44 protein-coding genes (2 of these 44 only partly in view) are annotated in these 57,671 nt (G+C 67.8%); 18 read left to right on the plus strand and 26 right to left on the minus strand.

Going from position 1 to position 57,671, the window contains the following annotated elements; translation table 11 throughout:
- Together LZ686_RS14070 and LZ686_RS14075 are read left to right on the plus strand one after the other, a co-directional pair.
- Window positions 1–91 carry the end of an acetamidase/formamidase family protein gene (locus tag LZ686_RS14070; protein ID WP_349548197.1) on the plus strand. The gene continues 869 nt to the left of window position 1, outside the view, so the window shows 91 of its 960 coding nt (coding positions 870–960); its start codon lies beyond the left edge, outside the window; the stop codon is at window positions 89–91.
- The gene (locus LZ686_RS14075) at window positions 88–654 is read left to right on the plus strand and encodes a pyridoxamine 5'-phosphate oxidase family protein (RefSeq protein ID WP_349548198.1); all 567 of its coding nucleotides are present in this window, start codon (window positions 88–90) and stop codon (window positions 652–654) included. The genes LZ686_RS14070 and LZ686_RS14075 overlap by 4 nt, the downstream gene beginning before the upstream one ends.
- On the opposite strand, the gene LZ686_RS14080 is transcribed toward LZ686_RS14075, so the two are convergent.
- The 12 genes from LZ686_RS14080 to LZ686_RS14135 form a co-directional block, all read right to left on the minus strand.
- Complete coding sequence (locus LZ686_RS14080; RefSeq protein WP_349548199.1) at window positions 651–2,453, minus strand: ABC transporter ATP-binding protein; 1,803 nt, start codon at window positions 2,451–2,453, stop codon at window positions 651–653. The two genes, LZ686_RS14075 and LZ686_RS14080, sit on opposite strands and share 4 nt — an antisense overlap.
- A 1-nt stretch (window position 2,454) precedes the next feature.
- Complete coding sequence (locus LZ686_RS14085; protein ID WP_349548200.1) at window positions 2,455–4,236, minus strand: gamma-glutamyltransferase family protein; 1,782 nt, start codon at window positions 4,234–4,236, stop codon at window positions 2,455–2,457.
- 17 nt (window positions 4,237–4,253) lie between these two features.
- Entirely contained in the window at window positions 4,254–5,114 is an 861-nt protein-coding gene (locus LZ686_RS14090; RefSeq protein WP_045999734.1) for an ABC transporter permease, read from the minus strand.
- Window positions 5,111–6,058 carry an ABC transporter permease gene (locus LZ686_RS14095; protein ID WP_045999735.1) on the minus strand — a complete coding sequence of 316 codons (948 nt, stop codon included), beginning with the start codon at window positions 6,056–6,058 and terminating at the stop codon, window positions 5,111–5,113. Before LZ686_RS14095 ends, LZ686_RS14090 begins: the two co-directional genes overlap by 4 nt.
- Before the next feature lie 54 nt (window positions 6,059–6,112).
- A complete protein-coding gene (locus LZ686_RS14100) occupies window positions 6,113–7,621 on the minus strand; it encodes an ABC transporter substrate-binding protein (RefSeq protein ID WP_349548201.1) in 1,509 nt (502 codons plus the stop codon).
- Between the two features lie 22 nt (window positions 7,622–7,643).
- Window positions 7,644–8,396: a FadR/GntR family transcriptional regulator gene (locus LZ686_RS14105; protein ID WP_349548202.1), complete on the minus strand. Its 753-nt coding sequence runs from the start codon at window positions 8,394–8,396 to the stop codon at window positions 7,644–7,646.
- A 1,008-nt stretch (window positions 8,397–9,404) separates the two neighbouring features.
- The gene (locus LZ686_RS14110; RefSeq protein WP_139598084.1) at window positions 9,405–10,049 is read right to left on the minus strand and encodes an NrsF family protein; all 645 of its coding nucleotides are present in this window, start codon (window positions 10,047–10,049) and stop codon (window positions 9,405–9,407) included.
- Entirely contained in the window at window positions 10,046–10,591 is a 546-nt protein-coding gene (locus tag LZ686_RS14115) for a sigma-70 family RNA polymerase sigma factor (RefSeq protein ID WP_045999738.1), read from the minus strand. The genes LZ686_RS14110 and LZ686_RS14115 overlap by 4 nt, the downstream gene beginning before the upstream one ends.
- Window positions 10,592–10,668: 77 nt before the next feature.
- Complete coding sequence (locus LZ686_RS14120; RefSeq protein WP_282028766.1) at window positions 10,669–11,073, minus strand: DoxX family protein; 405 nt, start codon at window positions 11,071–11,073, stop codon at window positions 10,669–10,671.
- A complete protein-coding gene (locus LZ686_RS14125) occupies window positions 11,070–11,816 on the minus strand; it encodes an HvfC/BufC N-terminal domain-containing protein (protein WP_349548203.1) in 747 nt (248 codons plus the stop codon). The genes LZ686_RS14120 and LZ686_RS14125 overlap by 4 nt, the downstream gene beginning before the upstream one ends.
- Window positions 11,806–12,651, minus strand: coding sequence for an MNIO family bufferin maturase (bufB, locus tag LZ686_RS14130; protein WP_349548204.1), 846 nt, complete (start codon window positions 12,649–12,651; stop codon window positions 11,806–11,808). The genes LZ686_RS14125 and bufB overlap by 11 nt, the downstream gene beginning before the upstream one ends.
- A gap of 56 nt (window positions 12,652–12,707) precedes the next feature.
- Entirely contained in the window at window positions 12,708–13,013 is a 306-nt protein-coding gene (locus tag LZ686_RS14135; RefSeq protein ID WP_045983248.1) for a BufA1 family periplasmic bufferin-type metallophore, read from the minus strand.
- Window positions 13,014–13,272: 259 nt separating this feature from the next.
- Here LZ686_RS14135 and LZ686_RS14140 point away from each other — a divergent pair, with 259 nt between their 5' ends.
- The 4 genes from LZ686_RS14140 to LZ686_RS14155 are packed head-to-tail and all read left to right on the plus strand — an operon-like array spanning window position 13,273 to window position 18,572.
- A complete protein-coding gene (locus LZ686_RS14140) occupies window positions 13,273–15,291 on the plus strand; it encodes an HAD-IIB family hydrolase (RefSeq protein ID WP_349548205.1) in 2,019 nt (672 codons plus the stop codon).
- Window positions 15,284–16,444, plus strand: a complete 1,161-nt coding sequence (locus LZ686_RS14145) for a glycosyltransferase (RefSeq protein WP_349548206.1) — start codon at window positions 15,284–15,286, stop codon at window positions 16,442–16,444. Before LZ686_RS14140 ends, LZ686_RS14145 begins: the two co-directional genes overlap by 8 nt.
- Complete coding sequence (locus LZ686_RS14150) at window positions 16,441–17,409, plus strand: glycosyltransferase family 2 protein (protein ID WP_349548207.1); 969 nt, start codon at window positions 16,441–16,443, stop codon at window positions 17,407–17,409. The genes LZ686_RS14145 and LZ686_RS14150 overlap by 4 nt, the downstream gene beginning before the upstream one ends.
- A gap of 26 nt (window positions 17,410–17,435) precedes the next feature.
- Window positions 17,436–18,572: a glycosyltransferase gene (locus LZ686_RS14155; RefSeq protein WP_349548208.1), complete on the plus strand. Its 1,137-nt coding sequence runs from the start codon at window positions 17,436–17,438 to the stop codon at window positions 18,570–18,572.
- On the opposite strand, the gene LZ686_RS14160 is transcribed toward LZ686_RS14155, so the two are convergent.
- On the minus strand, window positions 18,554–20,962 hold the full coding sequence (locus tag LZ686_RS14160; RefSeq protein ID WP_349548209.1) for an AI-2E family transporter: 2,409 nt from the start codon (window positions 20,960–20,962) through the stop codon (window positions 18,554–18,556). The genes LZ686_RS14155 and LZ686_RS14160 overlap by 19 nt on opposite strands.
- A gap of 207 nt (window positions 20,963–21,169) precedes the next feature.
- Here LZ686_RS14160 and LZ686_RS14165 point away from each other — a divergent pair, with 207 nt between their 5' ends.
- The gene (locus LZ686_RS14165; protein ID WP_349548210.1) at window positions 21,170–21,760 is read left to right on the plus strand and encodes a phosphatase PAP2 family protein; all 591 of its coding nucleotides are present in this window, start codon (window positions 21,170–21,172) and stop codon (window positions 21,758–21,760) included.
- Between the two features lie 88 nt (window positions 21,761–21,848).
- Complete coding sequence (locus tag LZ686_RS14170) at window positions 21,849–22,514, plus strand: YciE/YciF ferroxidase family protein (RefSeq protein WP_127899518.1); 666 nt, start codon at window positions 21,849–21,851, stop codon at window positions 22,512–22,514.
- Window positions 22,515–22,554: 40 nt separating this feature from the next.
- Here the strand turns inward: LZ686_RS14170 and LZ686_RS14175 are convergent, their stop codons facing one another.
- The 5 genes from LZ686_RS14175 to LZ686_RS14195 form a co-directional block, all read right to left on the minus strand.
- Window positions 22,555–23,598 carry an extracellular catalytic domain type 1 short-chain-length polyhydroxyalkanoate depolymerase gene (locus tag LZ686_RS14175; RefSeq protein ID WP_349548211.1) on the minus strand — a complete coding sequence of 348 codons (1,044 nt, stop codon included), beginning with the start codon at window positions 23,596–23,598 and terminating at the stop codon, window positions 22,555–22,557.
- Entirely contained in the window at window positions 23,598–24,023 is a 426-nt protein-coding gene (locus tag LZ686_RS14180) for a ribbon-helix-helix domain-containing protein (RefSeq protein WP_045983221.1), read from the minus strand. Before LZ686_RS14180 ends, LZ686_RS14175 begins: the two co-directional genes overlap by 1 nt.
- A gap of 76 nt (window positions 24,024–24,099) precedes the next feature.
- Window positions 24,100–25,686 carry an FAD-NAD(P)-binding protein gene (locus LZ686_RS14185; RefSeq protein WP_349548212.1) on the minus strand — a complete coding sequence of 529 codons (1,587 nt, stop codon included), beginning with the start codon at window positions 25,684–25,686 and terminating at the stop codon, window positions 24,100–24,102.
- A gap of 49 nt (window positions 25,687–25,735) precedes the next feature.
- Window positions 25,736–26,809, minus strand: coding sequence for a sensor histidine kinase (locus tag LZ686_RS14190; protein ID WP_349548213.1), 1,074 nt, complete (start codon window positions 26,807–26,809; stop codon window positions 25,736–25,738).
- Between the two features lie 757 nt (window positions 26,810–27,566).
- Window positions 27,567–28,250: a 4'-phosphopantetheinyl transferase family protein gene (locus LZ686_RS14195; RefSeq protein ID WP_349548214.1), complete on the minus strand. Its 684-nt coding sequence runs from the start codon at window positions 28,248–28,250 to the stop codon at window positions 27,567–27,569.
- 122 nt (window positions 28,251–28,372) lie between these two features.
- Between LZ686_RS14195 and LZ686_RS14200 the strand changes: the two genes are divergently transcribed.
- Window positions 28,373–29,212, plus strand: a complete 840-nt coding sequence (locus LZ686_RS14200; RefSeq protein WP_349548215.1) for a glycosyltransferase family 2 protein — start codon at window positions 28,373–28,375, stop codon at window positions 29,210–29,212.
- Window positions 29,213–29,621: 409 nt separating this feature from the next.
- Window positions 29,622–30,302, plus strand: coding sequence for a sugar transferase (locus tag LZ686_RS14205; RefSeq protein WP_349548216.1), 681 nt, complete (start codon window positions 29,622–29,624; stop codon window positions 30,300–30,302).
- Window positions 30,303–30,359: 57 nt separating this feature from the next.
- Here the strand turns inward: LZ686_RS14205 and LZ686_RS14210 are convergent, their stop codons facing one another.
- On the minus strand, window positions 30,360–31,628 hold the full coding sequence (locus tag LZ686_RS14210) for a glycosyltransferase family 4 protein (RefSeq protein ID WP_349548217.1): 1,269 nt from the start codon (window positions 31,626–31,628) through the stop codon (window positions 30,360–30,362).
- A gap of 177 nt (window positions 31,629–31,805) precedes the next feature.
- Between LZ686_RS14210 and epsE the strand changes: the two genes are divergently transcribed.
- A complete protein-coding gene (gene epsE, locus LZ686_RS14215) occupies window positions 31,806–32,984 on the plus strand; it encodes an exopolysaccharide biosynthesis GT4 family glycosyltransferase EpsE (RefSeq protein WP_349548218.1) in 1,179 nt (392 codons plus the stop codon).
- 313 nt (window positions 32,985–33,297) lie between these two features.
- Window positions 33,298–34,386: a calcium-binding protein gene (locus LZ686_RS14220; protein ID WP_304613446.1), complete on the plus strand. Its 1,089-nt coding sequence runs from the start codon at window positions 33,298–33,300 to the stop codon at window positions 34,384–34,386.
- Between the two features lie 56 nt (window positions 34,387–34,442).
- Here the strand turns inward: LZ686_RS14220 and LZ686_RS14225 are convergent, their stop codons facing one another.
- Window positions 34,443–35,882 (minus strand): GumC domain-containing protein, encoded by a 1,440-nt coding sequence (locus LZ686_RS14225; RefSeq protein WP_347919333.1) that lies wholly within the window; start codon window positions 35,880–35,882, stop codon window positions 34,443–34,445.
- Window positions 35,883–36,566, minus strand: coding sequence for a P-loop NTPase family protein (locus LZ686_RS14230; RefSeq protein WP_349548219.1), 684 nt, complete (start codon window positions 36,564–36,566; stop codon window positions 35,883–35,885).
- A 58-nt stretch (window positions 36,567–36,624) separates the two neighbouring features.
- Between LZ686_RS14230 and LZ686_RS14235 the strand changes: the two genes are divergently transcribed.
- A complete protein-coding gene (locus LZ686_RS14235) occupies window positions 36,625–37,620 on the plus strand; it encodes a glycosyltransferase family 2 protein (RefSeq protein WP_349548220.1) in 996 nt (331 codons plus the stop codon).
- Between the two features lie 35 nt (window positions 37,621–37,655).
- Here LZ686_RS14235 and LZ686_RS14240 read toward each other — a convergent pair whose 3' ends face one another.
- Genes LZ686_RS14240 through LZ686_RS14250 form a run of 3 tightly spaced genes read right to left on the minus strand, consistent with a single transcriptional unit; the run spans window position 37,656 to window position 49,545 of the window.
- Complete coding sequence (locus tag LZ686_RS14240; protein WP_349548221.1) at window positions 37,656–42,248, minus strand: MupA/Atu3671 family FMN-dependent luciferase-like monooxygenase; 4,593 nt, start codon at window positions 42,246–42,248, stop codon at window positions 37,656–37,658.
- Entirely contained in the window at window positions 42,245–43,222 is a 978-nt protein-coding gene (locus LZ686_RS14245; RefSeq protein WP_349548222.1) for a glycosyltransferase family 2 protein, read from the minus strand. The genes LZ686_RS14240 and LZ686_RS14245 overlap by 4 nt, the downstream gene beginning before the upstream one ends.
- Window positions 43,219–49,545, minus strand: a complete 6,327-nt coding sequence (locus LZ686_RS14250; protein WP_349548223.1) for a type I polyketide synthase — start codon at window positions 49,543–49,545, stop codon at window positions 43,219–43,221. Before LZ686_RS14250 ends, LZ686_RS14245 begins: the two co-directional genes overlap by 4 nt.
- A gap of 182 nt (window positions 49,546–49,727) precedes the next feature.
- On the opposite strand from LZ686_RS14250, the gene LZ686_RS14255 reads away from it, so the two are divergent.
- From LZ686_RS14255 to LZ686_RS14275, 5 genes are all read left to right on the plus strand, one after another.
- Window positions 49,728–51,125 carry a hypothetical protein gene (locus tag LZ686_RS14255; RefSeq protein WP_045982068.1) on the plus strand — a complete coding sequence of 466 codons (1,398 nt, stop codon included), beginning with the start codon at window positions 49,728–49,730 and terminating at the stop codon, window positions 51,123–51,125.
- 106 nt (window positions 51,126–51,231) lie between these two features.
- The gene (locus LZ686_RS14260) at window positions 51,232–52,809 is read left to right on the plus strand and encodes a GMC oxidoreductase (RefSeq protein ID WP_349548224.1); all 1,578 of its coding nucleotides are present in this window, start codon (window positions 51,232–51,234) and stop codon (window positions 52,807–52,809) included.
- A complete protein-coding gene (locus LZ686_RS14265; protein ID WP_349548225.1) occupies window positions 52,806–53,546 on the plus strand; it encodes an SDR family NAD(P)-dependent oxidoreductase in 741 nt (246 codons plus the stop codon). The genes LZ686_RS14260 and LZ686_RS14265 overlap by 4 nt, the downstream gene beginning before the upstream one ends.
- Window positions 53,543–54,451, plus strand: a complete 909-nt coding sequence (locus LZ686_RS14270; RefSeq protein WP_349548226.1) for a hypothetical protein — start codon at window positions 53,543–53,545, stop codon at window positions 54,449–54,451. The genes LZ686_RS14265 and LZ686_RS14270 overlap by 4 nt, the downstream gene beginning before the upstream one ends.
- Before the next feature lie 5 nt (window positions 54,452–54,456).
- Window positions 54,457–55,782, plus strand: coding sequence for an oligosaccharide flippase family protein (locus LZ686_RS14275; protein WP_349548227.1), 1,326 nt, complete (start codon window positions 54,457–54,459; stop codon window positions 55,780–55,782).
- Here the strand turns inward: LZ686_RS14275 and LZ686_RS14280 are convergent.
- Together LZ686_RS14280 and LZ686_RS14285 are read right to left on the minus strand one after the other, a co-directional pair.
- Window positions 55,779–56,942, minus strand: a complete 1,164-nt coding sequence (locus tag LZ686_RS14280) for a glycosyltransferase (RefSeq protein WP_349548228.1) — start codon at window positions 56,940–56,942, stop codon at window positions 55,779–55,781. The two genes, LZ686_RS14275 and LZ686_RS14280, sit on opposite strands and share 4 nt — an antisense overlap.
- Window positions 56,939–57,671, minus strand: partial view of a WecB/TagA/CpsF family glycosyltransferase gene (locus LZ686_RS14285; protein ID WP_349548229.1) — the 3' portion only. 29 nt of this gene lie beyond the right edge of the window; 733 of the gene's 762 nt are visible here — the last part of the coding sequence; its start codon lies off the right edge, out of view; the stop codon is at window positions 56,939–56,941. Before LZ686_RS14285 ends, LZ686_RS14280 begins: the two co-directional genes overlap by 4 nt.

The following is a 57,671-nucleotide window of genomic DNA, read 5'->3' on the forward strand; positions in this document are numbered from 1 at the left end:
GTCCACCTGCGGCGATCTGCGGATCTCGGAGATCGTCGACATGCCGAACTGGGTCGTGTCGTTCTATTTCCCGCGCTCGGTCTTCGAATGAGCGATCCGCATCCCTGGGCCGTGGGGCTGGACAGCCTGCACGACCAGGTCTGGCTGCGATTGCAACGCGGCGTGGCCGACCGCCATGCGCCCGCCCGCCACCCGGTGCTGGCCACCGTCACGCCGGGCGGCATGCCGCAGGCGCGCACGGTCGTGCTGCGCGGGGCCGACCCCGACGAAGCCGTGCTGGAGGTTCACACCGACCTTCTGTCCGCGAAGGTGGGCGATCTGCGCGTCAACCCGATGGCGGCACTGCATGTCTGGGACGCTGGCACGCATCTGCAGACGCGGATCGAAGCCCGGGCCATGATCCTGACGGGCGCGGCGGTCGCGCAGGACTGGGCGCGCGTGCCCGACCCGTCGCGACAGAGCTATGGCTCTCAGCCGCCGCCCGGCACGCCCATCGATGATGCGCTGGCCTATGCGAAACGCCCGGACGCCGCCTGCTTCGCGGTGCTGCGCCTGACGGTGATGGCCATCGACGCGGTGCATCTGGGCCCGCAGCACCGCCGCGCGCGATACACGCGCGAGACGGGCTGGCGCGGACAGTGGCTGGCGCCCTAGACCATCACGAAATGGCGATCCGCCACCTGACGCCAGTCGCGCTTGGGCGGTTCGAACCCCATCGGGCGGACGGGGCTTTTCAGCTCATCGACCTGCATGGCGCGGCGCAGGCCCCGGCGCGCGGGGTCCGGGACCGGCACGGCCGCGATCAGCTTCTTCGTGTAGGGATGCTGCGGGTCGGCAAAGATCGCCTCGCGCGGACCGATCTCGACGATCTCGCCCAGATACATCACCGCGACGCGGTGGCTGACGCGTTCGACCACCGCCATGTCGTGGCTGATGAACAGATAGGCGATGCTCAGACGCTCCTGCAGGTCCATCAGCAGGTTGCAGACCTGCGCCTTGATCGACACGTCCAGCGCGGACACGCTTTCATCGGCCACGATCACCTTGGGGTTCAGGCCCAGCACGCGCGCGATCGCCACGCGCTGACGCTGCCCGCCGCTGAATTCATGCGGATAGCGGTCAAGCATGGACCCGTCCAGGCCGACCTGGGCCAGCAGTTCGGCGGCGCGGTCGCGCGCCTCGGCCCGGCCGGCCAGCTTGTGCGCCAGGATCGGTTCGGCCACGGTCTGGCCCACCGTCATGCGCGGGTTCAGGCTGGAGAACGGATCCTGAAAGATCATCTGCCCCGACCGACGCATCCGGCGCAGATCGGCCGGGCCGGCCTTCAGCACATCGAACCCGTCCAGCGTCACCTGACCCGATTCCGGCTGGACCAGCCGCAGGATCGACCGCCCCGTCGTCGATTTCCCACAGCCGGATTCGCCCACCAGCGACAGCGTCTCTCCCTGCCACAGATCAAAGCTCAGATTTTCGACCGCGTGGACCTTGCCCGTCGGGCGGCCCAGAAGGTCCGACCCCGCGGCAAAGCGCGTCACCAGGTTCCTGACCGCCAGGACCGGGGTCGCGCTGCGGTCCACGGTGTCGACCACCGCGGGCTGGGCCGCGATCGCGCCGCTGGCCATGTCGACCTTGGGAAAGCGCAGCGGCCAGGGCTGGCCCGCCATCTGCCCAAGCCGCGGCACCGCGGCCAGCAGCGCGCGGGTATAGGGGTGGCCCGCATCCTGGAACAGGCCCGCGGTGGTGCCGGTCTCGACGTGATCGCCGCGGAACATGACCACGGTGCGGTCGGCGATCTCGGCGACCACGCCCATGTCATGGGTGATGAACAGGACGGCCATGCCCTGCTCCTCCTGGATCTCCTTGATCAGGTCCAGGATCTGGCCCTGGATGGTCACGTCCAGCGCCGTCGTCGGCTCATCGGCGATCAGCAGGCGCGGGCGCGCGGCCAGGGCCATCGCGATCATCACCCGCTGGCGCATGCCGCCGGAAAACTGGTGCGGATAGTCCCTGATGCGCGCCGCCGCATTGGGGATGCGCACGCGGTCCATCAGGCGCAGCACCTCGGCCCCGACCTGGTCGCGGGGCACCTGGCCATGGCGGATCAGCAATTCCGCGATCTGGTCGCCCACCGGAAAGACCGGGTTCAGCGAGGACATCGGTTCCTGAAAGATCATCGCGATGTCGTTGCCGCGAACCCGGCGCATCTCCTGTTCAGAGAGGCGCGTCAGGTCGCGCCCGCCCAGCAGGACCTGTCCGGTGACGCGCGCGCGCTTGTCCAGCAGGCCCATGATCGCCAGCGACGTGACGCTTTTGCCCGATCCGCTTTCGCCGACAATGGCCACGGTCTCTCCGGGTGCCACGTCGAAGCTGATGTTGCGCACGACCTCCTTCATCCCGTCGTCGGTGGGGAAGGAGACCGACAGGCCGCGCAGGCTGAGGATGGGATCCGTCATCCTACCGCCCCGCCGCATAGGCCTGCATCAGCCGCGGCGTCGCGGCCGCGCGCAAAAGGCCCTGCGCATCGCGGCTGGCCGCGGTCAGGCGGCCGATGTCCCAGGGGCCGGTGACGGTCACGTCATGGCCGCGACGGCGCAGCTCGTCGATGGTGGCCTGGCCCACGCGATCCTCGATCAGCATGCCGCCCGGTGCCGCGGTGCGCGGGTGGAACGAGGCCGGGAAATGCGTCGAATGGAACAGCGGCGCGTCGATGGCCGCCTGCAGGTTCGGCTCGAAATGAACATGGCGCAGGAAGAAGACCAGCTGCCACTGGTCCTGCTGATCGCCGCCGGGCGTGCCGAAGGACAGATGCGGCACCCCGTCGCGCAGCGCCAGCGAGGGCGTCAGCGTGGTGCGCGGCCGCCGTCCCGGTTCCAGCGACGTGGGCAGGCCCGGCTGCAGCCAGAACATCTGCGCGCGGCTGTTCAGGCAGAAGCCCAGCTCCGGGATGATTGGCGACGATTGCAGCCAGCCGCCCGAGGGCGTGGTGGACACCATGTTCCCCCACCGGTCGATCACGTCGATATGCACGGTATCGCCGCGCTTTTCCGACAGATGCGCCATGGTCGGCTCATAGACCGCGCCCTTGCCCAGGCCGTCCAGCAGCGACAGGGTGCGGGCGCGCTGATCCTCGAACCCCGGCACGGTGCCGGGGCGCAGGTCCAGCGACGCGGTGTCCCCGATCAGCGCGCGGCGGTCTGCTGCATAGGCGTCCGACAGCAGCGCCTCCATCGGCACGTCGTGCATCAGGGGGTCGCCGTAATAGACCTCGCGGTCGGCATAGGAGAGCTTCATCGTCTCGATGACGGTATGGACGAAATCGGGACCGTTCGGGTCCATCGCGGCGATGTCGATGCCCTCCAGGATCTTCAGCCCCTGCAGCAGCACCGGCCCCTGGCCCCAGGGTCCGGTCTTGGCGATGGACCAGCCGTGATAGTCGGCCCAGGTCGGCTCCTCGGTCGTGGCGGCATAGCCGGCCATGTCGTCGGCGCTGAGGACGCCGCGATGTTTCGCGCCGCTGCCGTCCATCACCTCGGTCGTGCGGCAGAAGCGGTCGATCGCCTCGGCCACGAAGCCGCGATAGAAGGCGTCGCGGGCGGCCTGCACCCCCGCCTCGCGCGTGGGCGCGCCCTCGGAGGCTTCGACGATGCGGCTGTAGGTGTCCGCCAGCACCTCGTTCCTGAACAGCGCGCCCGCCTGCGGGGCCTGCCCGCCGGGCAGCCAGGTCGCGTGCGATGTGGGCCATTCGGCGGCGAAGAAATCGGCCAGGCCGGCGATGCTGTCCGCCACGCGGGGCAGCATCGGATGGCCGTGGCGGGCATAGTGGATGGCGGGGGCCAAAACCTCGGCCACGCTCATCGTGCCGTGGTCCTGCAGCATCAGCATCCAGCCGTCGAAGGCGCCGGGGATGACGGTGGCCAGCAGACCGTTGCCGGGGATCAGGTCGATCCCCTCGGCGCGGTAATGCTCGATGGTGGCACCGGCCGGGGCGGGGCCCTGGGCGCAGATCACCTGGGTCTTTCCGGTCTTGGCCGAATGGATGATCGCGGGCAGATCACCCGCCGGGCCGTTCAGATGCGGCTCGACGATCTGGAGGACAAAGCCCGTCGCGACGGCGGCGTCGAACGCATTGCCGCCCTTTTCCAGGATCGCCATGCCCACGGCGGTCGCGATCCAATGGGTCGAGGTGACGACGCCGAACGTGCCGGTGATCTCGGGGCGGGTGGTGAATTGGGTCATGACGACTCCTTGCAATGTCAGTGTTCGCGCGGGTCCAGCGCATCGCGCAGCCCGTCGCCGATCAGGTTGAAGCCGATCACGACCAGAAAGATCGCGGCCCCCGGCCACCAGGCCATCCAGGGCGCCTGCGTCAGGAAGTTCTTGGCCACGTTCAGCATCGACCCCCAGCTTGGCGCGGGGGCCTGCTGGCCCAGGCCCAGGAAGGACAGCGACGCCTCGGCGATGATGGCGGTGGCGATGGTTAGCGTGGCCTGCACGATGATCGGCGGCACAATGTTCGGCAGGATGTAGCGGCCCATGATCGCCATGTGACCCAGGCCGATGGCGCGGGCGCCCTCGACGTAATCCTCGGTCTTGACGGACATGACCTGGGCGCGGGTCAGGCGGATGAAAATCGGCATGGCCGACAGGCCGATGGCGATCATCGCGTTGGTCAGGCTTGGCCCCAAAAATGCGGCCAGGGCGATCGCCATGATCAGGAAGGGCATCGCCAACAGCGCATCGGTGAAGCGAGAGATGATCGTGTCGGTCCAGCCGCCGAAATAGCCCGCGATCAGCCCGATGGGCACGCCGGTGACGACGGCGATCGCCACAGAGATCACCCCCGCCATCAGCGACGCCTGCGCGCCCCAGATCATCCGGGACAGGATGTCGCGGCCGATCTCGTCCGAGCCCAGCCAGTATTCGGCCGAGGGCGGCAGCCGGATCGCAGTCCAGCTGGTGGCCAGCGGGTCGGCGATGGGCAGGATCGGCGCGGCCAAGGCCAGAAGGACGAAGAAGGCCACGATGATGCCGCCGACCAGGGCCGCGCGGTTGCGCCGGAACTTGCGCCAGAATCGGCTTTTGGCGCGGGGGGCGGGCATGTCGATGGCGGTCATAGGGCGGCCCTCATCCGGGGGTTCAGCATCACGGACAGCACGTCCGCGACCAGGTTCATCAGCAGGAAACCGACGGCGGTGCACAGCACGACCCCCTGCACCACGGCATAGTCGCGGTTGAACACCGCATCGACGATCAACTTGCCGAAACCCGGAATGGTGAAGATCTGTTCGGTCAGCACCGCGCCCGCCAGCAATTCGCCGAACAGCAGCGCGGTCAGCGTGATGACCGGCAAAAGCGCGTTCCTGAAGCTGTGCTTCAGCACCACCTGGCGACCGGTCAGGCCCTTGGCCCGCGCCGTGCGGATATAGTCCGCCGACAGCACGCCCAGCATGGATGACCGGGTGTGGCGCATCAGCGTCGCGGCCAGCCCCGTACCCAGCACGAAGGCCGGCATGATCATCGTCTGCAGCGAGCGGACCGGATCGACGAAGATCGATTCATATCCCGATGCCGGCAGCCAGCCCAGGTTCACCGACACCAGCAGGATCAGCATGATCCCCAGCCAGAAGTTCGGGATGGACAGACCCGACAACGCCACGAAATTGGCCAGCCAGTCGGTCACGCTGCCCTTGCGCACCGCCGCGATGATGCCTGCGGGAATGCCGATCAGCATCGCGAAGATCATCGACATTACCGCCAGTTGGATGGTCACGGGCAGCTTCTGCACGATCAGCTGCGACACGGGTTCCCCGGTCCGCAGCGAGGTGCCCAGATCGCCCGTCACCACGCCCCCCAGCCAGCGCAGGTACTGGACCGGCACGGGGTCGTCCAGGTGCAGCTGTTCGCGGATGCGGGCCAGGGTCTCGGGGTCGCGCTCCTCTCCGGCCATGGCCAGGACGGGATCGCCGGGCAGCAGCATCTGCAGCCCGAAGACCAGCATCGACACGATCAGCAGCGTCGGCAGGGCGACCATCAGCCGCTTGGCGATATAGATCAGCATGGGGGTCCTTTCACCATTGGTGCGGGGGCGCGGCTGGCGCGCCCCCGGTCATGGTCACTCGGCCAGGGTGACGTCCTGCAGGCGGATCATCCCGTCGGGCAGCGCCTTGAAGCCTTGGACCTTGTCGTCCAGCGCAAAGATGTAGGTCTGGTGGCCCAGATAGATCACCGGCAGGTCCTGGTTCAGGATCACGCCGGCCTCGTCGTACAGCGCCTTGCGGGCGGCGGGGTCGGTGACGGCGCGCGCCTCGTTCAACAGGCGGTCGACCTCGGGGTTGCAGTATTTCGGGTCGTTGATCCCGCCCTCGCAGGTGACGAACTGGTGCAGGTTGCCGTCCGGGTCGGGACGCCCCGACCAGTCCGACCGCGACAGCTGGAAGTTGCCCGCCGTCTGCTCCGACAGAAGCGTCGCGAATTCGGTCGCGCGCAGGGTGACGTCAAAGCCCGCCTCGGCCACCATCGCCTGGACGACCTGCATCATCTGGGTGACGACGGGGTTGTTGGCATGCTGGATCTCGACCGCGACGCGCTCCTGTCCGGCCTCGGCCAGCAGGGCCTTGGCGGCCTCGACGTCGCGGGCGGGGACGGGCAGATCCTGGTTGTACCATTGCGAGGTCGGCGGGAAGGGCTGGTTGCCCGCGCGCGCCGTGCCGTCGAACACGACCTGGTTCAGCGCCTCGCGGTCGATGGCCAGCGAGAAGGCCTGGCGGACGCGCGCGTCCTCTCCCATCGGGGTCAGGGCGCGGTCGCCGTTGCCGATGTTGGCATAGATCGCCATGTAGCCCAGGCCCACGACCTCCTGCAGGCTCAGCCCGTCGGTCTGGTTGACGGTGCCCACGTCTGTGGCGGCGATCCGTTCGACCATGTCCAGCTCTCCAGACTGCAGGTTGGCCAGGCGCACGGTGGTGTCTGGAATCGGGCGATAGGTCACGCGTTCGATCTTGATGCGGTCCGCGTCATAGTAATCCTCGAACTTCTCCAGCACGATGCGGTCCTGCTGGATGCGTTCGACGAACTTGAAAGGACCCGAACAGACCGGGTTCTGGCCGAAATCGGCGCCTGCCGCCTTGGCCGCGGTCGGAGAGATCATCATTCCCGCCCGGTCCGACAGCTGCGCGATCAGCGACGCGTCCGGCGCGGTCAGCGTGAAGGTCACCTGCAGCGGCCCCGTCGCCTCGACCGAGGCGACCGAAGACAGCTCGGACTTGCGCCGCGATTCCGGCAGGGTCATCGACCGGGTGATGTTGGCCACCACCGCATCGGCATCGAACGCCGTTCCGTCGTGGAACACCACGTCGTCGCGCAGGTTCATCACCAGCTGCAGCCCGTCGTCGGAATAGGTCCAGTCCGTCGCCAGCATCGGGATGATCTGCGCGTCGGCGTCCAGGTCGACCAGCTTGTCGCACAGGCCCGCATAGACGATGCGGCCCACGAAGGTGCGCGACTGGTCGGGGTCCAGGATGTCCGCGTCGTCGCCCAGGCCGATGCGCATCTCCTGTGCAGCGGCGGGCAGGGCGGTCAGCAGCGCGGCAAGCGCGGTGGCGGTCAGCAGATGGCGGGTCATGGGATGTCCTTCCTGATGGGGGTCAAGCATGGGCCGGTTGGTCCGGCCTTCCGGTATCGGTTGCGGGCAGGTCGGCCGATCCAAGGCGGATCAGCTTTTCCTGAAGCATCAGCAGATGCAGACGCATCTGTTCGGCGGCCGCCTGCGGGTCGCGGGCGGCGATGGCGTCGACGATGGCGCGGTGCTGGGCCACGGGCAGCGCGTGACCGGCCAGGCCACCCCGCGCGCGTTCTCGCACCGCCTGCCAGGCGGGGTCCTGGCGGATGCGGTTGACCACGTCGAACAGCGACAGGAACAGCGCGTTGCCGGCGGCCTCGGCGATCTGGCGGTGCAGGGTGCCGTCCCACAGCTCTCCCTCGTCGGCGTCGACGCATTGCGCGATGCGGTCCGACAATTCGTGCATGCGGGCGATCTGGACCGGCTTGGCGCGCAGCGCGGCAAGGGCCGCCAGTTGCGGCTCCAGGCGCAGGCGCACCTCCATGATCTCGAAGAAATCGGTTGCGGGGGCGGCGCTGTCGATCTGACCACCGACGAAGGTTCCGGCGCCCTGGCGGCGGGTGATGCGGCCCTCGGCCTCCAGCACCTCCAGCGCGCGGCGGATCGCGCGGCGGCCGATGCCCATCTGCTCGGACAGCTGCCGTTCGGTCGGCAGGCGGGTGCCGTTCGGATGACCCGGATCGTCCACCCAAGCGCGCAGCTGTTCCAGCGCATAGGCAGAGGTCATGTTTCCCTGACCCTTGGCAGGGCCGTCATCGGCAAAGGGAAGATCAGGCATGTCCATGAAGCGAACCAATCCGTTATTGGTTCATGCTGTCACAAATCTGCAGTCACGCAAGCGCGATAACGCGTGATAGACTGTGATTCAGCGGCTGCAAAGCGGATACCTGTCCCCGCGCCTTTGTTCGGTGGGTCAGAAATGCGAACCATTACAGTGCAATGGTTTGCCCGTGCTCCATCAATGACGTCGACTGCCCGAAGTTTAAGCGTTCGGTTAAAATGCAACCTTATTATGAGGCAAATCCGCCGACCTGCCTGTCTGGAAGGCCTGACGTCCGGGAATCAGGTGCGATGGGCCTCTCCCCACGGATAGGGCGTGGCGTCGTTACGACTTGTCCCCGCGCGGTCACGTTAACCAAGACGTTGACCCTAAATGTTCGGCATGCAGGCTTCCTGTGCTGGATGATCTCCCACGGCCGCGCGGATGAATATGCCCTACTGACATCGTCCGACCAACCCTGGCGTCGATCCCCGGCGGCCAAGCGATTAATTTGCGTCAGAGGTCGCGCAGGAGGCGTGCGAAAAGCGCCAGCCTGCCGAGTGACAATCGCAGCGCAATGCGAATTACGGAGGAACGCTGTGTTACGTCATCAGCAGGCCGGGGACGGTGTCTGGCCGCCGCATTCGGTTCGCCAAACGGTTCAAACAGGCATCACGACGGCCCGCGGCGAAGCCGTGCAGTCCACTAGGCAACCATCGGATGTTTGGGTTCACTGATCTCACCCCCTCAAAGACGATGGTCATGAAAAGCCGCGGCGCAACCGTTATTGGCCATTCTGCTGCGGCACTCTCACCTTCGGACTTGCGACCATGAACGCGGCGATTGGTAGGCAACGTCGGCGCGCAGCGTTGGGTGCGAACGGAGATTCCTCAGGGCGCCTACATAGGTTGGTACCACTGTGCCGCTACTTGGTGGCGTGACAGGTGCAGCGGTCAAGGTCCTGCCACAACGAGATTTTCTACGGTTACCCCCGGAACTGTCCCCGGAAATTGTGGATAACCTGGATCACCAGCGCAGCAGCTTGTGACCCGCCACGGCCCCGGCCACGGATGCCAGCACGATCGCCGCGCCGTACCAGAACACATAGAACAGCGGCGAATCCTCGGTGCAGGACAGGGCATAGCCGGTCGCCGCACCGGCGCCTGCCGCAAGTCCGATCAGCGCGCCGGCCAGGACGGGATGCGTGCTGGCGCCGCGACGCATCAGCCGCACGCCTGCAAACAGGGGTGCTGCCGACAGGGCCAGCACCGCGGGCACGCAGGTATCGGCCGAATGGCCCAGCCAGTCATGGGCCAGCCGATCGACGGGCGTCGCGACCAGTGCCCAGACCGCCAGGGCCAGCGCCAAGGCCGCGGGCACCGCCAGGGGCCACAGCCCGATACGCGCGCCGGGCCGTGCCAGCCGCACCGCCATGGGCCAGGCCAGCATCAGCACCATCAGCGGCAGCAGCGGCTTGGCCAGGGTTACCGGCGCGGCCAGCGATGCGGCCAGATCGGGGCGCGGCCCGGACAGCGCCATCTGCAGCGCAAGGCCCAGCAGCGCCGTCCCGGCCATCGTGGCGATCATCCGCGCCGGAGAGAACCGGGTCGAGGGCAGGGGTTCGGCCGCCAGTCGCGCAATCAGCGCCTCGGTCGAGGAGGGTTGTGTCATTCGCGTGTTCCCAGTCCGATGGCGGACAGCTTCTTCATGGCGCGGTGCAGGGCGACCCGGACTGCGCTGTCGGTCATGCCAAGGCGGGCAGCGACGTCGTCGGCACTGTCCCCCTCGATGCCCATGGCGCGGACGATGCCCGCGGACCGCGCGTCGATGCGCGCCAGCAGCACCCCCAGGTCGCGGGCGGCGGTGGGGTCGTCGGTGCGGCTGTCGGCCATGATCTCGGCAAAGTCGTGGATGGGCAGGTGGACGCGGCTGCCCCGCCTGCGGAACGCGTCGATCACCTTGTAGCGGGTGACCGCGTACAGCCAGGGACGCAGAGGTGTGTCCGGCTGCCAGCTGTCGCGTTTCAGGTGGATGGCCAGCAGCACCTCTTGGACGACATCCTCGTGCAGGTCGCGGGGCAGGCTGCGCCCGCGGGCCCGCACCACGGCGCGGATCAGCGGCGTGACCTGGGTCAGGAACCGGGCCATGGCGCGGCTGTCGCCGGCCTGCGCCGCCGCCAGAAGTGCCGCCCATTCGGTGCCATCCTGCTGCATGCCCCGCCTCCGCGCGCCTGTCCTCAGGCTAGCCGCAGGGATGCCCACCCCGCAAGGCACGATGGCGGGAACGGCGATCACGCCGGCACCCGGCGGGTCTGCAGGACGTGGTCCAGCGACCACCGCCCCGGCCCATGCGCGATCAGCGCCAGGAAGGCGGCGGCCCACAGCCCATGCGTCATCCACGCCGAGGGATAGACGAAGATCTGGATCGTCGCCGTCATCGCCAGAAGCGCCAGCGCCGACAGCCGCGTCATCAGCCCCAGGATCAGCAGCACCGGCAGCAGGTGTTCGGCCAGGGTCGCGGCCACCGCTGCCCAGTCCGACGGGATCACGGGCAGGGCGTATTCGTGTTCGAACAGGAACCAGGTGCTGTCCTTGATGGACAGGCCGTCGACCTTGGTGCGGCCCGACTGCCAGAAGACCGCCGCCGGAAACACGCGCAGGGCCAGCCCGGCAAGGTCGGTCAGGATGGGGGTCATGGCACGGTCTCCTGGTCGGTCAGGCTGCCGGACCGCATCAGGTGCAGCAGCAGCGGTTGGGGGTCGTGGTCGGCCTGCACCGCCCGGGCGGCCCGGGCGGCCTGCGTCAGCGTTCCCGCAGGCAGGGCCGCGATCATCGCGGCGTCGGCGGGGCTGATCGCGGTGACCGGAACGCCCCAGGACGGATCGCGCAGGATCAGCGCGATCTGGGGTCCCGCGGGGACAGGGCCGGGGGTGGCGCCGGGCTGGTTCATCGCCCAGACCGCGACGCCCGCATGGTGCAGCGGCAGCACGATGACCGACGGGTGCAGGCCCAGCCTCAGCAAGGCCGGGTCTGCGCGGGTCAGGCGGTCCGGGCGGACCGGGACGGCGTCGGCCGCGTGAAAGGCCAGCCCACGAGCATGTTCGATCCGCGCGACGTCGGCCATCCAGGGCCAGGCGGCCAGCGGCGGGAAATCGGCCAGAAAGGCCGCGAACCCCGCGCCCCATTCGGCCATCGCCGGCGACCGGGGGCGGTCGGTCGCGACGAAGCTTGCGGCCAGCGCGGCGAAATAGTCGGCCCCAACCAGCCGGCGGATGACGGGAAAACGCTGTGCCAGCGCGGCGGACAGGCCTACCGCCACATTGTTGCGATAGACGGCGAAACGGCGCTCGGCCTCGGGGCCGGTCACGCCGGGGGGCAGCGGCCCGCCGCGCAGCGCGACGTCGAAGGCCGTGATGAAACGGGCGTGTTCAGACGGCATGGGCCAGCCCCGCATGCCGCAGGATGGCGTCCGCCCGCGCAGCCTCGGCCGCGAGGATGGGCCAGTCGGGCAGGTCGTTGTCCCATTCGACCAGCGTCGCCAGCGGGCCCTGGCGCGCGATGGCCTCTGCATAAAGCGCCCAGACCGGGTCGGCGACGGCACTGCCGTGATCGTCGATCAGCAGCGGGCCCGAGGGCAGGTCCTCGGTCGCATGGCCGCCCAGGTGGATCTCCTGCACCAGGTCCAGAGGAAAGGCGTCCAGCCATGCCCAGGGATCGCGCCGATGGTTCACCGCCGAGACATAGAGGTTGTTGACGTCCAGCAGCAGCCCGCAGCCGGTGGCCTGGGCGATGGCCTGCAGGAACTGGGTTTCGGGGATCTCGGATTGCTGGAACAGCAGGTAGGTGGCGGGGTTCTCCAGCAGGATGGGACGCGCCAGCGCGGTCTGGACCTGATCGACATGATCGATGATCAGCGCAAGGGTCTGGGGCGTATAGGGCAGGGGCAGCAGGTCGTTCAGGTATTCGGCCCCGTGGCTGGACCATGCCAGGTGTTCGGAAAAGCTGTCCGGCTGATACCGGTCGCACAGCGCGCGCAGCCGCGCCAGGTGATCCCGGTCCAGCCCATGCGGGCTGCCGATCGACAGGCCCACGCCGTGCAGCGACAGCGGGAAATCGGCACGCAGCGCGGTCAGCTGCGCGTGGGGCAGGCCGCCCGCGCCCAGATAATTCTCGGCATGGACCTCGAAGAAGCCGACGGGGCGGGCATCCTGGCGGATCGCCGCGAAATGCTGGGGCTTGAAACCGACGCCGGGGGTGGCGGGAAGGCGGGACATGGCATCACCCTTTGGGAATGGCCGCGCGGGACGATCCCCGCGCGGTCCGTGTCGGATCAGGCGGGCAGGTCGCGCATCTGTTCCTCCAGCATGCCCATGCGGGCGGTGCCGTCGGCCTGCGCGGGCAGCTCCATCGTGGTGCAGGTGCCGGCGGGGACCAGCGTCCAGGCGTTCCCCTGATAGTCGACCGTCGAGGTGCCCGCGCAGGTCGTGCCCGGCCCCGCGGCGCAGTCGTTCTGCCCGGCCAAGGCGACGCCGAAGCATTTCTCCATCTCCTGCGCCATGACGGGGGTGGCGGCCATCGCACCAAGCGCGCAGGCCAGCGAGGCGCCAAGCGAAAGGCGGGTCGTGAATGCGGTCATGATCATCTCCGTTCTGATGTCGAAGGCGCGTCAGCCCGCCTTCATGCAGATCAGATCGCGGCGGGTGGGGCGCGCGTTACAGCGCCACGGTGCTTTTTTCGTACCGACATGCTGCCCATCGGCAAGGCACCACCGGGGAGGGGAGAGTTCATCTTTCTTTACTTGGTCGCTTTCCGGTGAACCCGCGGCGGCGTGACGTTGTTCGCTGTGCAACGGCCGCATTGCACGGTCTGCAGTCAGTTTGCCGAAAGGTGCAATCATGCACATTCTTCACCTTGCCTTGGGCGGCTGCCTGAAGGCTGCCCCCGTGCGCTATGGCGTGACCGAGGATACCGGCGGCCACATCGCCTATGTCCTGGGTGCTGCCATGGCACAGGCGGCGCTGCCGCAGGTGGCATCGGTCGACATCGTCACCCGTGCGTTCGACGGCATGGATCCCATCCACGCGCAGGCGGTGGAGGAGGTCACGCCCGGCTGCCGCATCCTGCGCCTGTCGACTGCCAATCGCGCCTATCTGGCCAAGGAGGCCTTGGAGGCGGAGCTGCCCGCCCTGGCCGAGGCATTCTGCGGGATGCTTGGCGGGATGTCGCAGAAGCCCGACGTGATTCACGCGCATTTCGCCGACGCCGCGCGCCTGGCCCGGACGGCGCAGAAACGGTTCGGCATTCCCTGGATCTATACCCCCCATTCGCTGGCCCTGCAAAAGGACCCTGCCGCCGCCAGCCGTCCCGATCTGCGCGACCGGATCGCGGCCGAGCGGTCGGCCGTCGAGGGCGCCGCCGCGATCATCGTGTCCTCGCGCGACGAGGCCGAGCGCCAGCTGCGCCCCTATGGCAAGGCGGCCGAGGGGCGCAGCCATTGCGTGTCTCCCGGCGTGACGCTGCTGCCGTATGCGGGCACCGCGGCGGCCGATGCGCTGCTGGCGCCGTTCCTGCGCAGGCCGGATCGTCCCATCGTTCTGGCGGTGGCCCGTCCTGTGGCTAAGAAGAACCTGGCCGGGCTGGTCGATGCCTACGCCGCATCGCCCGAGCTGCAGGACCGCGCCAACCTGGTGATCCTGGCCGGGCTGCGCGACGGCATCGATGGCGGGCCCGCCGAACAGGCGCAGGTGCTGCGCGGACTGTTCGACCGGATCGACCGCCATGGCCTATGGGGCAAGGTCGCCCTGCCGCCGCGCCATGATGCGGGTCAGCTGCGGGCGCTGTACGCGCGGGCAGCGCAGGGAGGCGTCTTCGTGAACCCGGCGCTGCACGAACCCTTTGGATTGACCCTGGTCGAGGCGGCGCAGGCTGGCGTTCCTGTGGTTGCGACCCGGAACGGCGGCCCCGTGGACATCGTGGCACAGCTGGGCCACGGCGCGCTGGTCGATCCCGGCGACGCGGGGCAGGTCGCCGCGGCCTGCCTGCGCATGATGGACGACCCGCAGGGCGCGATCCGCGCGCAGGCCCGCGCGCTGGAGGCCTTTGACTGGCGGGACTGGGCGCGACGGTCGGTGGCGATCTGCCGAAACCTGCAGCGCGCCGCCCCCCTGCCGCGTCGCGCGGTGCGCCGCATCTTGGCCAGCGACATCGACGGCACGCTGACCGGCTGCCCTGTGGCCGCCGCACGGTTCGTCGATTGGCACGCGCAGCGCGACGAAGGGTTGCTGTTCGCCGTCGCCACCGGGCGGTCCGTGTCGCAGGCGCGCCGGGTGCTGGCCGATTGGGCCCTGCCGCGGCCCGACCTGTTCATCACCTCGGTCGGGTCCGAGATCTGGCGGTGGGGCGCGGGCGACCGCCTGCACCCCTGCACCGACTATGCCGCGCTGCTGGATGCGGACTGGGACCGCGATGCGGTGCGGGCCGTGCTGCAGGCCCGCACCCCCGTTTTGCAGGCAGGCTATGAACAGCGGCGGTGGAAGCTGTCGCTGCTGGGTACCGCCGCGCAGGCCGCGGGGATCGAACGCGATCTGGCGCGCGCCGGGTTGGCAGCACGCGTCATCGCCTCGCACGGCGAGTTCATCGACGTGCTGCCGCAGGCGGCCGGCAAGGCCGCCGCCCTGCGATTCGAGGCCACGCGCCGGGGCCTTGACCTGCGCCACTGCATCGCTGCGGGAGACAGCGGCAACGATGCAGACATGCTGGCGGCCAGCGGGGCGTCGATCCTGCCATCGAATGCCTATGCCGAACTGGCCCATCTGCGCGGTCGGGGCATCTATCAAAGCCGCTATCACCACGCCGCCGGGGTCATCGACGGTCTGGCGCAGCTTGGGTTGGCACGGCAGGCGCAGCATGCGTGACCTGGTCCCCGACGACACGGCAAAGCGGCCCTTCGGCTATTTCGTCCACCACCAGGGACGGGGCCACGCGGAACGCTGCGCGGCCATCGTCAATGCGCTTCCCACCGATCGGCCGGTCACGATTTTCTGCGCCCGGGACGACATCTTTCCGCCGCTGACGGCACGGGCGCGCATCGTCACCATCCCGTCGCTGTTCGAACGGACCGGCGCCGAATGCGACATGGACCACGTTCCGACACCCGACACGCTGCACTGCGCGCCTCTGGGCTGGCCGGGCATCCGTCAGGCGATGGGCCGGATCGCTGGCTGGTTTGCCAGCGATGATCCCGCGCTGATGATCTGCGATGTCAGCGCCGAGATCGCACAGCTGTCGCGCATCTGTTCGGTCCCCCATGTGAAGATCCTGCAGCATGGCGACCGCGGCGACCAGGGACACCAAGCCGCCTATGCGGGGGCTGTGGGCCTTCTGGCGCCGTTCTCTGCCGCCTTGGCGCAGCCGGATTGGCAGCCACTTGCAGACCGCATCCATTATGCCCCCGGCCTGGGCATTCCCGCGATCACGCCTCCGGACCGGGCGGCGGCCCGGCGGGCCTTGGGGCTGGACCCCGACCGCCCCGTAGCGCTGTTGGTGTCGGGTGCGGGCGGCACCGGTTTTGCACAGGCGCCAATGGGCGTGGCCGCGCGGGCCTTTCCCGATTGGCACTGGATGACCATCGGCGCAACCCAGCCCGACTGGCATGCGACGCAGGGCGGCAACCTGACCCACCGGGGCTGGGTCGACGACCCGGCGACCCATGTGGCGGCGGCGGATCTGGTGATCTCGTCAACGGGCAACACCACCTGCGCGCAGGTTCTGGCCGCCGGGCGGCCGTGGATCGTGGTGCCGGAATGGCGCTATTTCGACGAACAGCGCCTGAAGGCCGAAGCCCTGGCCCGCGCGGGCGTCGCGCTGCACCTGCCGCATCTGCCGTCCAGCGCACACGCCTGGCGCGCTGCAGTCGCACGGGCGATGGACGCTCACGACCCCTCTGCACAGGCGCGCCTCGTCACCGCCGATCCCGCGGCCGACACGGCCCGATGGCTGGAAACCCTGGCGCGCGACCTGTGGTCCGCCGCCCCCCCGACACGCACCCCCGAAGGAGCCCCTGCATGATCCACGTTTCCGCCCTGACCATCGCTGCGGGCCGTGAGGCCCATTTGCGCAATGTCGTCGCGGGCTTTCAGGCCCAGCATCACAAGCCGTCGGAACTGATCATCGGCGTGATGCAGGACGCCGACTATACCGACCTGCCGCGGACCGACTTTCCCATCCGCCAGATCCGCGTGACGGCGCCCGAACTGCCGCTGTCGGCGGCCCGCAATGCGGTGGCCGACGCGGCGACGGGCGACATGCTGGTCTTTGTCGATGTCGACTGCATCCCGGCGCCCGATTTCATCAGCGGCTATCTGGACCGCATGGCGGACCGTCGCGGCCTGTTCATGGGCGAGGTGATGTACCTGCCCCAAGGCGGCACCGACGGGGGGCTGGATTTCGACCGCTTCGCCGACATCGCCGTCAAGCATTCCGACCGCCAGGGCCCCCCGGCCTCCGGGGTGGCGGCCTGTGCCGACTACCGGTGCTTCTGGTCGCTGAACTTTGCGATGTGGCGCCAGGATTGGCTGGACGGCCCGCGTTTCGACGAAAGCTTTTCCGGATATGGCGGCGAGGATACCGATTTTGGCCGCGCTTGGTCGGACGGCGGCGCCCCGATCTGGTGGATCGCGGGGGGCCGCGTCTATCATCAGTACCATCCGCATTGCATGCCCCCGGTTCATCACCTGCACTCTGTCCTGCGCAACACCGAGGTCTTTGCCCGCAAATGGGGTCACCGCACGATGGAACATTGGCTGTACGCGTTCCAGCTGATGGGCCTGATCCGCAACGCACCCGAGGGGTTACAGCTGCTGCGCGAACCCGGCCCGACGGAATTCGCCCTGTGCGAACAGCAGGGGCACATGCCCTATGCCAATTCCCGCCGTGTCATCGACCACCTGCATCAGCTGGCCGAAGACGACCGCATGACGACCGAACGGGTCGCCCGCGAACAAAGCGCCCTGTTGATGCCCGCCGCCGAATGACCGGCCGCGCGTTGCGGATCGCGGTGATGGCACATTGCCGTCACCCCATCGCGGCCCCGTTCATGGGCGGGATGGAGGGTCATGCCCACCACCTTGTCCACGCCCTGCGGGCGCGGGGGCATGAGGCGACCTTGGTCGCGGCGGGCGACAGCCGGGTGGACGTGCCGTTGCTGCCACTGATGGCGCAGCATTACGACCTTGATTTTCCGTGGCACCAATATCACGGCACCGAACCGCTGAATGCTCATCTGGACAGTCACCATGCAGCCAGCCTGGCCACGCTGGCGGACATGGATTTCGACATCATCCACAATAACACGCTTCATCGGTTTCCACCGCGCTTTGCGCGGGCGGTGCGCGTGCCGATGGTCACCTCGCTGCACGTGCCGCCCTTTGACGCGCTGCGCCGGGCCGTGCGCGACAGCGTGGCCCCGTGGCATATGACGACAGGATGTTCGCGCAGGCATCTGGCGGCCTATTTCCCCGAAGGTCCGCCCGCATCGGCGCGGGTGCTGCCGAACGGCATCGATCTGGCGCAGTGGCCCTATTCGCCGCGGGGTAACGGGCAGGCGGTCTGGGCGGGACGCATCACGCCGAACAAGGCACCCCATCTGGCGATCACCGCCGCACGTCGCGCGGGCGTCGCCCTGACGATCTTTGGCAGCATCGAGGATGGCGATTACTTTGACGCGCAGGTCCGTCCGCAACTGTCGGGGGACATCCGTTTTGGCGGGCACTTGGCGGGACCGGATCTGGCCGCGGAATACGGTCGTGCATCGGCCCTGCTGTTCACGCCGCAATGGGACGAGCCCTTCGGCCTGACCGCGATCGAGGCGATGGCCTGCGGAACGCCCGTGGCCGCCGTCGCGATGGGCGCGGTCCATGAGGTGCTGGGCCCGGCCGGGCGGTTCGCCGCCCCCGATGGAGCCGGGCTGGACCGCGCGCTGATCGAGGCGATGCAGATCCCTCGCGACGTGCCGCGCCGGCATGTGGCCGGCCACTTTGGGTTGGACCGCATGATCGACACGCTGCAGGCGTTGTATGTCGAGGCGATCGACCGGCGGCACGATCCCGCGCCACCGGTCGATTTTCTGCCCATCGAACTGCCGCCGTCGCTGGCGGCGCGCGGGGTCGAACCGGCGCTTCAGTCCGGGATGCGCTGACCTAGGACGCCGCGGGGGGCGGGCGGTTCCTCGCGCCGCGGTTCGGTCGGAACGGCATCCTGGTCGGTCATCACCGCCACGACATCGGCGGCGATCTTGTCCAGCAGGTCCAGTTCCGCATCCTCGATCTGGCGCGGTTCGCGGTCCATCAGGCACAGGGCGCCCAGCACGTGGCCGTCAGCCGTGCGCAGCGGCGTTCCGACATAGAACCGCCCCTGCCACTGGCGCACCGCCGGGTTGTCCGAAAACCGCACATCGCGGTCGGTGTCGGGCACGACCAGCGTGTCGTCGGCGGCGATGACGTGATTGCACATCGCCTCGGCCCGCGGCATCCAGTTCATGCGCGGCTCGGTCTCCGTGCGGCGGCCGGGCAGGTCCGCGCTTTGCCCGACGATGTATTCCGCATCGGCATCGATCGCGGAGATGAAGGCCAGGCTGACATCGAACACATCCGCCGCACGTTTCGCCAGATCGTCCAGATCCTCGCGCGCGCGGCCGTCCAGGACCGCGGTCTGGGCAAGGGCGTCCAGGCGCGCGGCCTCGTCCGCGGGGGGCGGGGGGGCCTGCATCGCGGCGCGGTCTGCGTGGGCCGGGGTCAGCCACTGGACGGCCTCGTCCATGGACAGCACGATCTGATCGACGCCAAGCGCCTCGGCCCGGTCGGGGCCCGCCTGATCCTCGGGGGCGTTCCACAGGGCCAGGACGATCCGAAGGTCGGGCCAGCGACGGCGCAGACGCCGGACGAAACCGCGCACGGCCGCGTCCGGATCGCGGCTGAAATAGCCGATGCAGACGGTGTCGATCCCCTCCAGGTCCAGACCGTCAACATAGCGCGCGGTGACCGTGCCGGTCGCGCGCTGAACGGCGGAAATGTCGGCCAGCGCCAGCGCGTGGACCAGCATCTCGGCCGAAATGGCATCGACCTGCCACTTGCCGCCGATGCAGGCGACGCGCGGGGTGCCGGCGGGGGTGGCCGGGTGATCCTCGCGCAGGTCTTCCAGCAGCTGGTCCATGCCGTCGACCACGCGCAGCCGATGCTCGACCCGCGCATTGGCGTGGTAATCGTCGCTGGCCTGGCGCAGGACCTCCATCCCCGTCGTGTTGTAGAACGCGGCGATCCCGGTCGTGCGGATGGCGTCGGACGCGATCTCGTAGGCCTCGTCGGGATCGTTTGCGATCAGGCGCTGATAGATGCGCGTGGGCAGGTCCAGCGCCGGGGTCGATCCCAGCAGCGTGTCGAAGAAGGCCAGCTGCGGCAGGTTGCGGCCCACGACCAGCAGGCAGACCGTCAGGGGCGTCGACAGGATCAGGCCAAGCGGCCCCCACAGCGCCGTCCAGAAGGTCGCGGCCGCGATCAGCGACAGCGCCGACAGGCCGGTCGAGGTGCCGTACAGCATCGGCTCGACGATGTTGTTGCTGACCAGTTCCAGGAACACGATCAGCGCCAGCGCCATCAGCACCATCTGCCATCCAGGATCGACGGCGAAGGCCAGGGCCAGCGGAAAGATCGCCGACAGCATCGGCCCGACATAGGGAATGAACCGCATGATCGCAGCCAGCGTGCCCCACAGGATCCAGCCCGGGACCCCGATGGCCCACAGGCCAAGCGCCATCGGAATGCCATATGTGACGTTCACCACCAGCTGCATCAGCAGGTACTTGGAGATCCGCTTGCCCGCCTCCTCCAGCGCGTCGGTCGAGCGGTGCAGGTTGCCGCCCAGCAGGCGGATCAGACGGTCGCGCAGATCGCCCCGGTCCAGAAGGACAAGGAACACGAAGACGACCACGATGCCCAGGGTCGCCAGCGGCGCCAGGGCGGGGGCCAGCCAGGCGCTGGCGGTGGCAAAGGGGGACGGGCCGTCGCCCACGACCGTCACGGCCAGCGGGTCGGCCACGGCGCCGGGGGCGTCCTGCAGGGCGGTGGCCAGCTGTTCCTGGACGGTGGCGATGGTCTGGAACACGCCGTCGAACAGGCCCGGCCCCTCCATCTGCTGGCCCAGCCCCTGGATCTTGGCGCGGATCGTGGACTGATAGGCGGGCAGTTCGGCGCTGAGCACGCTGACCTGCGACGTGATCAGCAGGCCCAACCCCAGCAGCATCGCAATGACCGTCAGCATGACCACCGACACCGCCGCCACCTGCGGAATGCCGCGGCGGACCAGAACCTTGACCAGCGGTCCCAGGGCAAAGCTGATCAGGAAGGCGATCGCCAACGGGATCAGCACCTCCTGTCCGTAATACAGCAGGCCGATGATGACCGTGCCCACGACCAGCCACGCGGCCATGCGCACGATGTCGACCCCACCCTCGGGCGCGGCGACTGCGGCATTGGCATCCGGCCCCAGCAGGTCGTGCGGGGCCTGACGCGGCCCCGAAGTGTTCAGTGTCATGATGGTCCCCCGACATGCCCCCTGCACGGGGGCGCTGGTCAACACGGCACGAAGGCCCCGGTTCCGTCGCTGCGGGCGGATGCCCGCCGACGGCCATCCGTCCTGCCGCACGCATCATATGATACCGGAACCGGGCGCGTCACGCGCCGTTGCGCTGCCGACCGGCCCAAGGGTGGGCCGGTCCCGAACAGACGAGAGTTTTTCCCGATGAACACCACGATCCGCACCCCCGGCGCCGATGATGCGGGCCCGCTGGAACAGGCCGACAAGGAGGCCGCCGCCCAAGCCGCGCGCCACCGCCACCATCCGGTCGTCAAGGCCGTCGGCACGCTGAGCGAGGTGGCCGACCAGGTGCCCCTCTCCCTGGTTTGCGGCGGCGTGATCCTGGGCGGCGCGTTGTCCGGGCAGGATCATGTCGCGCGCACCGGCCTGCGGATGATGGCGGCGCATGTCCTGGCCAATTCGGTCAAGCGGGTGATCAAGAACCGCTTTCGCCGCACCCGCCCGGTCGAGATGATCAAGCGGCAGGACTATCGCTGCGAGCCCGGCGAAAGCCGGGGCGGGCACGAGACGTCCTTTCCTTCGGGGCACACGGCGGGCGCGGTGGCGGTGGCCGTCGTCGTCGCGCGCGATCTGCCGCACATGGCCGGGCCCGCCCTGGGGGTCGCGGCGATGATCGCGGGAATCCAGGTGCCGCGGGGCAAGCACTATCCGGGCGATGTCGCGGCCGGTGCGGTTCTGGGCCTGGTCTCGGCGCTGGTCGTGCGCCGGCTGTGGGACAGGGCCGCGCGCGACTGAACTTATGTCAACGGAACGTCGAGTCACGACCGCCCGTTTCATCGACAGGATACGGCCCCGCGATCCTGCCGGGCCAGGGAGAGACATCATGGCGACCGCCTCCGACGACACCAAGACCAAGACCGCAACCAAGAAATCCGCCCGCGCGGCAGGGCAGAAGACCGCAAAACCCACCGCCGAGGCCCGCACCAAGCGGTCGCAGGCCGTGGCTGCGAAGTCCAAGGCCAAGGCCGCCAAGCCCGCGGCGACGGACAAGGGCCTTGCGGATCTGTTCGAGCACGCCTTGGCGGACATGTATTATGCCGAGAAGAAAATCTACAAGACGCTGCCCAAGATGATCAAGGCGGCAGACCATCCCGACCTGATCGCCGCCCTGACCGCGCATCGCGAGGAGACCGCAGGCCAGATCGAAACCTTGGAGGCGATTTTCGAGCTGCTGGGCAAGCGTGCCAAGGCCGTCAAGTGCGACGCCATCGACGGCATCCTGGAAGAGGGTGAAAGCCTGCTGGAGGATTTCGGTGACAGCGTTGCCGCCGATGCCGCGATCATCTTCAGCTGTCAGGCGGTCGAGCATTACGAGATCACCCGTTACGGCTCGATGCGCGCCTTTGCCGAGGCCTTGGGAATGGATGAGGCGAAGACCCACCTGGAGGGGATCCTGGCCCAGGAAAGCGCGGCCGACACCAAGCTGACCGAACTGGCCGAGGATTCGGTGAACGACGCGGCCGCCGAATACGACGACCACGACGCCTGACCACATAGGATGGCCCCCGGTGATCCGGGGGCCGTTTTCGTCACGCCAGAAAGAACCCCATCATCGCATCAGTGGCCAAGGGTCCCGGAGCGGTGTGGCTGCCGGTAGGTTGACCACCGGACCAGGCGTGACCCAGTCCCTGAACCCGCCATGTCTCAATCCGCAACGTGCCCGCGTCATCGCGGTATCGGCCGATATGCACGGCACGGTCATTCAGCCGTGCATCCGCCGCGCGTCGGGTCAGGCCGGGTTGCCGCCGCAGCGCCTGCGCCACTACGGCATCGGCATTGCGCGGCGACACGGTCTTGTCGGTCGCGCCATGCACGACGAACAGCCGGCAGCCCACGCCCTCACCTCGATCGGATCCGCCCTGCGACATCGCTTGGAACGCGCCCGCCATGTCCGTAGCCGCGCCGTTGGGAAGGCCCGAATGACAGGCCACGGCACCGAAATCGTCGGCAAAGACCGCGCCCAGGATCACCGCCATCGCCCCGCCGGCCGACAGTCCCGCGGCAAAGCGCCGGTCGGGGGCCACAGCGTGGTCGTGGGCGACGCTGCGGGTCAGGTCGACCAGAAAGGCGGCCTCTCCGCCGTCGCGGGCGGCATGACGGGCCTCGAACCAGTTCCAGCAGCGGTTCATGTTGGCCTGTGACGTCTGTGCGGGGGCCACGACGATCATCCGATGGCGCTCTGCCGCCGCCATGATGCCGGTGCCGCGGGCGAAATCATCCGGGTCCTGTGTGCAGCCGTGCAGCAGAAGCAACAGCCCTGCAGCCGGGCGTCCCTCCAGCGACGCGGGCAGGTACAGGCGATAGTCGCGTGACTGCGCTGCCGCCTGATGCTGGTGTGTGGTCCAGCTGGCCCCCTGGGGGATGTCCATCGGCGTGCTGTCGCGCATGGCCGCACCTGCGGGAAAGCCGGCCGACATCCGGGGCATCTGCGGCATCGACAGGCCGCCACCCGGCATGCGCGGCATCGCGCCCCCGCCCAATCCCGACTGGATCATCTGCGTGGCTTGCGCCAGATCGCCCGACCGCATCAGCTCGGTGATGCGGGCCATGTTCATCGGCATCTGTTCGGTCATCATCGTGTTCCCTTGTTCGTTCGGCAGGCGTCCAGCGCCGCCTTGACCCCGGCATCCGCCTGGATGGTGCCCAGAACCTCGATCGAGCGGATCGTGGCGGTGATCAGGTCCGGGGGAATGTCGCGGGCAAAGCGGGCAAGCCCGATCACCCGCAGGTCCAGCATCTGGTTCGCGGCGTGCAGGGCCTCCAGTTCGGCCCGGGACAGATCGCGCAGACCCATCACGAAATCGTCGCGCACGATGGCCGGGGCCACCGAGGCGTCGTGTCGGTCCAGCTGCGCCCGTATCGCGGTGCGGATCAGGTCGCTGCGACTGGCATAGAAGCCTTCGCGCACCAGCAGGTCGATCCGTCCCAAATCGACGAAGCCCAGATTGATGGTGATCTTTTCGGTATCGGCCGTCCGGGCCGGAGAGGCGGTCGCCATGATTGCTATCCCTTCCTTGTACCATCCATATGGATGTTTAATGGAAGGATTGCGACCTGATCTTTGTCAGTCGGTCCTACGACACCAGCCTGCGACGGCGTCCGGTCGCCATGCCCCGCGCGATGGCCTCTGCGATGTCGGCACAGGCCGTGATCCCCTGAACGAACGGGCGGTCGTGCATCAGGTAGGGGATCGCCGCCAAGCACAGCCTGCCACTGAACGGATCCGCGCCCAGTAGGCTGTAATCCTGCGCGACATCGGGAATTTCGTGATCCGCATCCAGCAGCGCGCGCCGCAACGTCGGGAAGGGCAGGTCTTCGGTGCTGAGGGGCTTTTGCCCCCGTGCATCGATGAACACGGCAAAGCGTTCGGTGCGGTCGTCATGGACGATGGCGGTCTCTGCGCCATCGCGGGTCATGTCGTAATCCTCGCCCAGGGGCATGATCGACAAGATGCCGGCATCGCGCAGCGCCAGCACGCGCCGGATCGATTCCGACGGGACTGCGGCATAGTTGTCGACAAACACCTTCTTCAGACCCCTGTCGAACCGGTCGCGGTCGTCGTCGGACAGGTCCGGCACGATCTCCTCGACCTGTTCATGCATGCGCAGCAGGGCATAGCGCCAAGCGACGGTGATCTTGTGCGCCTTGTTGTGTTCGACCTCGTCCAGGTTGGCGCGGGCCCATTTGAACGGATCGGCGGCCTCGCGCGCGGCGAAATAGGCATCGGCAAAGCTGTCCGCGTCCAACCCGCCCAACCCGATCCTCAGCGCAAAGGCCGGGTCGGCCTGCATGATCTCGGCCCGGACCAGATCGAAGGCCGCATCCAAGGGCGCCGGGGTCGACAGGCAGGCGGCCAGCGCCGGGGCGGTGGCGATGGTCAGGGGTTCATAGGGGATGGGGCAATAGAAGTCGGCCTCGGGCAGGACGCCCGACCGCGACATCATCACGATCCGCAGATCCGCCGATACCGGGTCCAGATCAAAGCGCAGGTCATCACCCTTGCGGCGGAAACGACCGTGCTGGTTCACCACCGCCATCGCCGCGTCGATCGAACTGAGAGAGGTGCCCATGATGCCGACCCGCACGGCAGGAATGTCGGCCTCGATCAGTCCGGACCAGGGACTGGGGAAATAGCTGCGGGTGGCCTCGTCCTCATCGGGAAAGGCGTGGCCTGTGGCGACGATCACGCGGTCGAAGGGACCGTCGCACCCATCCGCCGTCATCACGCTCAGGCCTGCATCGTCGGACTGGATGTCCAGAACCTCGGTCGCCTCGCAGATGTCGATCCGGTGGCCCCGTGACCGCGCCCGATCGACCAGCGCCATCAGCTGATCGCGGAAATATTCGCCCAGCAGCAGGCGCGGCGTGAACTGACGCTCGTCCAGGTCCTGGGGGTCCAGGCCGTAGGATCTCAGCCGCGCATCCGGCTGATCCTGCAGCCAGTCCAGATAGGTGGTCGCAATCGGCGGTATCTCGATGCTGGCGATGTTGGCCAGCATCGCGCGGTTCGACATCTCGGGTGAATAGGGCATGCCGATCCCGGCACGCGGTCCCTTTTCGTACAGCGTGACCGCCAGCGGCAGGCCCGTGTCCAGAAGGTGCAGCAGCGTATAGATGCCGGTCGGGCCGGTGCCGACGATCGCGATGGTCCTGGCGGTCATATGTGTGTCCATGGGTTCGAAACGCCGCCCGTGGGCGTCCGTTCCGGCATCAAATGCTGGTCGGGTCGATCACGAAGTCCAGCCGCGCCACCGTGCCGCCGTCCTTGCCTTTCGCCAGCGTCAGTTGGCCGTTCAGCGCCGTCGCGAACTGGCGTGCGACGATCAGTCCCAAGCTGTCCGACGTCTCCAGATCGAAGCCTTCGGGCAGGCCAGGGCCTTGGTCCACGATGCGCAGCGTCGCGGGGATGCGTCCGTCAGGGGTGGCCGCGTCGACGTTCAGCCTGACGGTGATCTCCGTGTCGCGGCCTTCGGGGGCGCCGTGTTCGATGGCGTTCATCACCAGTTCGCTGGCAATCAGACCCAAAGGGACGGCCGTGTCATGCGGCAGCGGCAGGCTGTCGGCGCTGAAGTCCAGATCGACGTCGCCTGCGCCCGTGACCTCCACCACGTCATGCAGCACCTCGCGCAGGTATTCGGCCGCGTCCAGCGTTTGCAGGTCCGGTGAATGCAGCCGCCGCTGCAACAGCGATATCGACCGGATGCGGGTCTGCGACGCGACCAGCGCCTGGCGCGCGGTCTCGTCCGCGACCAGCTGGGACTGCAGCCGCAGCAGCGCCGCGACCGTGGACAGGTTGTTCGAGATCCGGTGCTGCAGTTCAGAGAACATCAGGCTGCGCGATGTCGCCAACGCGTTGGCCCGTTTTTCGGCGGCCATGCGCTGTTCCAGGGCCCGACCTGCGGCGGTGATGAACACCACGTCCGTGGCGATGATCAGCGCATAGAGCAGCAGGGCGACGATGGCTCCCGGCGTGATGGCCAGGCTGCGCACCGGTTCGATGAAGAAATACCACGCGATGACCCCGCAGGCCACGCCCACGGCCAATCCGGACCGCAGCGACGAGAAGACCAGCGTCAGCATGACGGCGGGAAAGAAGGTCAGGAACGGAAATCCGGGCGGCAGCGCATCGTTCAACGCAAAGCGCAGCGCGGTCGACAGCACGATCGCCGACAGGGCGAACACCACCTGATGGCGCAGAGACCTGCGGGCCAGAAGCGCCGCGCCCAGCCCCTGCATCAGCTTGTCGGACAGCGTCCGGCGGTCAGGCGCTGCAGCGTTCGTCACGTCATCTCCCGTCTTGTCCCCGCGGTTGGCCAATGCCGGAGCATCCGCACCTTAGCAAGAATAATGCGGTGGAAAATGGCAGAAATGACTGATGTTTGACGGACCTTTTGGATTGTTGGTACGGCAGCCGATGTAAGGATGGTCAGCGCGGAGAGGCCGTGGTTCAACGGCGTGGGGTGAACGTGTCGATGAGATCCGCCATAGGGTAGTGCTTTGCGGCATTTTTCATGAGCAGAGCGATTTCTCTAATATCTGTTAAGGTGATGTATCCAAGGGGTAATCCGCCACATCATCTCGACGCTGCAGGGTTTGAGGAGCGCCAGCCGCCACGGCTTCGTCAACACGTAAGGCCAGTCTTCGCAGACGCGTCAGACCTTACGGGCCGACTGCGCGGGCCAGACCTGATCATCACAAATCGACAGCACCGACGAGACCAACAGCCGATTTTTGGGTGGCCGCGATGTCAGTAGACGTAACGGTGTCCACGTGCCCAAGCGCCGTAAAACAAATTAGTCCTCAGCGCGATAAAATAGCGGTTTGAAATTGCGTAGCGTGGCTTCCTCAATGAAGTCAGCATCACGCAAAGAGTTTTTTGGCAATTTAGAAATTTGAATTTTAATATTTTGAAGATGACAATTTATTAATTGTCAACAAAAAATGATATAAGATCGCGAATATTTTTCATGGGCAGATAGCACTACTGGATCACACTCTCCCCTCAATGTCATAGAACAATATTGGAGTTTCAGACTGCGCGTCAGACACTCCAAACGCCTCCGCCTAGCCGCAATGCGTCGGCATGCTCCTTCCCTATCAGGACCGTTGTTGCAAACAGTCCGCCTGCACGTCGCCAGCGACCGCTCAGAGGGACGCCTTGCACGCTGAGGGTGAAACCGTCGGCCGTGATGGTCAGCGGCACCTGGCAATAGTCGATCCACAACCCGGTCAGTGGAAACTGGGCCTTGAACGCAGCTTCCTTGGCACTGAACAGCAGTGTCGCTGCCATTGGTTCGGAAAGCACTGGATCAACACTGTCCAACGGGTGGCGGATCAGTTCCGCCATGTCGTCCGACATCGGCTCCGCCCGCTCCAGATCCAGGCCGATCGCCGGCCAATCCGCTTGCCGCGACACGACGGCCGCGGCGATCCGCGCTGTGTGGGTGATGCTGCCCGACAGGCCCGGCGGCCAGGCCGGGGCCCGCGCCGCGGTCGTGGTGACGGCGCCAGGTATCAGGCCGATATCGGTTATGGCCAGCCGTGCGGCCGCGCGGCCCGCAGTGAATTCGCGGATGCGCGAGGGGACCGCGCGCCGTACCGCCGCCGCCTCTTCCGGCCAGAGAGGCGGCTGCGGGACGTCGATATCGCACACGGCCAGTCCGACGCCCTGCGGCAGCATCGCCCGGATCGCCTGCGCGACACTGGTTTTTTCCTCCATCTTCATGGTCCGATCTAAGCCCGCGGCGGGGTTCGCGGCAATGGGATACGGCCGCATCGTCGGCATTGCCAGAGCGCAACCCACGGGCGATAAGGCGAAGGCACGGGGCATGGGTAGGGATCACTGCGATGGATAATGATGGTATCAGCGTCATCCTGCCCGCCCATCAGGAGGAAGCCGGGATCGGCGCCTGTCTGCGCGGGCTGTGTGCGCAACGTCTTGTGCCCGGCGTGTCGCATCAGATCGTCTTGATCGCGAATGGCTGTACAGATGCCACTGCACAACTGGCCCGCGATGCCGCGCCCGCCCTGACGACGGCGGGCTGGCAGGTCCTGGTGCTGGAAACCGCCATCGGGAACAAGATCGCCGCACTGAACATGGGCGACGCCGCGGCGACCGGTGGAATGCGCATCTATCTGGATGCCGATGTGGTGATCGGACCGGGCATGATCGAGGCGCTGCATACCGCCCTGTCGGGGCCGGGTGCGCGCTATGCGGGGGCCAGGCTGACCGTGCCGCCGGCCCGGAACCTGCTGTCGCGGGCCTATGCGGGGTTTTGGCAAAAGCTTCCTTTCGTGGTCACCGGCGTGACGGGGGCCGGCCTGTTCGCAATCAACGCAGAAGGGCGCGCGCGGTGGGACCAGTTTCCGCCTGTGATCGCTGACGACGGGTTCGCACGGCTGAACTTTTCCCCGGCCGAACGGACGCGGGTCGAGGTTCCGTACGCTTGGCCCATCACGGAAGGGTTTCGCCGCCTGATCCGCGTTCGCCGGCGCCAGGATGCGGGGACCGCGCAGCTGGCGGAGCGCTATCCCGACTTGCAGCAGAACGCATCGGGCGACCGCCCGTCCCTGGGTCGTATGCTGCGGCTCGGCCTGACCGATCCGGTCGGGTTCGCAGTTTACGCGACGGTCACCGTCGCGGTCCGCCTTGGCCGCCCATCGCAGGGTTGGGATCGCGGCCGCTAACGCGGCCCTGCGCATCTTCCGGTTGCAGCAGTGCGATGGCCGCCAGAGCACACCCGCAGGGAGTGTGCCCCAAGGCCGATCTTATATGTTGGTTAATAGATCAAATTGAATTGATCCAGGATTTGACTTTCCGGACAACATTCGGGCCGTTTTAAGGGAACCCGTGAAAACTTGGGCGTCAAATGCTGTCATGCGAGTGAAAACACCCGTGATTCACAACCTTCGCGTGCAAAATCGCACCGGCCCTTAAATCAAAAGGTGAAACCGCAGCGGCGGACCATCTTTTTGTACAACTTGTATCTATATTGGTGCGTTGGATAGAAGCGGCCCATGGGCCTTCGCGACGGTTCGCCGGGACCTTTAGTTAAAAGTTTATCGATTTCTTTGTCACGAGTGCGGAGATACGCAGATGCTACAGTCGAATGACGGCCACGAGCTCGGCTCCTCGCAGGCCACCAACCCGGTCGCCGGGATCGAACTTCCCAAAGTGTATGATAACGGTGGCAAGCGTCTGCTTGACCTGTCCTTAATCCTGCTTGCGCTGCCGTTCCTGATCCCGGTCATGGTCCTGGTCGCGCTGGCGGTCATGCTGGACGGCGGGTCGCCGATCTACACGCAGAACCGTCTTGGCCGCGGGTGGAGATCGTTCCGCCTGTACAAGTTCCGCACCATGAAGCCCCAGGCAGATCAACTGCTGGAGGCCCATCTGGCGGCGAACCCCGCCGCCCGCGCAGAGTGGGATGCCGATCAGAAACTGCGAAACGATCCGCGCGTCACCAAGATCGGTGCGTTCCTGCGCAAGAGCTCGCTGGACGAGCTGCCGCAGCTGATCAACGTGGTCCTGGGCCACATGAGCCTGGTCGGTCCCCGTCCGATGATGCCTGAACAGCGCGTCCTGTACCCGGGCGTCTACTACGCGGCGCACCGCCCCGGCCTGACCGGCCTGTGGCAGGTCTCGGTCCGCAACGGCTCGACCTTCGCGACCCGTGCGGTGTTCGACGAACGCTACTCTCGGGAAATCAGCCTGGCGCTGGACGTGTCCACGATCATCCGCACCTTCCAGGTCGTTGCCCGCTGCACCGGCTGCTGATCTCCGCCCCGTCGTGACAAGAAGGTCCACCATCCTTCCGGATGGTGGGCGCTTTCGTCAGGGTTTCAGCACATCGCGGTACATCGCGATGATCTGTGCGGCCTTGGCATCCCAGGTATAGTGATCCTGCACCATCCGCCGGGCGGCCGTGACCATCGTGGTCAGTCGCGTCGGGTCGCGCAACACGTCCGCCAGCGCCTGTTCCATCCGCGCCGCGATCTGCTGGCGGGTCCCGAGGGGGATGGCGAAACCCGTCTCGGCCGTCACCAGCTCTCCGGGTCCGGCATAGTCGACGACCATCGGAACGACGCCCAGGGCCATCGCCTCCAGCACCACTCCGCCGCCGAATTCGCGGATCGAGGGGAAAGTCAGCAAGTTTGCGGCGGCCAGGATCTGCTGCACCTGCGGGTGGGGAAGGTGGCCGTGGAATGTCACCGTGTCGGCAATGCCAAGGCTGTCGGCCTGCGCCGTCAGCTCGGGCAGCATCGGCCCCTCTCCGATGATATCAAGCACCATCTGACCTGACCGCGCAAAGGGTGCGATCGCGTCCAGCAGGATGTGCGGGCCCTTGTACGGCACCAGCCGACCGACAAAGCAGGCGCGCAGGGGCAACGTCGTGTCCTGTGGCGCGACCAGGTTGAAGCGCGTCGGATCAATGGCGTTTTCGGGCAGCCATACGACCTTGTCCTGAAAGCGCTTGGGGATCTCGCTGGCGGTGTGGCGCGATCCGGCAATGATCAGTGCCGCGGCTGCATGGGTGCGGCACAGCTGCGGGTTCAGCTTGTAGATGCCGCGGACATAGGACAGCCATTCGCGTTCGCGCCGCCGTTCCGCATCGAAGCCCCTGGGCCAAGGCACGCCGCCGTTCAGCGGCCCCAGCACGAAGGGCACGCCCGCCGCCGCGACCTTGGGCGCCAGGGTCGAGGCCGTCGTTGGCGACAGCGGCGTGACGCGATGCACGATGTCGAACCGCTTGGCACGGATGTCATCGCCGAAACGCTTCCAGACAAGGCGTTCGAAATAGGGATAGCTCAGCGCGGCGATGGCGGTGACGGTAGTCCAGCCGCGGCCCTTGCCCATGCGCAGAACCTCGGCGGCGCGGTACATGGGGGCAGCGACGGCCTCGCTGTCGATGGCGGTAAAGTCGCGACCCTCGACCATGCCGGCGCGCAGGAAAGCGTCGCGATTGCGGATCTGGGTGACGATATGCACGTCGGTCTGGCGATGCAGCGCCGCGGCCAGCGACCAGCCGACCAGCGGGACCGAGACCCATTCCGGGTTGGCCGCTTCGGCGATCACCAGGACCCGTGGTCGAGACAGGGACATCCAGAGGCCTCTTCGCTAGATCTTGAACGCGCCGGGGCGATGGCCGACAACAGGGAAACATTAGCCGACTCGGACGGTCTAGGCCATCGGCCTGATCGAAAGATTGCACCGATTTTTACAGTCCCGCGCTGTGGATAGCGGCAACGGACTTCGCGCGGGCAGCAGGGAGACGCGATCTTGGCACTGGGCTATGTTGTTCCCGAATTTCCGTCGCAGACCCATGCGTTCTTCTGGAGAGAGATCGGCGCGATCGAGGATGCTGGCACGCCCGTCCGCCTGTATTCGACGCGCCGCCCGCCCGCGGGGTCGTGCCCTCATGCCTTTGCCGAACAGGCCGCGGCGCGCACGACCTACCTGTTTCCACCCCGCATCGGTGCGGTGCTGCGTCTGCTGGCGCATCCGGTCCGTACCGCGCGTGCGGTGGCCTATCTGGCGGGCCTGTCGCAGACGTCGATCGCCGGCAGGCTGCGGCTGCTGGCGCTGCTTCCCTCGGCGGCAGATCTGGTCCAGGATGCGCGACGCCACGATGTGCGGCACCTGCACATTCATTCCTGCGCCAATGCCGCGCATCTGGGTGCACTGGCTGCGATCCTGGGCGACCTGACCTACAGCCTGACGCTGCATGGGGATCTGCCGGTCTATGGTGTGGACCACGCCGCCAAGATGGCACGTGCCAGCTTTGTCGCCGCGGTGACCCGGCCCTTGGCGCAGCAGATTGCGGAGGTCAGCACCGCGACCCCGAACCCGGTGATCTGGATGGGCGTCGATTGTGCGCGCTTCACCCCGTCGCATCGTGCGCCGGGGCAGGATTTCACCGTCGCAACGGTGGCCCGTCTGAACCACATGAAGGGCCACCGGTTCTTCCTGCAGGCAATGGCCCAGCTGCGGCAGCAGGGCATTTCCATCGCCTATCGCATCGCAGGTGAAGGCCCTGAACGGGACGCGATCCTGGCCGAAATCGACAGGCTCGGCCTGCAGGACCAGGTCCAGATGATGGGGTCGCTGGACGAATCACGCGTGCTGGATCTGCTGCGCAGCGTCGACGCGCTGGCCTTGTCATCCATCGGACAGGGCGAAGCGGCCCCGGTCACGGTGATGGAGGCGATGGCCTGCGGCCTGCCGGTGATCTGTTCGCGAATCGGCGGAACGGGCGACATGATTCGCGACGGCGTCGACGGGTTTCTGGTCCCTCAAGGCGATGTTGCGGCCATCGCCGACCGGCTGCGCCGGCTGCAGTCGGACCCGGAATTTGCTGGCGCAATGGGCCAAGCGGCCCGCCAGTCCGCCCTGGTTTCATTCGATCATCAAACAAACGCGCGGCTGCTTCTGAGTCGGATTGCAGAAGCGCAGAAATAGCATTGTCAGAAAGACAAGCGGAAAATCGCTGCCAACCCCAAAAATTACGTGATAAGCCTGCACAAATGCGGGGATCCGCTCAAGGTAATACGGCAATTGCAAAATCTTGCTGCTGATAGGGAACCTTTTCAGTTGGGGATAATAAAGCCTTAATCTTGATCGCATAATGCTGCCGTACATCGGGCAACATGAATGGGATCAAGGGATGCCGACAATCAGAGGATCGAATGGCGACGACGCCATGCGTGGCAGCGGGCAGTCAGACGAAGTCTGGGGTCTTGGAGGATTAGATACGTTCTACTGGCGGCCGGGAATGGGCAATGACCGTTATCACGGCGGTACCGGCAGCGAACGCTTTGATGCTAACCCCTATACGCCCGGCAATCCCGGCGGCGACAGGCTATTTCTGGAAGGCAGCGCGGGTGCCCGCATCTCCCTTCGGTCGACCGAGGACGGCGTGGCCCGGATCGGGAACGAACGGGTGGAGTTCACCGGCATAGAGCGCATCCATGGCACTGCCGGCAACGACATCGTCTCCGCGGCGAATGCATCCATGAACACCGTCGGCGGCGGCAAGCCAGGCCATGGCGTATCGATCTTCACCGGGGCGGGGAACGACCGCATCGCCGGATCGCGCTATGACGACGTGCTGGACGGCGGGTCGGGCAACGACACGATCAACGGCGGCGCCGGCAACGACTTCATCCATTCCAGCACGGGCAACGACCGGATCAACGGTGGCGCGGGCCAGGACAACATCCGGTGGGGCAATGGCGATGCCAATCACAACCCCGGCCATGACACGATCAACGGCGGGGCAGGCGACGACCTGATCAACATCTGGATCAAGCGCGGCGACATCTGGGGACATAACGAGGATGTCGGCATCGAAGGCGTTACCGTCACCGTTGACCGCGTGCTGTCGAACGGCGCGTTCTCGGGCAATGCCAGCACCACTATCGGCGGTGACGCCAGCCTGCGCTTCGTCAATTTCGAACTGGGCTGGACCCATTCGGGCAATGACGTCATCGATGCATCGCGGGCGCGAGTGTCCGACAGCGGCGACGGCGTGAACTTCAACACCCGGTGGGGCCATGACCGTCTGACCGGCAGCAGCGGTGACGACACGCTGGACGGATCGATGGGCAAGGACACGGTCCGGGGCGGTCAGGGCGATGATAGCATCTGGATCGGCGACGGCAACAATGGCGATGGCGATCGTGACGTGCTGATCTTCCGCGCGGGTGACGATGCCGATACCGTCTACGGGTTTGAGACGGGTCGTGACGTCCTGGATCTGGGCGGTCGCAGCTATTCCGCGACGGAGGTCCGCGATGGCACGCTGCTGAACTTTGGCGGCGGCGACTCTGTCCTGCTGCACGACGTTTTCGATTTCATCTGACGTCATGACACGATCTGCGCGCATCGGCCCCGATCGGGGCCGATGCGCGCAGAACACTAGCGGTTCAGCACCAGGATGACCCCGACCACGACACCGGCGATCAGGATCACGAAGCTGGCGGCATTTCGCGTCCTTTGAACCACCTGTTCCCGAGCCGTCGGCCGGAACGGGATAGACGCGATCGGGGCCACGCCCAGATATTTCGTCACCATGGCCTGCGTCCGCAGCACAGGGCGTCGCACCTCCAGCAGGAAGCCGGACAACAGCGCCAGACCCAACCCCAGGACGACACCCAGCATCGCCAGACGCTTGCGGCCCGAACTGAGCGGGTATTCCGCCTCGGTCGCGCTTTCCAGCAGGATCATCTGCTGACCATAGTCGCTGGTCACAAGGCTCTGATCCAGGCGCGCCTGCGACAGGCGTTCGGCGATGGCCATGCGCGGTACCTCCAGCGCAGCAAGCCGGCGGGTATAGTCCGCCATCGTCTCCGACACCTCGGGAATGCCGGCGACATTCGCGGCGATCATCGGCAGGCGGCGGTCGATCGCCGCCAGTTCCAGCTGCAGCGACTCCTCCTGCTGCCGGATCAGGTCGATCTGGCGGCTTTGGCCGACCGACATCTGCTGTCCGTCGCCTTCGCGCAGGGCGTCGATCTGCGCCTCCAAGCGCTGCACTTCGGGATGGTTCGGGGCCAGCGTACGCCGGGCTTGGGCCAGATCGACCTCCAGGATGCGCAGCTGCTGGGCAAGCGGCTCCTGGCGGCCCAGTTCGGATGTCCCCACCTCCAGCGCCAGGCGCTCGCGTTCCAACGCCTGCAGGGAGCGGATCAGTTCGGTCCGCTGGCCTTCCAGGCGGGTCTGCTCTGCGGCCAAAAACTCCAGGTTCTCAGGCATCCGGTCAGTGTTTTCCGTGCGGAAGGCCGCCAGGTCGGCCTCGATCGCGGCAATCGCCTCAAGCGCGCGGCGGTCCTGCGTCTCCAGCGTACCGATCAGCTCGCTCAATCGCTGGTCGCGCTCTCTCAGGTTGCCGGTCTGGATCTGGTCGACGATGTCATTGGCCAGATTGGCGGAACCGGCGGCGGTGCCGGTCTGCGCCGTCACCTGGATTGCGGACACCTCCTCCATCGCGCCGGCAGAGGCGGTGACGCCCGCGACGAAGTTGATGCGCACATCCTGGCGGAACTGCGCGACCTTTTCATCCTCGCTCAGCGGCGTGTCGTCGTAGAGGTTGAAACGGTCGATCATGTCCAGCACGTTGTTGCGGGCCATGATCCGCTGTTCGATGGTGCGCAGGCGGGTGGCGGTGTCGCCGCTGTCGACGCCGCCGGTCAGGACGGTCGGCTGGACCTGCAGCACGGCGATCGATTCAAACGCCCGGGGCAGCGCCAACGCCTGTGCCAGCGCGACCAGCACGCAAACGACCAGAAGCGCGGCCATCACCGGTCCCCGGCGCGACAGCATCCCGATGAATTCGCGTATTCCGACAATCGGTCCCATTCAAGCCTCGGCGTTATGAAGAAACAGCCCCAGCACGGGGCAATGACGGGTGACATGCGCCTCGCAGCGGCGCAGATCCGCCGCCGTGTCGCGGCGTCCGTCGATCGTCAGCAAGACCGTGTCGACCAGCGGCAGCGCCGCCAGACCGGCATCGTCGGACAGGCAAGGGGGCAGGTGCAGGATGGTGACATCCGCGGCCATCCCCATGATCATCTCGGACAGGGCCTGCTGGAACTGCGGCGACAGCAGCGTGATCGCGGCCAGGTCGGGTGCGGCCTGCACGGTGGCAAAGGCAAGCCGCGGCGTCACCGTGCAGGCGCGAAATAGCGGACCGGCGGGCATCCCGGCTTGGCCGAACCGGGCCAGCACCGGTTGATGCGCGATGTCCAGATCGATCAACAGGACGTGGCGGTCCGGTCGGCGCGCCTCGGACAAGGCCAGGTTCAGCGCGGTCAGCGACGATGCCGGGCCCGGACTGGCCTGGCTGACGCCGATGCGCGTCCAGCCGCGTTCGGTCACCTCGGGCAGCATCCGCGTCCGCAGCAGGTCGTAGGATCTGCTGCGTTCAGACCCGTGATCGTCCGCGATCAATGCACGAAGTGCGGCCTTTTGCGGCATCTCGATCTGGGGCAATGCCGACCATGCCTTCAGATGGTCGTGCCTGCGGGCGCTGGTACCGTCCATTCTCAAATTCTTTCTTCCGTCTCGACGCCGTTTCGTATCATATCATCGGGCACATTGCATGAAGCAGATCGACTTGTCCGCACATTCCGACAACTCCCTTCCGCACTATCCCGTCACCGCGATCGTCATCGGACGGAACGAGGGGGCGCGCCTTCAGGCCTGTCTGCGCGCCTTGTCGCAGCAGCTGTCCCGGATTGTCTATGTCGATTCGGGATCGACCGATGGCAGCGCGGATTTTGCGCAGGCGATGGGCGTTCAGGTCGTGCATCTGGATATGGGCCTGCCATTCACCGCGGCGCGGGCCCGCAATGCAGGGTTGAAAGCCATTGCCGCCGACCCGACCGAATTCGTCCAGTTCATCGACGGCGATTGCATGCTGCAGCCGGAATGGCTGCCTGCCGCCGTCCCGGCCCTGCAGGCAGATCCCCAACTGGCGGTTGTCGCCGGACGGCGCAGGGAGCTTTATCCCGAACGATCGGTCTATAACTGGCTGTGCGACCTGGAATGGGACACGCCGGTCGGCGACGCCCGCGCCGTGGGCGGCGACATGCTGATTCGCCATGAAGCGATCGCCGCCGTCGGGGGTTTCCGCGAATCGCTGATTGCCGGAGAGGAGCCCGAGATGTGCGTCCGCCTGCGGGCGGCCAGGTGGCGCATTCGCCGGCTGCCGGTGGAAATGACGCTGCATGACGCGGACATCATGCGGTTCGGGCAATGGTGGCGGCGCAGCAAGCGCGCGGGGCATGCCTTTGCCGAAGGTGCGGCCCTGCATGGCGCGCCCCCCGAGCGACACTGGACCTCCGAGACCCGACGCGCCCTGATCTGGGGCCTGATCCTGCCGGTAGTGGCGGTTCTTGGCGCGCTGCTGGTGCATCCGGTGGTGTTGGCGCTGCTGCTGGTCTATCCGCTGCAGGCGATACGCCTGTCGCGGCGCTTGGGACGCAAGCGGGCGGTCTATACCCTGATGGGCAAGTTCCCCGAGGCGATGGGCGTGGCGCAGTTCCACCTGAACCGGCTGCGCAACCGCCGGGGCGCGCTGATCGAATACAAGTAGGTCGTCGGCCGGTCCCCCGGCCGACATATGCCGCGTCAGTTTTGGCCCGTGGGCCGCATGCGCGCGCGCAGAGCGCGGCGTGCGGCCATCATGTCGCCCGCGGCGGCGGGCTGGACCGCATCCGGGGTGGGAGAGGGGGCGGCGGCCACCGGTGCAGGGGTCGCGGGCGTGGCCCGTGTTCCGCCCAGATGCGCGGCCAGATCACGCAGCACCGGGAACCGGAAGATGTCCGTGATCGAACTCCGCGTTACTGCCAGCTCGTCCCGGATCGTCCGGTGCAGCTGCACCGCCAGCAGCGAGTGCCCACCCAGCTGGAAGAAGTTGTCATCCGCGCGAACCTCGGGCAGGCCCAGGATGCGGGCCATGATCTGGCCGATCCGCGATTGCAGGTCGTTGACCTCGGGCGCCGGGGCGGGGACCGGCGCGGCAGCCGCAACGGGCGGTGGTGCCGGCGGTGCGACCCTGGCCGCGGGCGGCGCGGCATCGGCCGCCGCCAGCGCCTTGCGGTCGATCTTGCGGTTGGGGGTTAGCGGCATCTCCGGCAGGACGTGGATCTGCAGCGGCACCATGAAATCTGGCAGCTCGCGCGACAGCGCCGCGCGCAGCGCCGCGCCGTTCAGCCCTTCTCCGGTGGCATAGCCGATCAGTTGCCGATCGCCCGGACCCTGGCCCTTGGCGACGACCGCCACGTCGCGGACGCCGGGCAGGCGGGCCAACCGGGTCTCGATCTCTCCCAGTTCGATGCGATAGCCGCGCAGCTTGACCTGCTGGTCGATGCGACCCAGGAACCGCAGGCGCCCGGTGCTGTCGCGACGGCACAGGTCGCCGGTCCGGTACAGACGTCCCTGGTCGGTCTGCGGAAACGCCGCATCGGTCTGCGCCTGACGGTTCCAGTAGCCGCGGGTGACGCCCGCCCCGCCGATCCACAATTCTCCCGCCACGCCGTCGGCGACCGCCTCTCCCTGCGGGTCGCGCAGGTGCAGGCTGGTGGCGGCGATGGGGTCACCCAACCAGACATCGTCGGCCTGCGTGCCCAGATCGGCGACCGCCGACCAGATCGTCGTTTCGGTCGGGCCGTACATGTTCAGGACGCGCGCAGATCCGTTCCGTCGCAGATCGGCCAGCAGGCCCTGGCTCAGGGCCTCTCCGCCCAAGGCGATGGTCTTCAGTGCCGCCATCGCGGCACGCGACGGTGCGTCCTCCAGCAGCAGGCGCGCCATCGATGGGGTGGCCTGCAGGTGCGTGACCTTGTGCCGCGTGATCTGGGCCGCGATGCCGTAATCGGCGACCTCGGTCGTGACCGGGTTCACGCGGTCATGCAGCACCGCCAGATGCCGCAGGCTGTCCAGCACCATCGACGGGGCGATGCCATAGTCGATCAGGCACGCGATCTCGGTCACGCCGATCTTGCGCAGGGCTGCGATCCGCGCCTCGGCATCGTCGACGGTCCCGAACAGGCCGCTGTCGTTGAAATAGCGCAGGAAGGCGAAATCGAGGATGCCCTCCATCTCGTCCGGGTCCAGGTTCGACAGGTCCAGCGACATCGCGTCGGTGACGCCCGCGGGCTTCTTGAAGGCCGGGAAGGCCCAGGCATATTGCTTGACCAGCGCGGCGGCGGCGCGAAGGTATTCCTTCATCGGCTCGCGCGCGGTCTCCATCGCGGCCTCGCGCGTGTCGGCCAGATAACTGTGCAGCATCAGCGTGACGGTGAAATCCGCCGGATCGTGACCCGCCTCACGCAGGGCTGCGTGATATTCCGGGATGCGGGCGGCGATGTCGTCCATGCTCTGACCCAGAAGATGGGTCAGCACATTCGCGCCAAGCCGCCCGGCCTCGCGCCAGGTCTCGGGGTTGCCTGCGGTGGTCACCCAGATGGGCAGTTCCGCCGAAACCGGTCGGGGCTGGGTCACGACGGCAAAGGGGGTGCCGTCGGCGCGCGGAAACTCGACCGCCTCGCCGCGCCACAGTCGGCGGACCTGGTCGATGGTCTGCAGCATCGCAGGTTTATTCGCGGGCGGCGTGTTCTGCGGGCGCAGCACGAAATCGTCCGGCTGCCAGCCGGAGGCCACGGCGATGCCGCAGCGCCCATTGGTCAGGTTGTCGATGACCGCCCATTCCTCGGCGATGCGGGCAGGGTGGTGGAGGGGGCCGACGCACGACCCTGCGCGGACCGCGATGTTCTGCGTGACCGCCGCCACCGCCGCCCCGGTGACCGAGGGGTTCGGATAGGGGCCGCCGAAGGCGTGGAAGTGCCGCTCGGGCGTCCAGACGGCGACGAAGCCGTGGCGGTCGGCGAATTTCGCGCCCTCCAGCAGCAGTTCGTATTTCTTGGGGCCCGCTCCGTCGTCATTGCCCCAGTAGTACAGCGACATCTGCATGCCCTTGCGGCTGCCGGTGGCAGGCTCCGCCGTGGCACCCCCCAGAAGATCGCCTGCGATGACGACCTTCCAGCCACGGGTCAGCGTCCAGAAGATCTCCAGCACGGAAATGTCGAAGGACAGGCTGGTGACCGCCAGCCAGGTGCCCGGTTCGGGGGCATCCAGCGACCGGTCCATGCCGGCGAAGAAGTTCACCACGTTGCGGTGTTCGACCATCACCCCCTTGGGCGTCCCGGTCGAGCCGGAGGTATAGATCAGATAGGCCAGGTCCTGGCCCGATGCGGGACGGGGGTCCGCCTCCGGTCCGTTGGCGTCCAGCGGCAGCACGCGCGCCTGATGCGCTGGCAGGCGCGACAGGATCGCCGGGTCGGCCAGGACCACCGGCGCACCGCTGTCGGCGATGTAATGCTGCAGCCGGTCGGCCGGATAGTCCGGATCCAGCGGCACATAGGCGCCGCCCGCCTTCAGGATCGCCAGCGCACCGACGACCAGTCCCAGCCCGCGCGGGGCGAAGAGGCCCACGGGCACGCCGGGCCCGACACCCATCGCGGCCAGCTGTCGCGCCAGACGGGACGCGCGTTGGTCCAGCTGGGCATAGCTCAGCCGCTCTCCGCGAAAGATCAGCGCGTCGGCATCGGGGCGTTGGGCGACCTGTGCGGCGAACGCGTCCTGGATCGTCGCAGGCGCGTCCGGGCCCGCATCGCGGTCGTCGCGGGCCACGGTCGCCGTGGCATGGGCCGGCAGAGTCGGGGCCTTGTCCAGCGGCAGGGACGGATCGGCCGCGGCCAGGGCCTCGGTCACGTTGGCGATGGCGCGCCATGCGGCCTGCGACAGGCGCGCGCGGTCCCACCAGACCTGCACGCGCGACTGCTCGCCCTCCTCAAGCGCCACGCAGATCGCGGCGCCGGTCGGCGCGTCCTGCGGTCCCGCGGCTAGGATCAGGCCGGGTGTCCCTGGACGCCCCAGTTCCGGCGCGCGGGCGATTAGGTCGGCCAGCACCGGCGCCCGGTCCAGCAGCGCGCGGCGATCGCGGTCAAGGGCTGCGGCCAGCGCCTGCAGCGTTTCGCCATCGGCATCGACGGGCAGCGGGCGGAACCCCAGCATGTGGTCGCGCACGGCGTCCGGCAGATGCGGCGCAAGCCCGATGTCGAAGGCCGACGATCCCGTCATCCGGACCAGCGCGCCCACCAGCGCGGCCAGAACCGCCGCGGCGGGAAGCGGGCGGGGCAGCGTCAGACCGTCGGCCTGCCAATCCGCGGGCGCGTCCGACAGCGCGGCTTCGGGAACGACCACGGGGGCAAGACGCGCCATGCGCTTGCGCCAGAACGGCTCGTCCCGGGCGGCGTCGCGGATGGCCGCATCCAGGGCCGGATCGGCGGGGCCGGTCGGCAGCCGGTCGCCCACGGACAGCCCAAGCGCCACGGCCTGCCCGTCCGTGCCGTGCATGCCCGACAGGCGCAGCGCGCCGCCCTGTGCCATGGCGACCAGAATATCGTGGTCGCGGACCTCCAGCACCTGTCCGGGCTGGGCCGACGGGTTGCCCCGCGCGGGTTCCGCCCCGCCCACCAGCAGGATGCCACGACCGGTCCGCAGGCGCGGGCGCAGCATCGGGTTCCAATAGGGACCATGGTCCAGCGCACGGACCAGCCGCGCCTGGCTGTCGGCATCCTGCGCCGGGTCCAGCGTCGCCGCATGCGCAGGGCGGTCGATCCGCATGTGGCGTTTCACCGGCGCATGGGGCTGAGCCGAGCCCTGATCGTCGCCCCGTTCCAGCATGTCGATCAACTGGGGCAGGCTGCTCAGCGCTGCTTCCCAGCAGCGGGCGTTCAGGGTCAGGGCGGTGTCGTCGGGTGCGATCTGGACCGGCACGCGCAGCAGGACCGGACCTTCGTCCACGCCGCCGCTGATGCGGTGCCAGGTGATCGCGTGGCTTTGCGCCCCCTCCAGCAGCGCCCAGATCGGGGCGTTCAGCCCCGCCCGTTCGGGCAGCGGACCGTCATGGAAATTGACCGCCCCCCGCCGCGCCAGGGCCAGCGTCTGCGCTGGAATGACGGTCAGGTTCGCCACGCTGAGGATATAATTGCATTCCGCCACAGGACCCACCGGCAGGCGCTGCGCCCGCGCCGCCGCAGCCAGAGCCGGATCCTCGACCGTGAACGAGCGCAGGACATGGCCGCGCCCGGTCAGGATCCGCGCCGCCTCCAGCGCAAGCGAGGCGTTGCCGATCAATGCGAAATCAAGCTGGGTCACGGTCTGTCTCCGGGTCGGAAAATCTGTCGGGGTCGGCTTGGGGCCAGCGCGTGGCGGATCAGCGCGCGCGCCTGCCCCTTGGGCATGGTCTGGTCTTCGCGGCGGATCGCGCGCAGGCGCCGCACGGTCAGGCCGGCCAGATGGGCCAGCACCGCCGCGACGGCATAGGCGCGGCCGTGGTTCTTGCGGAAGTAATGCTCGCGCGAAGCGAACCAGTAATCGGGCGGCAGGGTCCATTCCCGCATGCCCGTGCTGACCGACCCGATATGCATCACGCGGGCATCCGGCAGGTAATGCGTGGGCCACCCCGCCTTTGCGGCGCGCAGGCACAGGTCGGTTTCCTCGAAATAGAGGAAATACGCCTCGTCAAAGCCGCCGATCGCGTCCAGGACGTCGCGGCGGATCATCAGCGCCGCCCCGGCGGCCCAGTCCACCGGCTCGGCGACGGGCGGCATCGGCATGGTGACGACATGGCGTGCCAGCAAGCGTGAGATCGGCCCGGTGCGGGCCGCGTCCTCCAGCTCGCTGGCGGCGGTCGGGAAGCGGAAATGCGTGGTGTGGTGGTTGCCGTGCTCGCCCACGACCCGGCACCCCAGCAGGCCGATGGCCGGATGCGTCAGCATGTGCGCCCGCATCCGCGCGATCGTGTCGGGTTCCAGGAATGCATCCGAGTTCACGATCAGCACCAGATCGCAGGGTCGATCCGTCGGCACGCGCAGCGCGGCATTGTTGCCCGCACCGAAGCCGCCGTTATGGCCCGACTGCAGCACCCGCAGGCGGCCGCCTGCGGTCCAGCCGCGGTCGGCGGCTTCCCGGCTCATCTCCTCGAAGCTGCCATCGCCGGAATCGTTGTCGATCAGCGAGATGACGCCCTCGATCCCCTCCATCGCGATGACGGCAGCCTCGGCCGAGCGCAGAGACATCTGCGCGCTGCGCCAGTTCAGGATGATCACATGCACGGCGCCCACGCTCATTCCGCGGCCCTCCGGAGGTCAGCCTTGTCGCCCTCTGCCAGATCCTTGCGCATCCGGTCTGCCAGCACCCTGACGCAGGGCTCCAGCACCATCGAATCGTGGTCCCCGGGTACCTCGACGACGGTCAGCTCCGGCATCCAGGGCGACCATAGGTTGTCCTCGAAGACGTATTCGCGCGCGGTGCTGACATGCATTCCGCCCGACACCTTGAACTGCCGGTCCAGCCGCGGCCGGTACAGGGTCACCGGACCGTCCCAGACCCGCATCTCGAACTGCGGCAGCGCGCCCAGGAAGGCAGCATGGATAGCGGCGTTGTGGAAGCCCGCGGAATCCGCCTGCGGCAGCTGCTGGCGACGCGACCGTTCATAGGCCAGCCGTTCCCGCAGCCAGCGTGACAGGAAGCCCGGCCCCTCGCGGCGGATCTCGGCGGCTCGGATCATCAGGCGGTCCTTGCGCGTCAGTGTCGGGCGCATGGGCACGGGCGTGTCCAGCATGACCAGACGCGCCACGCTCTCTCCGTCGGCCTGCAGCTGACGCGCGATCTCCAACGCGGTCAGGCCGCCGCCAGAAAAGCCCGCGACCAGATAGGGGCCCTGCGGCTGGATCTGGCGGATCTCCTCGATGCAGCTGGTGGCGGCCTCGGCCAAGGTCGCATGCGGGGCGGCATCGCCGAACAGGCCGCGCGCCTGCAGGCCCCAGACCGGACGGTCGGGTGACAGGCGCTGCGCCAGTGCGCGCAGGTTCAGCACGTTGCCGAACATGCCCGCGACGATGAACAGCGGGGTCCCCCCGCCCGCGGCGCCCTGGCTCATCGGCACCAGATGGGTGAAGCTGGCGGTCTGCGCGTGAGCCAGGGGGACGACCTGACCGGAGCTGCTGTCGGGGCGGGGACCCATCCGCGCCTCGATCAGGGCGGCCAGGGCCGCGACGTTCGGGGCCTCAAACAGCGTCGCCAGCGGCAGGTCGATCGCATAGGCCTTGCGGATCATCGCGAACAGCCGCACCGCGATCAGCGAATGGCCGCCCAAGTCGAAGAACCCGTCATCGACGCCCACCTGCTGCACGCCCAGCAGATCGCGGAAGAACCCCGCGATGCTGCGTTCAAGATCGGTTCGCGGGTCGACATAGTCGCTGTCCAGGTCCGGACGCTCGAAGCTGGTGCTGGCGCCGGCGGCGCGGGCGCGGCTGCTGCGGGTCTCCTGCGCGATCAGCTGCGGCAGGTCCATGCTGGAGATGGCGATCTGCGGCAGCCCGGCCTGCAGCGCCTGTTCCAGAAGCGCGGGCCCGCGACCGGGCGGAATGCCCTGCGCGACCATGCGCGCCAGACGCTCCTGTCCGGGGCGGGTGGGCTGCGCCATTTCGGGACCGCGCGCGGCCAGTCGCACCGCGGGGGCGGCGTCCAGGCGGCGCAGGGTCAAACCCTCGACCTCGACCAGAACGCGTCCCTGCGGATCGGTCAGCGTCACGTCGAAGCTGGCATAACCGTCGGATGCGTTGGCCAGCCTGACAAGGCTGGTGACGGCGGCCGGCAGGGGCGCATGCATGGTCAGCGCCCGATAGGACAGCGGCACCCACAGCTGCGCCCGGTCATAGCCGGGGATGAGGTCCATCGCCCAGCCCGTCGCAATATCCATCAGCGCCGGGTGCAGGATGAACCCACGGTCCAGATCGGCCAGGGCGGCATCGGGCAGGCGCAGCTGCGCCAAGCCCTGGCCGTCGCCCATCCAGGTCGCCTGCAGGACGCGCCACCGCGGACCAAAGGCCATCTGACCCTCTTGCGCGGATTCCAGGGCATGGCCCACGGGCGCACGGTCGACCCGCATGCCCGCCGTCAGCGCCAGAAGGTCCAGCGGCGCGCGTGCAGGTTCGGCGGCGGTGATACCGCCCTCGGCCACGGCGACGGGCCCCTGGCCGAAATCGGCCTCGACCAGGAAGCCGGTGGTCTCCTGTCCCTGGGTCAGCGTCACGCGGAAATCGCGGGTGCCGCCATCCTCGACCGTCAGCGGGTCAAGGAAGGTCAGGTCGCGCAAGGCCCAGGGCGCATGCCGACCCGCCGCCTGCAGCGCCTGCGCCGCCAGTTCGATGGTCCCCGTGCCGGGCAGCAGCGCCACGCCGTCGCGGGTCCGGTGTTCGGCGATGATCCAGTCAGAGGCCGACAGCCTACCGCCGAAGCGGTCGACCGCGCCCTGGCGCGCATGCGTGGACAGCAGGGGCTGATCGACGGGCAACGGCGCCGGGTCGTCGCGGCGCCCCGTCAGCGCGTCGGCGGCCATGCCGATATCGGCCCAGACCCCCCAGTTCAGCGAAACCACCTGCCCAAAGGCCGCGATCCCGGCTCCGGCGACGGCGTTCAGATATTCGTTGGCGGCGACATAGTCGACCTGTCCCGCCGCCGCGATCTCGGTCGAGGTCGACGAGAACAGCACGGTGCGCTGGACCGGATGCGCCGCCAGCACCATCGCCAGGTTGCGCGTGCCGTGGACCTTGGGGGCCAGCACGTCCTCGATCCCGGCGGTGGACTTGGCCAGCATCGGCGCATCGTCGACGACGCCCGCGGCATGGATCAGGTCGGTGATCGGACCCAGCCTGCCGCGCAGCGCGGCCACGGCGCGCGACAACGCCTCGGCATCGGTGACGTCCGCGGCCTCGACCGCGATGGTCGCCCCGGCCGCGCGCAGGTCGCGCAGGGCGGCCATCTGGCGGGCCTGACGGTGGTCGGGATCGGCGGCGATGCGGGCGTCCCACTCCTCCTCGGGCGGCAGGGGCCGCCGCGTCAGCAGCGCCACTGCCGCGCCCTGCGCGCTGATGTGGCGCGCCAGGGTCAGGGCGATGCCGCCCAGGCCGCCGGTGATAAGCACCGTCCGCCCCGGACCGAATGTCGGCGCGGCGTCCGGCGCGGGCAGCGCGGCCGGCACCAGATGGCGCGCCAGGCGGCGACCGTCGCGCCATGCGGCGCGGGCCGGGGGGGCAGGGTCCAGCAGATCCTCGACCAGGCGTTGGGCCAGTGCGGTCTGGTCGCCGCGCGTCTGCACGTCGATGCTGCGCGCCGACAGCCACGGGAATTCGCGCATGCCCACGGCCAGGGGTCCCAGGATGGTGGCCTTTTCGGGGGCCTCGATCTTTTCGGCCCCCACCCGCACGGCGTCCGAGGTGATGGCGACAAAGTCGATCTCTTGCCCGCCGCCCTCGTTCGCCAAAGCCCGGATCAGGTGCAGCGCAGTGTTGAAGCCTTGTTCCAGATGGCGATGGAAGGCGCTGAAGCCAGCCCGCGCGCCTTGCCGCCCGGCATCGGGCACCAGCCAGAAGCTGACGATCCGCTGCGGCAGCCGGTTCTGCGCCACCAGCGCGGCGATCAGCAGCTCGAAATCGGATGCGCCATTCTCTGGCGCGACGATGAAGTCGGATTCTTCCGTCTGCGCGAAACAGTCGCCCGGGCGCAGCCAGATCACCTCATGCCCGGCATCGCGCAGTTGCGTGCCCACGCGGGTCGCCAATCCGGTCTCGTCTGCCAGGATCAGCCAACGTTCCGCCGCGGCGTGCGGACAGCCATCGGCGCCCAGTTCGATGTCGGGGGCCGACAGCCTCCAGGACGGCCGCCATGCCCAGCCCTGCGATTCCGGGATGGCCAGCGGCGCGTCGTCGGTCGTGGCATAGGAGGCGTCGGACGATGCCGGTTCGATGAAGTAACGCTTGCTTTGGAACACATAGCCCGGCAGCGGCACCCGGCGGCGACCCTCGCCCCAGATCGGCGACCAGTCCAGCGCCAGCCCGGTGGCCGAAAGCCGCGCGAACGCGTTCAGGAAGAAGGCGTCATCCTCGATTGCGTGGTCGGGATGGCGCAGGGTGCTGATCACCCGGTCGGGTGCTGCGCCATTGGCCTGCGCTAGGGCAGACATGGCGCGGCCGGGGCCGACCTCGACGAACAGGCGCGCGGGATCCTCGCGCAGCGTGGCAATGCAGCCCGCGAAATCAACATGGTGGCGCAGGTGATCGACCCAATAGCGCGGGTCGGTGGCCTGAGCGTCCGTCATCCAGGTGCCGGTGCGGTTCGACAAGATCGGGATGCTTGGCGCGGACAGCGGGATGCTGCGCAGGAAGGCCTCGAATTCCGGCAGGATCGGTTCCAGCATCCGCGAATGGGCGGCGATGTCGATCGCCACGCGCTGACAATCGATGCCGCGCGCGACCAGCGTCGCCTGTAGCGCGTCGATCCGGTCGCGGGGGCCGGACACCACTGACAGGCCGGGGGCGTTGTCGCAGGCCAGATCCAGATCGTCGCCCGCCTCGGCCATCAGCTCTGCAGCGGGCAGCGGCACGCTCAGCATGCCCCCCGGCGCGATGCGGTCGAACAGCCGCCCGCGCAGTTCCACCAGCGCGATGCAATCCTCGAACCCGATCACCCCCGACAGGCAGGCGGCGGTGTTCTCGCCCATCGAATGACCGGCCAGCGCCTGCGGGACGACACCCCAGCTGATCCACAGCTGCGCCAGCGCGTATTCGACGATCATGATCAGCGGCAGCTGGACCGACGGGCGGTTCAGCGCCTCGGTCGCGGCCTGTTCCTGGCCCGGCTCGGGCAGCCACAGCGCCCGGGGGTCGCGGTCGGTCAGGCGTTCCAGCACGGCAAGGCCGCGGTCCATCCAGTCGCGGAAGACCGGCTCGGTCTCGTACAGGCCGCGCGCCATGTGGATCGATTGCGCGCCGCCGCCGGGGAACAGGAAGGCGGGCTTGGGCGCCGCCGTCATCCGGTCGTGGTTGAAGACCCGGCGGGTGTTGCCGGTCTCCAGCAGCTCGGCCGCCTCGGTCGCATCGGCGGCGACCAGCACGCGGCGCTTGTCGAACAGCTTGCGCCCCTGCTGCAGGGTGAACCCCACATCGGCCAGGTTGGCGTCGGGATGGGCGCGCAGCCACGCCGCCAGCGCCGCCGCGTTGGCATCCAGCGCGGCGCGGGTGCGACCCGACACGATCAGCGGCTGGACCGGCCAGTCGGAGGGTTCCGAGGGCGGGGCAGGGGGCGCCTCCTCGACCACGACATGCGCGTTCGTGCCGCCCACGCCAAGCGAGTTCACCGCCGCCCGGCCCGGGCGGTCCGGATGCGCGGGCCAAGGTTCGCGCGTGGCGACGACGTGGAAGGGGGTCGAATCAAAATCGATGACCGGGTTCGGCGCCTCGTATCCCAGGCTGGGCGGGATTTCGCGGTGATGCAGCGACAGGGCGACCTTGATCAGACCGGCAGTGCCTGCGGCGGTGTCGGTATGGCCGATATTCGTCTTGACCGACCCGATGCCGGTCCGACCGCCCCCCTGGCCCAGGGCAAAGGCCTCGGCCAGGGCCGCGACCTCGATCGGGTCGCCCAGGCTGGTGCCCGTTCCGTGGCATTCGACGTAGTCGATGGTCGAGGGGTCGACGCCCGCGATCAGATGCGCCTCGGCCATGGCGGCCGCCTGCCCCTCGACCGAGGGGGCCAGATAGCCGGCCTTGGCCGAACCGTCGTTGTTGATCGCGCTGCCCCGGATCACCGCCCAGATGTGATCGCCATCCGCGATCGCGTCCGAGAGGCGGCGCAGCAGCACGACCGCCGCGCCGCTGCCGAAGACGGTGCCCTGGCTGCGGTGATCGAAGGCGCGGCAATGACCGTCCGGCGACAGGATTTCGTTCGGTTTGTAGATATATCCCCGGCCCTGCGGCAGCTCGATCGTGACGCCGCCGGCAAGCGCCGCGTCGCAATCGCCCGCCAGCAGCGCCTGGCATGCCGAATGGACCGCCACCAGCGAGGTGGAACAGGCCGTCTGCACGGATACGCTTGGCCCGCGCAGGTCGAAGATGTGGCTGACCCGGGTGGACAGGAAATCCTTGTCGTTGCCGGTATGGCGCAGCAGGAACATGCCCGTTTCCTCGACCAGGTCGCGGTTCGAGCAGATGTTGACGGAAAAGTAGCTGCCCATCCCGCAGCCCGCCCAGACCCCGACCATGCCCAGGCTGTCGGGCCGGTGCCCGGCATGGTCCAGCGCATGCCAGCAGGTCTCCAGGAACTTGCGGTGCTGGGGGTCCATCACCGCGGCATCCTTGGGGCTGAGGCCGAAGAACTCGGCATCGAAATGATCGAACCCGTCCAGCCGGGCGGCAAAGGGGACGTAATCGGGATGGCTGATCCGTGATTCCGTCTCTCCGGCCGCGCGCAGCTCCTCCGGCGTCAGATGGATGATCGATTCGACCCCGTCGCGCAGGTTCTGCCAGTACTGCCGGGGGTCGGACGCGCCAGGAAGATCGACACCAAAGCCCACGATGGCGATGTCACGCATGTTGATCGGCGTATCGGTCAAGCCCGTCTTCCTTGTTCTTCCGGATTACAACCCTGCGCTGAGCGCGGTCCGCAATCCACCACTGAAACCTTACAATGGGATGATTATCAAAGCTGACGGAATGTTGCATGGGAATTTACGCTAATTCCTGTGGATTCACGTCATCGTTCCCCTTAAGCGTGACGTTCAAGCTGGGAGAAGACATGGGCAACAGTCTGTCGCTGATCATGTTGGCAGCGTGGCCGGCCGTGGCGGCGATGCTGTTCTCGCGGCTGACGCCCCGACAGGCGCTCATCTGGGTGCCGCTGCTGGGATACCTGCTGCTGCCGCCGGTGGTGGGGATCGACCTGCCGATTCTGCCGACCCTGGACAAACATGCGATCCCGTCCCTGTGCGCGATGCTGGGTGCGGTGATGCTGCGCGATCGCTTTCCGATGCCCTGGATCCGGCTGGAGGGCTGGGTCGTCATCCTGACCGTCCTGGCGATGGTCACCCCGACCCTGACGGTGGCCACCAATCCCGAACCGCTGATCGAGGGGATCACCTATCGTCCCGGCCTGGGTCTGTTCGACGCGCTCAACGGCACGATCAACACCGTGCTGACATTGCTGCCCTTCCTGCTGGGGTATCTGGTCCTGTCGTCAACCGACGGCATCCGGGCCTGGATGGTGGCGCTGACGCTGGCGACCTTGGCCTATTCCCTGCCGATGCTGCTGGAGATTCGGGTCAGCCCGCAGCTGAACGTCTGGATCTACGGCTTCTTCGCGCATGATTTCAGCCAGACGATCCGCTATGGCGGCTTCCGCCCGATGGTCTTTTTGGAACACGGCCTGTGGGTCGCGATCCTGGTCGTGACCGCTGTCATCTGCGCCGCGGTGGCGCTGCGCGACGGGGATGCGCAGGCGCGGACCCGCAACATGGCCGTCCTGGCCTATCTTCTGGTGGTTCTGGTGCTGTGCAAAAGCGCGGCATCGATCATATACGGAATGCTTCTGGTGCCGCTGGTGCTGATGACGCCCCCGCGCCTGCAGGTTAGCATCGCCGCGGCGCTGGCCGCGGTGGTGATGGCCTATCCGCTGGCGCTGTGGCTGGGCGTGATGCCCACCGACGCGATTCGCGACTTTGCCTTGTCGATGGATGCCGAACGGGGCCGGTCGCTGGAGTTCCGTTTCATGAACGAACAGGTGCTGCTGGACCGCGCCTCGCAGAAGCCACTGGCGGGCTGGGGCGGATGGGGCCGCAACCTCGAGATCGATCCGATCTCGGGAGAGTACACCAGCGTCAGCGACGGATACTGGGTTGTGGTGATGACCATCAGCGGCATCCTGGGCTATCTGTCGATCTTCGGCCTGCTGTGCGGTTCGGTGATCCGGCTGTGGCTGGCGACGCGGTCCGGTCCGGTCGACCGCTGGACCGCCGGCCTGGCCCTGATCATGGCGGCAAGCCTGGTGGACCTGATCCCCAATGCGACCGTCACTCCTCTGACCTGGATGAGCGCGGGTGCCCTGGCGGGGCTGGCGGCCCGCGGCATGCCCGTCGGAGCCAGGCAGGCCGCCCCGGCCCCCGCCGCGCGCCGGGCGATGAAGACGGTGATCGGATGACCGGGCGCGCGCACTCCCGGGCCGCCCCGATGCGGGTCGCGGAACCGCGTTGCGCGTCTGCGGCATCCGGCCCCCGGCCATTCAAACCCCTGACAATCGAGGGCACGTGGACGAACTCCTGAACAGATCCTGGGACGTGATCATCGTCGGCGCCGGCCTGGGCGGTGGCCTCTGCGGTCGTGCCTTGGCCGAGGCGGGCCTTTCGGTGCTGTTCGTCGAAAAGGGGTCCACCGGCCCCCGCCTGGCCGAGAACGGCCAGGAATGCGGCTATGACGACCCGTTCGCGCGGCAGATGTTCGGCTGCTGGCCGGTGCCGGTGGAATCGACGGTGGACGGTGCCACGTCGGTTGGCTGGGGCGCGCAGGGTGTGGGCGTCGGCGGCACCTCGGTCTTCTATGCCGCAGCCATGGAACAGCCCGAACGCCACGACATGGAATCCGTCCCCGACCTGCCGCATCCGACGGGCGGCTGGCCGGTGGGCTATGATGAATTCGCGCCTTGGTACGACCGTGCGCGCGACGTGATGGCCGTCAACGGCAGCCAGGACCCGTTGGGCGAACCGGCAGCGCCCCTGGCGGCCCCGCGCCCGCTGGCCGCGCGGGACGAAGCCTTGGGCCAGGCGCTGAAGAGGGCAGGGCTGCACCCCTATCGCGCGCACCTTGGCATCCGCCAGCTGGAGGGGTGTCGCGAGTGCATCGGCCGCAAGTGCCCCCGCGACTGCAAGATGGACGGTCGGTCGGCGGGCGTCCTGCCCGCCCTTGCCACGGGGCGCGCCGCGGTGTTGGACGGCACTGATGCCCTGTCGCTGCAAGGTGATGCCGGGACGGTCACGCATCTGCGCGTGCGCCGCGACGGAGTCGAGCATCTGCTGTCAGCGCGGGCCTTCGTGCTTGCCGGAGGCAGCCTGTCGTCGCCGCGCCTGCTGTTGGCCTCCAGCACCGATTACTGGCCCGACGGCTGCGGCAATGCCAGCGGCCTGGTGGGTCGGGGCCTGATGTTCCACATCAACGAACGCATCGCCATCTGGCCCCCGCGTAACGCGCCCGTCAGCTCGCCCGGACCGCTCAAGACCTTTTCGCTGCGTGACCTGTACCGGGACGGGCCCGATCGGATGGGGCTGTTCCAGTCCCTGGGCCTGCCCGCCGATTACGGAAACATCCTCTACGTGCTGCGCCAGCGCTATCAGGCCTCGCCCTTCAGACACCTGCGCATCGGTCATGAGCTGCTGCGCCTGCCCGCGCTGACCGCGGCCAAGCTTCTGGGAGATGCCCGCGTCTTCGCCGGGATCATCGAGGACCTGCCGGACGAGGACAACCGCGTCCGGCACGACCCCGCGCGGCCCGACACGATCATCTACGAATACCGCATGTCCGGAGAGCTTCTGGCCCGCCGCCTGCGGTTCCGCAAACTGCTCAAGCGGCGCCTGCGCGGGGTCCGATCCCTGTGGCTCAGCCATGCGCCCGAACTGAACATCGCGCATCCCTGCGGCACCCTTCGCTTTTCGGACGATCCACGCCAAGGCGTCCTGGACCGCGACTGCAAGGCGCATGACCTGGACAACCTGTTCGTCGCCGATGCCAGCTTCATGCCCAGTTCGACCGGGGTGAACCCGGGCATGACCATCGTGGCGAACGCCTTGCGGGTGGCCGATGCGATGGCCCGGCGGCTGAAGGCCGCGCCATGAGCGGGGTCGCCGTCATCACCGGCAGCAGCACGGATCTGGGCCACGCCATTGCGCGTCACCTGGCGGCGCATGGGATAACGGTGCGGGGCGTATCCCGCCACCCGCGCCCGGCCGAGGGGCTGTTCCAGACGCTGCAGGGCGACGTCACCGACGCCCAGGCCATGCGCGACCTGGCGCAGAGGATCGAGGGCGAAGTTGGTCCGGTCACCATTCTGATCCATGCCGCGGCGATTCATCGCCGCCAGGATTTCCTGTCCGCCCGGGCCGAGGATGTGTGCCATCAGGTGCAGGTGATCCTGTGCGGGCGCATCAACGTGACGGCCGCGTTCCTGCCCGGCATGGTCGCGCATGGGCGCGGCCGCATCATCAACATTGCCCGCCCGGTGCCGCGTCCCCCGTTGCCCGGCAACCTGGGGTTCGCTGTCGCGCAGGCCGGGGCAGACATCCTGACCCGGACCCTGTCGGTCGAGGTCGGCGGCCGTCTGCCCGGCATCATCGTGACCGAGTGGGTGCCTGACCTTGATCCCGAACATGGCCCCGATCTGGTCGCAGCCCTGGGCGCGGCGTTGGCGTTGAACGATGATCCGGCCCTGCACGGCGCGACCGTCCTGGGGGATCGCCAGATCCTGCCGGGCCGATCGCTGCGGCGCCGTGTCCTGGATCTGCTGTTGCTGAAACCCGCCGCCAGACCAATCGTCCTGGCCCCGGAACCGACCAGCCTGAAAGAGACGACATGAAGCACATCCTGTATTCCGCCCTTGCCGCCCTTGGCCTGTCCGTGCCCTCGCCTGTTACAGCCGAACCCGTGCCCGAACATGACAGCGCCCGCGTGTTCGTCTTCGGCAACAGCCTGATCCATCACCTGACCGACACGGACGAGACGACCGTCCCCCATTGGCTGGCCGTGATGGCCCGGCACGACGGGCGCGATCTGGCGCTGGACGGACGCTTCGGCTTTCCGCGCGAATTCGCGGCGGAACTGCCGCCGGTTCCGAACTGGTCGTTCGATGCGGTCACCCCCGCCTGGAATCCGGATCAGCCCTTTGCCTCGGCGCGGTTCGACACGATCATCCTGAACCCCGAGAATTTCATTCAATACGGCCGTGCGGACAAGCGCTATCCGGGCGACAACCCCGACCGCCAGTCCCCTTATGGCGCAACAGTCACCGTCCTGGACTGGGTCGTGCAGAACACCGACGCGCCGCGCATCCTGATCTACGAAGGGTGGGCCGACCTGCATCCCTTTGCCGATGATTTCCCGCCCGAACCGGCCGAGATGCAGCGGTATTACCGCCACGCGCAGAACGGCTATGCCCGCTGGTACGACGACTATGTCGCACGGCTTGCGGGGGTGCGTCCTGATGCCGACATCAGCCTGCTGCCGGTCGGTCGCGTGATGGCACGCCTGCTGTCCGAGGCGCCGCTGTCGGCCATCGCCCCCGATGCGCTGTTTTCCGACCTGTCCCCCCACGGGACTGAGACGATCTATCTGCTGGCGGCGATGATCACCTATGCCGACCTCTATGGCGCCCGGCCGCCGTCGGGACTGGCGCTGCCCGACACGATCGATCCCGACTTTGCCGCCGCGTATGAGGACACGGCCGACAGGATCTGGGACATCATGCAGACCGGGCGGCACTGACGACCATGCGCGCAATGATCGGATCGCTATTCACGGGGCAGGGGCTTGCCCAACGGGCCTTCCGCGGCTCGGCCCTGACGATGATCAGCTTCGGGGGCATCCAGGCGATCCGCCTGGCCTCGAACCTGGTATTGACCCGTCTCCTGTTCCCCGAGGTGTTCGGCCTGATGACCCTGATCATGGTCATCATCCAGGGCCTGAACAACTTTTCGGACGTGGGCATCACCCCGGCCATCCTGCAAAGCCGTAGGGGCGACGACCGAACCTTCCTGGACACGGCCTTTACCATGCAGGCCATCCGCGGGGTGATCCTGTGGCTGGGCTGCTGCATCCTGGCGGTGCCGGCGGCGTCCTTCTACGGGGTGCCCGAACTGGTCTGGTTCCTGCCCGTCGCGGGAACCACCGCGATGATCTATGGCCTGCTGCCCACGAAGATCGAGACCGCGAACCGTCATCTCCAGATGGGTCGCCTGACCATCGTGGAACTCGCGACCGCGGCGGTGACCACGATCATCACCATCGGGCTGGCCGCCATGCTGGAATCGGCCTGGGCGCTGGTGATCGGGCTGATCCTGGGGTCGGTGGTCAAGGTGCTGATGGTCAGCTACTGGATGCCGGGCCCGGCAAACCGGTTCCGGTGGGACCCGGATTGTGTTGCCGAACTGGTGCGTTTCGGCAAATGGATCATGCCGTCGACCGTGGTGGGCTTCGTGATCTCTCAGGGCGACAAGGCAGTCCTGGCGCGCCTGCTGACGCTGACGCAGCTGGGCATCTACAACATCGCGTTCTTTTTGGCCAGCTTTCCGCTGATGCTGGGAACGACGGTGATATCCCGCGTGATGATCCCGCTTTATCGTACCGCGTTCGAGGATCCCAGTGCCGGGCACATGCGTCGCGTGCGCATCGTGCGCGCCGCGCTGACGGGCAGCTTCATGCTGCTGCTGGCGCTGCTGGCGACATTCGGGGAACATCTCGTCGTGCTGCTCTATGATCCGCGCTATGCCAGTGCGGGGCCGCTGGTGACGCTGATCGCGCTGGCCAGCATTCCGTCGTTGATCGGTCTCAGCTACGACCAGGCCGCCTTGGCCGGAGGGGACTCCCGCGGGTTCTTCTGGGTCACGCTGGTGCGCGCTGTGCTGTTTCTCAGCCTGTTCACCCTTGGTGGCATCCAGGCGGGCATTCCGGGCGCCTTGGCGGGGCAGGCGCTGGCGGCGATTCTGGCCTATCCGATGCTGGTGCGCATCGCCCGCAAGCACGGGGCATGGGATGGTCTGCATGATCTGATCTTCGGCGCGGTCGGGCTGATCTTGGCCGCGGTTCTGCTGGTCTAGGCAGGTTTTGCCGCCACGCGGTGCAAGTGATCCATGCGGCGCCTGAACTCGCTGTGGAAGTCATGGGCCTGCGCAAACTCCAACGCGTGGGCCGAGGCCTTGGCGATCGCCGCCCGGTTCAGCTCCGCGATGATGTCGGCGGCCTTCCTGGGCTGTCCCATCGGCATGACCCAACCGCCGCCGGATTGGCGCGCCAGTTCAGACCACATCCGGTTGTTCGTGCCCAGAACGGGCACACCGCAGCCCATCGCCTCCAGATAGCTGCACGAGGGGTCGGACTGCCTGTGCGGGGCCAAGAACAGATCTGCGTTCCGGCGCATCCACGGCACCAGGCCGGTGGCGAAATCGACCGGCTGATGCAGATGAACCGTCCCGCCCAGATCATGCCGCGCCACGTCGTCCGCGATCGCCTGCCGCATGTCGCCGGCGCCAAAGATGTCCATGCGGAAATCCACGCCCTGCTCGCGCAGCGCGATGGCGGTGGGGATCAGGTCCTGCGTGCCCTTCATCGCGATCAACCGGCCGGCATGGACGATCCGCAGCGGCCCGTTCCACCCCGCGCGGGCCTGCATTTCTGAAGCCGTGGCCATGGTCTCCCGCTCTGACCGATTGTCCAGATAGAGGCATGTGTCGTCGTTCAGCCCCCCATAGGCCGCCATCGCTGGATAACCGTTGGCCTGCACCCCGTCCGCTGACCGCAGCGCACGGCGCAGCCGCAACTCCTGCGTCAGAAGCCACTGTACCGACCGGGCCAGCCGCAACGGGCGGCGCGCCAGGTCCAGCCGCGCGACGGCCAGGCGGGTCTGCAGCGGGTATTCGATCGCATAGACCAGCCGCGCCCCAACCGCGCCGCACAGGCGGGCCAGATCCAGCTGCCGATGGTCGTCGGCCGTGCCCAGCACCACCTGCGCGCCGCGCAGATCCTCGGCTGAGATGGGCGCATCCTGGGCGATCAGGCGCAGCTCTCCGGGCAGGTCCGCGGCCGTCACCGGGCTGGCAAAGGGCAGTTTCGCAGATCCCTGTCGCAGCACGACACGGGTCGGGCCGCCCCATTCGCGCGCAAACAGGTGCAGGCCCGCCACGAACTTGTCGTCCATCCACATCTGCCCGTCACGCATCATCACGTGGACCGAGGGCACCATGACCAGCATGCCGGTCATGACTGCCGGGGTCTTTCACGCAGGGCGCGCAGGGCATGTCCCGGCAGGATCAGCGCGCCGCGGACATAGCGCGGTCCCAACCGCTTGGGGCTCAGCGCGGCGCGCCACAGCCATTCCATGCGGGCCGCCCGAAACAACCGCGGGGCGCGGCGCTGCTTGCCCGTGACGAAATCGATGCCCGCCCCGACCGAGGCAAAGCCCACCTGCGGGCAGATCCTGCGCCCGCGCGCGGCCAGGATCTCCTGGCGCGGGGCGCCAAGGGCCAGCAGGCACAGAGAGGCGCCGCTGGCGTTCAGGCGGTCAAGCAGGGCGTCGGCCTCGGCACCGTGGGGATCGAAAGGAAAGCCGGGAGCAGCGACGAGGCTGACGGTCAGTCCGGGATGTGCGGCGATCAGGCGGCGGGCAGCATCCTGTCCGCCCTCCTCGGTGCCGGCCAGAATGGCCACGCCGCGGTCCAGGCGGGCAGCCAGCGCGCACAATGGCTGCACCAGGTCCGATCCTGGCACCAGCGACACCCGCTGTCCGCCAAGCCGCGCCAGCCAGACGACCGGGTTGCCGTCCGCCACGATCAGGTCATGCTGCGCATAGGCCGTGCGGAAATCGGCGTCGCTGCGCAGCTTTTCCAGATGATCGACATTCATCGTCGCCAAGGCAAAACCCTGACGGGCCGCCAGCCGGGTTTCGACGATCGACAGCAGCGCTTGGCGGTCCGGCACGGTCAGGGCGACG

The sequence above is a fragment of the Paracoccus sp. NFXS7 genome, assembly GCF_040148865.1.
Lineage (GTDB): Bacteria > Pseudomonadota > Alphaproteobacteria > Rhodobacterales > Rhodobacteraceae > Paracoccus > Paracoccus marcusii.

Coding starts and splice junctions, on each gene's coding strand:
- LZ686_RS14075 (WP_349548198.1), top strand. CDS start 88: ATGAGCGATCCGCATCCCTGGGCCGTGGGGCTGGACAGCCTGCACGAC.
- LZ686_RS14080 (WP_349548199.1), bottom strand. CDS start 2,453: ATGACGGATCCCATCCTCAGCCTGCGCGGCCTGTCGGTCTCCTTCCCC.
- LZ686_RS14085 (WP_349548200.1), bottom strand. CDS start 4,236: ATGACCCAATTCACCACCCGCCCCGAGATCACCGGCACGTTCGGCGTC.
- LZ686_RS14090 (WP_045999734.1), bottom strand. CDS start 5,114: ATGACCGCCATCGACATGCCCGCCCCCCGCGCCAAAAGCCGATTCTGG.
- LZ686_RS14095 (WP_045999735.1), bottom strand. CDS start 6,058: ATGCTGATCTATATCGCCAAGCGGCTGATGGTCGCCCTGCCGACGCTG.
- LZ686_RS14100 (WP_349548201.1), bottom strand. CDS start 7,621: ATGACCCGCCATCTGCTGACCGCCACCGCGCTTGCCGCGCTGCTGACC.
- LZ686_RS14105 (WP_349548202.1), bottom strand. CDS start 8,396: ATGCCTGATCTTCCCTTTGCCGATGACGGCCCTGCCAAGGGTCAGGGA.
- LZ686_RS14110 (WP_139598084.1), bottom strand. CDS start 10,049: ATGACACAACCCTCCTCGACCGAGGCGCTGATTGCGCGACTGGCGGCC.
- LZ686_RS14115 (WP_045999738.1), bottom strand. CDS start 10,591: ATGCAGCAGGATGGCACCGAATGGGCGGCACTTCTGGCGGCGGCGCAG.
- LZ686_RS14120 (WP_282028766.1), bottom strand. CDS start 11,073: ATGACCCCCATCCTGACCGACCTTGCCGGGCTGGCCCTGCGCGTGTTT.
- LZ686_RS14125 (WP_349548203.1), bottom strand. CDS start 11,816: ATGCCGTCTGAACACGCCCGTTTCATCACGGCCTTCGACGTCGCGCTG.
- bufB (WP_349548204.1), bottom strand. CDS start 12,651: ATGTCCCGCCTTCCCGCCACCCCCGGCGTCGGTTTCAAGCCCCAGCAT.
- LZ686_RS14135 (WP_045983248.1), bottom strand. CDS start 13,013: ATGACCGCATTCACGACCCGCCTTTCGCTTGGCGCCTCGCTGGCCTGC.
- LZ686_RS14140 (WP_349548205.1), top strand. CDS start 13,273: ATGCACATTCTTCACCTTGCCTTGGGCGGCTGCCTGAAGGCTGCCCCC.
- LZ686_RS14145 (WP_349548206.1), top strand. CDS start 15,284: ATGCGTGACCTGGTCCCCGACGACACGGCAAAGCGGCCCTTCGGCTAT.
- LZ686_RS14150 (WP_349548207.1), top strand. CDS start 16,441: ATGATCCACGTTTCCGCCCTGACCATCGCTGCGGGCCGTGAGGCCCAT.
- LZ686_RS14155 (WP_349548208.1), top strand. CDS start 17,436: ATGGCACATTGCCGTCACCCCATCGCGGCCCCGTTCATGGGCGGGATG.
- LZ686_RS14160 (WP_349548209.1), bottom strand. CDS start 20,962: ATGACACTGAACACTTCGGGGCCGCGTCAGGCCCCGCACGACCTGCTG.
- LZ686_RS14165 (WP_349548210.1), top strand. CDS start 21,170: ATGAACACCACGATCCGCACCCCCGGCGCCGATGATGCGGGCCCGCTG.
- LZ686_RS14170 (WP_127899518.1), top strand. CDS start 21,849: ATGGCGACCGCCTCCGACGACACCAAGACCAAGACCGCAACCAAGAAA.
- LZ686_RS14175 (WP_349548211.1), bottom strand. CDS start 23,598: ATGACCGAACAGATGCCGATGAACATGGCCCGCATCACCGAGCTGATG.
- LZ686_RS14180 (WP_045983221.1), bottom strand. CDS start 24,023: ATGGCGACCGCCTCTCCGGCCCGGACGGCCGATACCGAAAAGATCACC.
- LZ686_RS14185 (WP_349548212.1), bottom strand. CDS start 25,686: ATGACCGCCAGGACCATCGCGATCGTCGGCACCGGCCCGACCGGCATC.
- LZ686_RS14195 (WP_349548214.1), bottom strand. CDS start 28,250: ATGAAGATGGAGGAAAAAACCAGTGTCGCGCAGGCGATCCGGGCGATG.
- LZ686_RS14200 (WP_349548215.1), top strand. CDS start 28,373: ATGGATAATGATGGTATCAGCGTCATCCTGCCCGCCCATCAGGAGGAA.
- LZ686_RS14205 (WP_349548216.1), top strand. CDS start 29,622: ATGCTACAGTCGAATGACGGCCACGAGCTCGGCTCCTCGCAGGCCACC.
- LZ686_RS14210 (WP_349548217.1), bottom strand. CDS start 31,628: ATGTCCCTGTCTCGACCACGGGTCCTGGTGATCGCCGAAGCGGCCAAC.
- LZ686_RS14220 (WP_304613446.1), top strand. CDS start 33,298: ATGGGCAATGACCGTTATCACGGCGGTACCGGCAGCGAACGCTTTGAT.
- LZ686_RS14225 (WP_347919333.1), bottom strand. CDS start 35,882: ATGGGACCGATTGTCGGAATACGCGAATTCATCGGGATGCTGTCGCGC.
- LZ686_RS14230 (WP_349548219.1), bottom strand. CDS start 36,566: ATGGACGGTACCAGCGCCCGCAGGCACGACCATCTGAAGGCATGGTCG.
- LZ686_RS14235 (WP_349548220.1), top strand. CDS start 36,625: ATGAAGCAGATCGACTTGTCCGCACATTCCGACAACTCCCTTCCGCAC.
- LZ686_RS14245 (WP_349548222.1), bottom strand. CDS start 43,222: ATGAGCGTGGGCGCCGTGCATGTGATCATCCTGAACTGGCGCAGCGCG.
- LZ686_RS14255 (WP_045982068.1), top strand. CDS start 49,728: ATGGGCAACAGTCTGTCGCTGATCATGTTGGCAGCGTGGCCGGCCGTG.
- LZ686_RS14265 (WP_349548225.1), top strand. CDS start 52,806: ATGAGCGGGGTCGCCGTCATCACCGGCAGCAGCACGGATCTGGGCCAC.
- LZ686_RS14270 (WP_349548226.1), top strand. CDS start 53,543: ATGAAGCACATCCTGTATTCCGCCCTTGCCGCCCTTGGCCTGTCCGTG.
- LZ686_RS14275 (WP_349548227.1), top strand. CDS start 54,457: ATGCGCGCAATGATCGGATCGCTATTCACGGGGCAGGGGCTTGCCCAA.
- LZ686_RS14280 (WP_349548228.1), bottom strand. CDS start 56,942: ATGACCGGCATGCTGGTCATGGTGCCCTCGGTCCACGTGATGATGCGT.